At 45.9% G+C, this 55616-nt stretch carries 62 protein-coding genes and 1 tRNA gene (2 of these 63 cut by a window edge); 36 read left to right on the forward strand and 27 right to left on the reverse strand.

Annotation, left to right across the window (positions count from 1 at the left end; genetic code table 11):
- Positions 1-24, reverse strand: partial view of a hypothetical protein gene (locus tag ACBZ72_02550; protein XES77770.1) — the beginning only. The gene continues 315 nt to the left of window position 1, outside the view; only the first 24 of its 339 coding nucleotides appear in the window; its start codon is at positions 22-24; the stop codon falls past the left edge of the window.
- A gap of 161 nt (positions 25-185) precedes the next feature.
- Here ACBZ72_02550 and ACBZ72_02555 point away from each other — a divergent pair, with 161 nt between their 5' ends.
- Positions 186-1973, forward strand: coding sequence for a M3 family oligoendopeptidase (locus ACBZ72_02555; GenBank protein ID XES77771.1), 1788 nt, complete (start codon positions 186-188; stop codon positions 1971-1973).
- Here ACBZ72_02555 and ACBZ72_02560 read toward each other — a convergent pair.
- Complete coding sequence (locus ACBZ72_02560) at positions 1970-3268, reverse strand: FprA family A-type flavoprotein (protein XES77772.1); 1299 nt, start codon at positions 3266-3268, stop codon at positions 1970-1972. The two genes, ACBZ72_02555 and ACBZ72_02560, sit on opposite strands and share 4 nt — an antisense overlap.
- A gap of 66 nt (positions 3269-3334) precedes the next feature.
- Between ACBZ72_02560 and ACBZ72_02565 the strand changes: the two genes are divergently transcribed.
- The 3 genes from ACBZ72_02565 to ACBZ72_02575 all read left to right on the forward strand — a co-directional run bounded on the left by ACBZ72_02565 (position 3335) and on the right by ACBZ72_02575 (position 5089).
- A tRNA-Leu gene (locus ACBZ72_02565) sits at positions 3335-3464 on the forward strand.
- A gap of 50 nt (positions 3465-3514) precedes the next feature.
- Positions 3515-4363 carry a tyrosine-type recombinase/integrase gene (locus ACBZ72_02570; protein XES77773.1) on the forward strand — a complete coding sequence of 283 codons (849 nt, stop codon included), beginning with the start codon at positions 3515-3517 and terminating at the stop codon, positions 4361-4363.
- 69 nt (positions 4364-4432) lie between these two features.
- Positions 4433-5089, forward strand: coding sequence for a hypothetical protein (locus ACBZ72_02575; GenBank protein ID XES77774.1), 657 nt, complete (start codon positions 4433-4435; stop codon positions 5087-5089).
- Between the two features lie 243 nt (positions 5090-5332).
- On the opposite strand, the gene ACBZ72_02580 is transcribed toward ACBZ72_02575, so the two are convergent.
- Positions 5333-5689, reverse strand: a complete 357-nt coding sequence (locus ACBZ72_02580; protein ID XES77775.1) for a hypothetical protein — start codon at positions 5687-5689, stop codon at positions 5333-5335.
- A 280-nt stretch (positions 5690-5969) separates the two neighbouring features.
- Positions 5970-6926: a hypothetical protein gene (locus ACBZ72_02585; GenBank protein XES77776.1), complete on the reverse strand. Its 957-nt coding sequence runs from the start codon at positions 6924-6926 to the stop codon at positions 5970-5972.
- Between the two features lie 136 nt (positions 6927-7062).
- Here ACBZ72_02585 and ACBZ72_02590 point away from each other — a divergent pair, with 136 nt between their 5' ends.
- Positions 7063-7926, forward strand: a complete 864-nt coding sequence (locus ACBZ72_02590) for a hypothetical protein (protein XES77777.1) — start codon at positions 7063-7065, stop codon at positions 7924-7926.
- Positions 7927-8369: 443 nt separating this feature from the next.
- Positions 8370-8855, forward strand: coding sequence for a hypothetical protein (locus tag ACBZ72_02595; GenBank protein XES77778.1), 486 nt, complete (start codon positions 8370-8372; stop codon positions 8853-8855).
- A 332-nt stretch (positions 8856-9187) separates the two neighbouring features.
- On the opposite strand, the gene ACBZ72_02600 is transcribed toward ACBZ72_02595, so the two are convergent.
- The gene (locus tag ACBZ72_02600) at positions 9188-9550 is read right to left on the reverse strand and encodes a glycosyltransferase (protein XES77779.1); all 363 of its coding nucleotides are present in this window, start codon (positions 9548-9550) and stop codon (positions 9188-9190) included.
- Between the two features lie 307 nt (positions 9551-9857).
- On the opposite strand from ACBZ72_02600, the gene ACBZ72_02605 reads away from it, so the two are divergent.
- From ACBZ72_02605 to ACBZ72_02645, 9 genes are all read left to right on the forward strand, one after another.
- Positions 9858-10352: an NUDIX domain-containing protein gene (locus ACBZ72_02605; GenBank protein XES77780.1), complete on the forward strand. Its 495-nt coding sequence runs from the start codon at positions 9858-9860 to the stop codon at positions 10350-10352.
- A 65-nt stretch (positions 10353-10417) separates the two neighbouring features.
- Positions 10418-10879 (forward strand): Tfx family DNA-binding protein, encoded by a 462-nt coding sequence (locus ACBZ72_02610; GenBank protein ID XES77781.1) that lies wholly within the window; start codon positions 10418-10420, stop codon positions 10877-10879.
- Positions 10880-11062: 183 nt separating this feature from the next.
- Complete coding sequence (locus ACBZ72_02615; GenBank protein XES77782.1) at positions 11063-11689, forward strand: FmdE family protein; 627 nt, start codon at positions 11063-11065, stop codon at positions 11687-11689.
- A gap of 179 nt (positions 11690-11868) precedes the next feature.
- Positions 11869-13224 carry an ABC transporter substrate-binding protein gene (locus tag ACBZ72_02620; protein ID XES77783.1) on the forward strand — a complete coding sequence of 452 codons (1356 nt, stop codon included), beginning with the start codon at positions 11869-11871 and terminating at the stop codon, positions 13222-13224.
- 201 nt (positions 13225-13425) lie between these two features.
- Positions 13426-14409 carry a FecCD family ABC transporter permease gene (locus ACBZ72_02625; protein ID XES77784.1) on the forward strand — a complete coding sequence of 328 codons (984 nt, stop codon included), beginning with the start codon at positions 13426-13428 and terminating at the stop codon, positions 14407-14409.
- Positions 14406-15188 (forward strand): ABC transporter ATP-binding protein, encoded by a 783-nt coding sequence (locus ACBZ72_02630; protein XES77785.1) that lies wholly within the window; start codon positions 14406-14408, stop codon positions 15186-15188. The genes ACBZ72_02625 and ACBZ72_02630 overlap by 4 nt, the downstream gene beginning before the upstream one ends.
- A gap of 17 nt (positions 15189-15205) precedes the next feature.
- Positions 15206-15763: an FmdE family protein gene (locus tag ACBZ72_02635; GenBank protein XES77786.1), complete on the forward strand. Its 558-nt coding sequence runs from the start codon at positions 15206-15208 to the stop codon at positions 15761-15763.
- A gap of 3 nt (positions 15764-15766) precedes the next feature.
- Entirely contained in the window at positions 15767-16597 is an 831-nt protein-coding gene (locus tag ACBZ72_02640) for a Rossmann-like domain-containing protein (protein XES77787.1), read from the forward strand.
- Positions 16594-17370 carry a P-loop NTPase gene (locus tag ACBZ72_02645; protein XES77788.1) on the forward strand — a complete coding sequence of 259 codons (777 nt, stop codon included), beginning with the start codon at positions 16594-16596 and terminating at the stop codon, positions 17368-17370. The genes ACBZ72_02640 and ACBZ72_02645 overlap by 4 nt, the downstream gene beginning before the upstream one ends.
- A 110-nt stretch (positions 17371-17480) precedes the next feature.
- Here ACBZ72_02645 and ACBZ72_02650 read toward each other — a convergent pair whose 3' ends face one another.
- Together ACBZ72_02650 and ACBZ72_02655 are read right to left on the reverse strand one after the other, a co-directional pair.
- Positions 17481-18425: a DUF1385 domain-containing protein gene (locus ACBZ72_02650; GenBank protein ID XES77789.1), complete on the reverse strand. Its 945-nt coding sequence runs from the start codon at positions 18423-18425 to the stop codon at positions 17481-17483.
- 98 nt (positions 18426-18523) lie between these two features.
- Positions 18524-19810 carry a tRNA (N(6)-L-threonylcarbamoyladenosine(37)-C(2))-methylthiotransferase gene (locus tag ACBZ72_02655; GenBank protein XES77790.1) on the reverse strand — a complete coding sequence of 429 codons (1287 nt, stop codon included), beginning with the start codon at positions 19808-19810 and terminating at the stop codon, positions 18524-18526.
- 206 nt (positions 19811-20016) lie between these two features.
- On the opposite strand from ACBZ72_02655, the gene ACBZ72_02660 reads away from it, so the two are divergent.
- The 4 genes from ACBZ72_02660 (at position 20017) to ACBZ72_02675 (ending at position 21946) form a co-directional block, all read left to right on the forward strand.
- Positions 20017-20172: a ribbon-helix-helix domain-containing protein gene (locus ACBZ72_02660; GenBank protein ID XES77791.1), complete on the forward strand. Its 156-nt coding sequence runs from the start codon at positions 20017-20019 to the stop codon at positions 20170-20172.
- A complete protein-coding gene (locus ACBZ72_02665) occupies positions 20165-20479 on the forward strand; it encodes a hypothetical protein (protein XES77792.1) in 315 nt (104 codons plus the stop codon). The genes ACBZ72_02660 and ACBZ72_02665 overlap by 8 nt, the downstream gene beginning before the upstream one ends.
- Positions 20480-20510: 31 nt before the next feature.
- Positions 20511-21263 carry a DNA alkylation repair protein gene (locus ACBZ72_02670; GenBank protein XES77793.1) on the forward strand — a complete coding sequence of 251 codons (753 nt, stop codon included), beginning with the start codon at positions 20511-20513 and terminating at the stop codon, positions 21261-21263.
- A gap of 74 nt (positions 21264-21337) precedes the next feature.
- Entirely contained in the window at positions 21338-21946 is a 609-nt protein-coding gene (locus ACBZ72_02675; protein ID XES77794.1) for an alpha/beta fold hydrolase, read from the forward strand.
- A gap of 10 nt (positions 21947-21956) precedes the next feature.
- Here the strand turns inward: ACBZ72_02675 and ACBZ72_02680 are convergent, their stop codons facing one another.
- From ACBZ72_02680 to ACBZ72_02695, 4 genes are all read right to left on the reverse strand, one after another.
- Positions 21957-22517: a class I SAM-dependent methyltransferase gene (locus ACBZ72_02680; protein ID XES77795.1), complete on the reverse strand. Its 561-nt coding sequence runs from the start codon at positions 22515-22517 to the stop codon at positions 21957-21959.
- A 10-nt stretch (positions 22518-22527) separates the two neighbouring features.
- Positions 22528-22830, reverse strand: a complete 303-nt coding sequence (locus tag ACBZ72_02685) for a muconolactone Delta-isomerase family protein (GenBank protein ID XES77796.1) — start codon at positions 22828-22830, stop codon at positions 22528-22530.
- Positions 22831-22933: 103 nt separating this feature from the next.
- Positions 22934-23080 (reverse strand): hypothetical protein, encoded by a 147-nt coding sequence (locus ACBZ72_02690; protein XES77797.1) that lies wholly within the window; start codon positions 23078-23080, stop codon positions 22934-22936.
- Positions 23073-23333: a hypothetical protein gene (locus ACBZ72_02695; protein ID XES77798.1), complete on the reverse strand. Its 261-nt coding sequence runs from the start codon at positions 23331-23333 to the stop codon at positions 23073-23075. The genes ACBZ72_02690 and ACBZ72_02695 overlap by 8 nt, the downstream gene beginning before the upstream one ends.
- Positions 23334-23475: 142 nt before the next feature.
- Between ACBZ72_02695 and ACBZ72_02700 the strand changes: the two genes are divergently transcribed.
- From ACBZ72_02700 to ACBZ72_02710, 3 genes are all read left to right on the forward strand, one after another.
- Positions 23476-23991, forward strand: coding sequence for a uracil-DNA glycosylase family protein (locus ACBZ72_02700; protein XES77799.1), 516 nt, complete (start codon positions 23476-23478; stop codon positions 23989-23991).
- Positions 23992-24031: 40 nt separating this feature from the next.
- Positions 24032-24856 carry an EFR1 family ferrodoxin gene (locus ACBZ72_02705; protein XES77800.1) on the forward strand — a complete coding sequence of 275 codons (825 nt, stop codon included), beginning with the start codon at positions 24032-24034 and terminating at the stop codon, positions 24854-24856.
- A gap of 376 nt (positions 24857-25232) precedes the next feature.
- Entirely contained in the window at positions 25233-25550 is a 318-nt protein-coding gene (locus tag ACBZ72_02710; GenBank protein ID XES77801.1) for a hypothetical protein, read from the forward strand.
- Between the two features lie 20 nt (positions 25551-25570).
- On the opposite strand, the gene ACBZ72_02715 is transcribed toward ACBZ72_02710, so the two are convergent.
- Positions 25571-26002, reverse strand: coding sequence for a hypothetical protein (locus ACBZ72_02715; protein ID XES77802.1), 432 nt, complete (start codon positions 26000-26002; stop codon positions 25571-25573).
- Between the two features lie 103 nt (positions 26003-26105).
- On the opposite strand from ACBZ72_02715, the gene ACBZ72_02720 reads away from it, so the two are divergent.
- A complete protein-coding gene (locus ACBZ72_02720; GenBank protein ID XES77803.1) occupies positions 26106-27098 on the forward strand; it encodes a radical SAM protein in 993 nt (330 codons plus the stop codon).
- Here ACBZ72_02720 and ACBZ72_02725 read toward each other — a convergent pair.
- Together ACBZ72_02725 and ACBZ72_02730 are read right to left on the reverse strand one after the other, a co-directional pair.
- Entirely contained in the window at positions 27074-27685 is a 612-nt protein-coding gene (locus tag ACBZ72_02725) for a DUF998 domain-containing protein (protein XES77804.1), read from the reverse strand. The two genes, ACBZ72_02720 and ACBZ72_02725, sit on opposite strands and share 25 nt — an antisense overlap.
- Positions 27686-27719: 34 nt before the next feature.
- Entirely contained in the window at positions 27720-28853 is a 1134-nt protein-coding gene (locus ACBZ72_02730) for a DUF763 domain-containing protein (GenBank protein XES77805.1), read from the reverse strand.
- A gap of 241 nt (positions 28854-29094) precedes the next feature.
- On the opposite strand from ACBZ72_02730, the gene ACBZ72_02735 reads away from it, so the two are divergent.
- The 3 genes from ACBZ72_02735 to ACBZ72_02745 all read left to right on the forward strand — a co-directional run bounded on the left by ACBZ72_02735 (position 29095) and on the right by ACBZ72_02745 (position 30838).
- Positions 29095-29691, forward strand: a complete 597-nt coding sequence (locus ACBZ72_02735) for a hypothetical protein (protein ID XES77806.1) — start codon at positions 29095-29097, stop codon at positions 29689-29691.
- Between the two features lie 240 nt (positions 29692-29931).
- Positions 29932-30573 carry a hypothetical protein gene (locus ACBZ72_02740; protein ID XES77807.1) on the forward strand — a complete coding sequence of 214 codons (642 nt, stop codon included), beginning with the start codon at positions 29932-29934 and terminating at the stop codon, positions 30571-30573.
- Positions 30574-30652: 79 nt separating this feature from the next.
- Complete coding sequence (locus tag ACBZ72_02745) at positions 30653-30838, forward strand: DUF1059 domain-containing protein (GenBank protein ID XES77808.1); 186 nt, start codon at positions 30653-30655, stop codon at positions 30836-30838.
- Positions 30839-30876: 38 nt separating this feature from the next.
- Here ACBZ72_02745 and ACBZ72_02750 read toward each other — a convergent pair whose 3' ends face one another.
- Together ACBZ72_02750 and ACBZ72_02755 are read right to left on the reverse strand one after the other, a co-directional pair.
- Positions 30877-32118: a class I tRNA ligase family protein gene (locus ACBZ72_02750; GenBank protein XES77809.1), complete on the reverse strand. Its 1242-nt coding sequence runs from the start codon at positions 32116-32118 to the stop codon at positions 30877-30879.
- Positions 32119-32236: 118 nt separating this feature from the next.
- On the reverse strand, positions 32237-32629 hold the full coding sequence (locus ACBZ72_02755; GenBank protein XES77810.1) for a peroxiredoxin: 393 nt from the start codon (positions 32627-32629) through the stop codon (positions 32237-32239).
- A 132-nt stretch (positions 32630-32761) separates the two neighbouring features.
- On the opposite strand from ACBZ72_02755, the gene ACBZ72_02760 reads away from it, so the two are divergent.
- Positions 32762-32977: a hypothetical protein gene (locus ACBZ72_02760; protein XES77811.1), complete on the forward strand. Its 216-nt coding sequence runs from the start codon at positions 32762-32764 to the stop codon at positions 32975-32977.
- A gap of 49 nt (positions 32978-33026) precedes the next feature.
- On the opposite strand, the gene ACBZ72_02765 is transcribed toward ACBZ72_02760, so the two are convergent.
- The gene (locus tag ACBZ72_02765) at positions 33027-33635 is read right to left on the reverse strand and encodes a hypothetical protein (GenBank protein XES77812.1); all 609 of its coding nucleotides are present in this window, start codon (positions 33633-33635) and stop codon (positions 33027-33029) included.
- 168 nt (positions 33636-33803) lie between these two features.
- Here ACBZ72_02765 and ACBZ72_02770 point away from each other — a divergent pair, with 168 nt between their 5' ends.
- Entirely contained in the window at positions 33804-34064 is a 261-nt protein-coding gene (locus ACBZ72_02770) for a translation elongation factor-like protein (GenBank protein XES77813.1), read from the forward strand.
- A 31-nt stretch (positions 34065-34095) separates the two neighbouring features.
- Here ACBZ72_02770 and ACBZ72_02775 read toward each other — a convergent pair whose 3' ends face one another.
- Genes ACBZ72_02775 through ACBZ72_02785 form a run of 3 tightly spaced genes read right to left on the reverse strand, consistent with a single transcriptional unit; the run spans position 34096 to position 36325 of the window.
- Positions 34096-35229 (reverse strand): SufD family Fe-S cluster assembly protein, encoded by a 1134-nt coding sequence (locus tag ACBZ72_02775; GenBank protein ID XES77814.1) that lies wholly within the window; start codon positions 35227-35229, stop codon positions 34096-34098.
- A complete protein-coding gene (gene sufC / locus ACBZ72_02780; GenBank protein ID XES77815.1) occupies positions 35204-35980 on the reverse strand; it encodes a Fe-S cluster assembly ATPase SufC in 777 nt (258 codons plus the stop codon). Before sufC ends, ACBZ72_02775 begins: the two co-directional genes overlap by 26 nt.
- A 39-nt stretch (positions 35981-36019) precedes the next feature.
- A complete protein-coding gene (locus ACBZ72_02785) occupies positions 36020-36325 on the reverse strand; it encodes a hypothetical protein (GenBank protein XES77816.1) in 306 nt (101 codons plus the stop codon).
- 173 nt (positions 36326-36498) lie between these two features.
- On the opposite strand from ACBZ72_02785, the gene ACBZ72_02790 reads away from it, so the two are divergent.
- Together ACBZ72_02790 and ACBZ72_02795 are read left to right on the forward strand one after the other, a co-directional pair.
- Positions 36499-40455 (forward strand): PAS domain S-box protein, encoded by a 3957-nt coding sequence (locus tag ACBZ72_02790; protein XES77817.1) that lies wholly within the window; start codon positions 36499-36501, stop codon positions 40453-40455.
- A gap of 668 nt (positions 40456-41123) precedes the next feature.
- A complete protein-coding gene (locus ACBZ72_02795) occupies positions 41124-42320 on the forward strand; it encodes a hypothetical protein (GenBank protein ID XES77818.1) in 1197 nt (398 codons plus the stop codon).
- A gap of 657 nt (positions 42321-42977) precedes the next feature.
- Here the strand turns inward: ACBZ72_02795 and ACBZ72_02800 are convergent.
- Positions 42978-43424: an HNH endonuclease gene (locus ACBZ72_02800; GenBank protein XES77819.1), complete on the reverse strand. Its 447-nt coding sequence runs from the start codon at positions 43422-43424 to the stop codon at positions 42978-42980.
- A gap of 139 nt (positions 43425-43563) precedes the next feature.
- Here ACBZ72_02800 and ACBZ72_02805 point away from each other — a divergent pair, with 139 nt between their 5' ends.
- Both ACBZ72_02805 and ACBZ72_02810 read left to right on the forward strand, forming a co-directional pair.
- Positions 43564-43797: a hypothetical protein gene (locus ACBZ72_02805; GenBank protein XES77820.1), complete on the forward strand. Its 234-nt coding sequence runs from the start codon at positions 43564-43566 to the stop codon at positions 43795-43797.
- A gap of 30 nt (positions 43798-43827) precedes the next feature.
- Positions 43828-43959, forward strand: coding sequence for a hypothetical protein (locus ACBZ72_02810; protein ID XES77821.1), 132 nt, complete (start codon positions 43828-43830; stop codon positions 43957-43959).
- 64 nt (positions 43960-44023) lie between these two features.
- Here the strand turns inward: ACBZ72_02810 and ACBZ72_02815 are convergent, their stop codons facing one another.
- Positions 44024-44272 carry a hypothetical protein gene (locus ACBZ72_02815; protein XES77822.1) on the reverse strand — a complete coding sequence of 83 codons (249 nt, stop codon included), beginning with the start codon at positions 44270-44272 and terminating at the stop codon, positions 44024-44026.
- Positions 44273-44489: 217 nt separating this feature from the next.
- Here ACBZ72_02815 and ACBZ72_02820 point away from each other — a divergent pair, with 217 nt between their 5' ends.
- The 3 genes from ACBZ72_02820 to ACBZ72_02830 all read left to right on the forward strand — a co-directional run bounded on the left by ACBZ72_02820 (position 44490) and on the right by ACBZ72_02830 (position 47233).
- Positions 44490-45005, forward strand: coding sequence for a winged helix-turn-helix domain-containing protein (locus tag ACBZ72_02820; GenBank protein ID XES77823.1), 516 nt, complete (start codon positions 44490-44492; stop codon positions 45003-45005).
- Positions 45002-45568: a hypothetical protein gene (locus ACBZ72_02825; GenBank protein ID XES77824.1), complete on the forward strand. Its 567-nt coding sequence runs from the start codon at positions 45002-45004 to the stop codon at positions 45566-45568. Before ACBZ72_02820 ends, ACBZ72_02825 begins: the two co-directional genes overlap by 4 nt.
- Positions 45569-46276: 708 nt before the next feature.
- Entirely contained in the window at positions 46277-47233 is a 957-nt protein-coding gene (locus ACBZ72_02830; GenBank protein ID XES77825.1) for a tyrosine-type recombinase/integrase, read from the forward strand.
- 30 nt (positions 47234-47263) lie between these two features.
- Here the strand turns inward: ACBZ72_02830 and ACBZ72_02835 are convergent, their stop codons facing one another.
- From ACBZ72_02835 to ACBZ72_02845, 3 genes are all read right to left on the reverse strand, one after another.
- Positions 47264-48409 (reverse strand): TIGR04084 family radical SAM/SPASM domain-containing protein, encoded by a 1146-nt coding sequence (locus tag ACBZ72_02835; protein XES77826.1) that lies wholly within the window; start codon positions 48407-48409, stop codon positions 47264-47266.
- A gap of 6 nt (positions 48410-48415) precedes the next feature.
- The gene (locus ACBZ72_02840; GenBank protein ID XES77827.1) at positions 48416-49777 is read right to left on the reverse strand and encodes an MFS transporter; all 1362 of its coding nucleotides are present in this window, start codon (positions 49775-49777) and stop codon (positions 48416-48418) included.
- Between the two features lie 251 nt (positions 49778-50028).
- Positions 50029-51015 (reverse strand): polyprenyl synthetase family protein, encoded by a 987-nt coding sequence (locus ACBZ72_02845; protein XES77828.1) that lies wholly within the window; start codon positions 51013-51015, stop codon positions 50029-50031.
- Between the two features lie 105 nt (positions 51016-51120).
- On the opposite strand from ACBZ72_02845, the gene leuS reads away from it, so the two are divergent.
- Positions 51121-54003, forward strand: a complete 2883-nt coding sequence (gene leuS, locus ACBZ72_02850) for a leucine--tRNA ligase (protein XES77829.1) — start codon at positions 51121-51123, stop codon at positions 54001-54003.
- Between the two features lie 36 nt (positions 54004-54039).
- On the opposite strand, the gene ACBZ72_02855 is transcribed toward leuS, so the two are convergent.
- Complete coding sequence (locus ACBZ72_02855; protein ID XES77830.1) at positions 54040-55329, reverse strand: ABC transporter permease; 1290 nt, start codon at positions 55327-55329, stop codon at positions 54040-54042.
- Positions 55322-55616: the end of an ABC transporter ATP-binding protein gene (locus tag ACBZ72_02860; GenBank protein XES78641.1), read on the reverse strand. Its footprint extends 323 nt past the window's final position; the window shows 295 of its 618 coding nt (coding positions 324-618); its start codon lies beyond the right edge, outside the window — the gene reads right to left on this strand; it ends in the stop codon at positions 55322-55324. Before ACBZ72_02860 ends, ACBZ72_02855 begins: the two co-directional genes overlap by 8 nt.

Here is a 55616-nt window from a genome sequence, read left to right on the forward strand (position 1 = left end):
TAAATCTAAGGGTAGAATCACCATTTTACAGAATTCACCTCGCCTGAAACCACATCATGCTGCGTTTGTGAACTCTATTGGACTCCGTGAGACTTATGCTTTGCCGTAAAACTAAAGTGCGTTTAGGCGTCAAAGGAAAACCCCAAAATATCCCATCAACGTAACTTTTTGCAAAGGCGAAAATAATGACCTCCAACCCCGAAATAACCTGGGAACTAACTGAACTCTTCCAAAACGAATCCGACCCAAAAATCAACCAATCCATTGCCCAAGTTCAAGCTTTGGCAGACACATTTGAAAACATGTACCGCGGAAAAATCGCCCAACTAACCCCAAATGCCCTGCTGCAATGCCTGCGGGAGCTGGAAACCTTCGAAGAAAAAATCGGCAACATCTCCCTTTACGCCAGCCTTGCCTTCTCCGCCAACATGACCCTGCCGCAGACGCAGGCACTCTACGACCGAATCAACAAGCTGGAAGCCCAGCTAAGCAAGCAGCTGGCGTTTTTCTCGCTGGAGCTGGGTGCGCTGGTGAAAGACAAACCCATAGTCGTGGCTGAATCGGCTTTGTCGGATTATCGGCACATGCTGGAGCGTGTCCAACGCCGCGTAAAACACCAACTCAGCGAGGTGGAGGAGCAGCTTATCATCGATAAAGACCAGTTTGGGGTGCAGGCATGGCAGGAACTGCAGAGCAAGTGGCTTAGCACCCGCACTTTTACTGTTACAGTAACAGGCAAAGAAAAAAGCCTCAGCTACGGGGAAGCCAACGGGCTGCTCCCCCACCCCGACAGAGCAACACGGGAGTCCGCTAACCGCGCCATCTATGGGTTGCTGGGTAAAGACGGCGAAATTTTTGCTTCTGCCCTGCGCAGCATTTGTAACGACTGGGTTGTCATGTCACAGCGCCGCAAGTACACCTCGCCCATGGAGTCCAGCTTACTAAGCAACGACACCCAGCAACAAATCATAGACAACCTGCTCAGCGCAGTGGAAGCCAACGTTGGCATGTTTCGCCGCTACCTCACGCTGAAAGCCCAACTTATGAGGTTGCCTGTGCTGGGCAACCACGACATCGTTGCTCCACTAACTGACTTGCCTGAACAGAAATTCACCTTTGAAGAAGCCAAAGACAAAGTTATCCGAGCCTATAACCGCTTCAGCCCAAAATACGCCACTGCGGTTAAAGAAATGTTTGAGAAACGCCGCATTGATGCTTCACCGCGGTTTGGCAAACGTAACGGCGCGTTTTGTGCAGGATACTACACGGGCAAATCCGCCTTCATACTGCAAAGCTTCACTGGCTCACTGGGCGACGTGTTCACATTAGCCCACGAATTGGGGCACGCCACCCACGACTACTACGCCTCACTCAGCCAGCCCCTCATGAACACCAGCATCCCCTCAATTGTGGCGGAAACCGCCTCCATATTTGGGGAACTGCTGCTGACAGACCTGCTTTTGGACGAAGCCAAATCTGACGCGGACCGCAAAGCCGTGCTCTGCTTGGTTCTGGATGAGGCAGGGCAGACGACTTTTCAAGTGACGGCGCGGGTTTGGTTTGAGCAGGCACTTTACGCCTCCATTGAACACGGGGAATACCTTGATTACTCCACCATCTGCCGCCACTGGACCACCGCCCGAAACCGCATCTTCGGCGACGCAGTCACATGGCTGCCTGAAATGGACGCGGAGTGGACCATGAAGCCCCACTACTACATGTCCAATTACCGCTTCTACAACTACCCCTACACCTACGCCCAAATGTTCGTCTTCGCCCTGTACGAGCGGTACCTGCAAGAAGGCGGCGTATTTGTGCCCAAACTGGAAACAGCGTTGTCAGCAGGCAGCAGCGTTTCTCCGCTGGAAATCGGAAAAATTTTGGGCTTAGACGTTGCGGACGAGGGGTTTTGGCAGCTGGGTTTGGGCAGGTTTGGGCATTTTGTGGCTGAACTGGAAAAAACCCTAACCTAAACCGCGCTGGTCTTGGCAAACGCCCGCTCCGCAAGTGCCCTGCCAAGCTCCCTAACTTTTTCTAAATCCGCCTCGGTGGGGCTGCCGTAAACGGGAAGCGGTTTGCCGACCACTTCAAAGCCCAACTCCGCCAGTTCTGAGGCGAGTTTTCTGGTGGCTTCGCCGCTCCACCCAAAACTCCCAAACACGCTGGCGCAGCGGTCGGAGAACTTTTTCACCCGCAGCAAATTCACAAAATCCGCCACTTTCGGAAAAACCTCATGTTCATACGTTGGAGAAGCCACCACAATGGCGGGCGACTCAACCAGTGCAGTTAACGCATCAACGGGGTCTGCCTCCGAAAGATTAAAGCTTACAACGCTGCCGCCTGCCTCAGCTACGCCTTTTCCGAGGGCGCTTAGGCATTTTGCGGTTAAGCCGTACATGCTGCCGTAAGCGGCAACCACGGTTTTCTTGTAGCTACCCTTGCTCCACGCAGTCCACTGCCGAAGAGTCTGCTTTGCGCCTGTAGTGTAAACGGGTCCGTGGCTGGGCGCCAAAAACTCAAACTCCAACCCCATCCGCTCAAACTTCTCCACCGCCTTAACAACCCAATCCCGCTGCCCATTAAAAACAGAAGCAAAATACTTCTGTGAACAACCGCAGACATTCTGCGCAGCCACATTCATGTCCGACTCCAAAATGGCGCCGTCAGGCAACTTCTTAAACGAGCCAAACGCGTCACAACAAAACAGCACCTTATCCTCGGGTAGGTAGGTGCTCATGGTTTCGGGCCAATGCAGCCACGGCGTCTGCAAAAACCGCAGGGTTTTGTTTCCCAGCGAAATCTCCACATCATCGCCCTTCACCAGTTCAGCGGTAGGGTTGGTGCCGTAGAATTTTCTGAATATGGTTTGGGCAATGGGGGTGAAGACGAGTTTAATGTTGGGGGCTTTTTTGAGAAGTTGGGGGATGGCGCCTGTGTGGTCGGGCTCCATGTGGTTAACGACGAGGTAGTCGAGTTTGGAGATGTCAGTTAGCTGGCTGATTTTATCAAAGTGCTCCTCCGCTTTTTTCTCGTGGACGCAGTCGATGAGCGCGGTTTTCTCGGAGCCTTGGACGAGGTAGGAGTTGTAGGAGACGCCTTCGGGGATGCTCCAGAGCCCTTCAAAGAGGGGGGTTTGGGTGTCGTTGACGCCTACCCAGTGGACGTCGGCGGTGAGGGGGAGGGGTTTGGGGTTTGCCTTTGACATAACTTTAGCCTCGTGGAATCTTGTGTGTGTTGGTTGGCAGGTGATTTTAACCTTTGCACCCATACGCATTGCGGCAAATAGTTAATAAGACAGCAAACGGAAAGACTGTAGCCGAAAGACCAAACACGGGCTACGGTAACCAAGCTAGGTCAAAGGTGAAGGACTCAAGATCAACGTTTGGCCGGCAGGTCTGGCCCCAGACGGATGGGATATCCTTTCCCGCAGGGGTTCGCAGGTTCGAATCCTGCCCGTAGCACCATCACCGCAACCCATAGCACTTTACAAGAAATTTTAGACATAGCCATAAACATGAAAGTCAATGGAGCCGCCGAAAGCACAATCATGTGCACCGTAAGACGCTTAAAATTCCTAAACAAAAATACAAGTTTAGATATCCCACAAATCTGCAGAGAATACATAATCAATTACAATGCAACCAACGCTTACAAAGAAGGTTTAGCAACAGCATATAACCGCTACATCAAATACTACGACCTAAAATGGGAAATGCCCTATTTTCAAAAAGAAGAAAGACTACCAAACGTGCCAAGCACAGAAGAAGCAAACACTATAATATCTTCATTTCAAAGAAAATGGGCAACAATATTTACCATTCTGAAGGAAACAGGATTAAGACCAATAGAGTTACACAGAACCACACTCAAAAACATAGATTTAGAAAAAGGCACAATTAACGCAAAAGCATGCAAAAGAGGCAATCCGCGAATCCTAAAACTAACCGACAATACATTAGCTTTACTTAAAACATACATTACAGAAACCACAAGTAAACAACTATTCCCAAGTTCAGGAGACCAATGCAGAGCATGGACAAAAGGCAGAAAACGCACAGCTAAAAAACTTAACCGACCTGAACTAACCAAATACAGACTATACGACCTAAGACACTATTTTGCAACAATGCTCTATGCAAAAACCAAAGACATACTCTTAGTCAAACAGCAATTAGGGCACAAACGAATCGAGCACACCCTAATTTACACGCACTTAATCAACTTCGCAAACGATGAATACATCTCAAGAACTGTACAACTCGGAACACCAACAACACTAAAAGAAATATGCGAATTAGCCGAAGCAGGCTTCACAAAATTCACGGAGATAGATGGTTACCAGATATTCAGAAAATCTAAGTAAATCAATTTTTTAACCCAAAATACCTAAAGGCTATAAACTAATCAACACAAAAAAAGATAGGTTACAAATATGGTCAACAGAATTGATAGTAATCGCGTCAACAACGAATGTAAAAAAGGCGAAGCTGTATTTTACGAGACGCGTTTTCATGAATCAGTGGCAGATTCAACAGGACAGGAATTAAAAAAGAAATTTATAGAGTATTTTCAAGAAGTTTCAAAACTTGATGATGATAGACTTCTAGTATTAACAGCCGAGTTATTGATGGAAAACGCAATTGATAACTACCTATCTGCTCTAATGCCCAATTATAACGATGAGATAGGTAATAACGAGTTAATTGATATATACTCAAAAATTATGTTTGCTAAATCGTTAAGATTTTCACCCCCAAAACATTTCGCTGGAGCAGACACTATAAGAAAAATTAGAAATGCATTTGTCCATTATCTGGAAGTACGTAAATTTGAAGACTTAGACAGCGCAGCAGTAAAAACAAACAAGAATTTGTTAAAAAAAATGAAGGATAATTTGAGAGAATTTTTACCAAACAATACTAAACCTCAATCGCCTAGAGAAGACTTCAAATCGTTAGCACTCTATGTAATTTTAGGAATAAATAGTTATGCGATAAGTATTCGCTCAATAAACTTGCTAGTCCGAAGTGATAATTTCTTAACCATACTCTGGGCTTTTTTAGATAAACAGGAAAATAACGTAGAATAAATATCCTCACTTCGCATAATAAACAAGGTTCCACTTGCGTCTCTACTCAATGGCACACGTAAGTAAAAAATACGCAAACAATGGACTGTTTACTTAATCTTTTGACTTTTGAGGCGAGGCGTTGCTTCGCTTCCGCCTCGCCAAACGAACCGCGAAAGCCAAACGATATGTCAAAAGCGAAAAAAGCCTCAAAAAGTTATGCCCAATTGTAAAAAGTGGGAAAGAAACAACCGTATCAAACAGTTACCGTTGGCTATTCATGGGTTGTTGGAAAGGCAAAGCAGACGAGATTTTAACGTAGGGAATCAATGGAAGGTTAGGGTAACGCTTCTGAACATCAAGAACTTTCTCGGCAGCTTTACGAATCTTTTTGTAGTCACCAGCAGTAACAGACATGACCGTTAAGTCACCCTTCAAATCTACCACTTCAACCTCGTACAGTTTGCTTGGTTTACCATTATAAGAGCTGTCCACAGGCTTTGGACGCTTCAAGACAATGAAAACCAACTCATTCTTTGGAAGGAAATTCTTTTCACCCTCAAGCAAAGAACCGAACTCTTCAACACTCGCATCTAAATCTTTAGTATCTTTAACGCTCATTCAAATTTCACCCCCTCTCTCCGTACGGTAATTAGGTGAGCAAAATTCTACCTCGATTTCTAAATCAGCACAAAAATGAAACTCTAAGTAATCCTGATAACAAACAGGCAAAACAGCCTTAGAATAGTAGAACCTTTTTACGAAAAAAGTGTGCCTAAAAGCACCCTGCTTAAACGTCAACTCAAGAACAGGCGAATAAACATCATAATGAATAACCACTTCTAAATGAGGAAGCGAAAAGACTTTTTCGCCAAGACAATGAGCATTAGAGAGGGAACACTCATTCATAGTGACCCCTCACTTTAGATGCTTCAATCCATTTTACAGAACCGTCGCTATCGTACAAGTCATCCTCATATTCCTCAACCCACCATTGAGCATCAAGTGGGTCACCTAAACCAACGTACTTAACGGGAACCAAATCGTGACCGCAAATAGGGCAAACATGCTTTTTCTTACGCTCCCCCGCTACAAGCTTATGCTTAGTGTAAGCACAGACTCCAACCCATGAGCCGACATGAGAACGAATCTTTCCGTGAATTATTGTAGCATGGTTAAGCTGATAGTAGGCAGTTCCAAAAACGGTTTTACGAGCACCTTTAACCTTGACGATATATCCATCCTTCAAGTTTAAGCGACGAGTAACACCCTCAAAGCCCGAACAGTTCCAGCAATCAAGCTTTGATTTTTTGCAGCCACGACAAGCACCATAACCGCCATCTAAGAAGCCTAAAAAATGGAAATGCGGCGCATAAAACCAACGAGCTAATTCTCCTAAATAAGATTCATTAGCTCTATGGTAGCGTTGAGCATGAAAAATCATGAAGCCACCCATGAAGCCGCGGTCTTTAGCAGCTTTCAGAGCTTTTACCTTGAGCTTCTCATAGGGTAAACCATAGTCAGACTGTGGACATGAAACGATGATGTGTTCAGGGCAACCGAATTTTACATAGAACGGCTTAAACTGTTGCTCTACTCTATCTGCTTGCTTGATAGCCCAACGTCTAAAACAGACGGGACACTCAGGGCGGTCACAACTGTGATAAACACGCCTAATGAAAACCTTGCCAGAATGGTTAACGCCATCCAGAGTTATTAAACGGTGTAAATCCTCGCGCAAACAGCCGACATGACCCATGAATTGACCGCATTTATCATCCTTCTGTTTGCCGTCACCAACTCGACGATAACCGAATTTTTGCATAGAATCTATTTCAGGAACAGTCCTAACCGTCAATTGTCACACAACCCCCAACTCACCAAGCTTGAAACCGCTAACCAGATTAACCACCAAACAACAGTGACAAGAAACTATTATATACATAAAACGACACTATTACATAAAAAAATGAAACCTCTTATTGGTGACTTTAATGACCAATATTAAAACTTCAGACGAAGAAGAAATAAATTATATTACCTCAAAAAGCCCAATACGAGAACAAGCATTTTACACGATTATGAGACAATCAGGGCTTTCTCCAAACATGATTAAACAACTGAAAATTAGCGACATAGACCTGACCACTGAGACGCCCTGTAAAATTAATCTTTATACGGTGGCATTCATAGGTGAGGAAGCAAAAAAATACACAATCCAATACCTGAATAGTAGAAATAACAAAACCCCTGAAAGTCTTTTGTTTATTCTTCATAGCTCGGACAAAGAAATCAACACCAAAGATGTTAGCAGAAGTTTTAGACGATTAGCTGAAGAGTACGAAAAGACCAAAGTAATTAACTGTACGAAAAAGCTGAAACTATTTGATTTAGTGAAGTTCTACAGAAGAAACGCCAAAATCTATTTGAAAGCACTAAAAGAAAACACTGGAAAAAGCGATGTTTTTTACAGAAAGCTATACGAAGAAAAAGCGCAACCTTTCTTAGAAATTGAAACCTTAACAATGCGAGAGATTGAAATTCAACAGCATAAAAAAGAGATAAAAGAACTCAATGAACGGCTTGAAAGAATAGAACAAGTAATTTTTCCCAAGACCCGAAGAATTACAAACGTTGCCGCAGAAGTCAAAAAAATCGAGAAATGGATAGAAAAGCATCCCGAAGAAGCTAAGGCAGATGAAGAATGGTACGATAGAAAAGTTAGAGAATCTGAGGAAGTTGAGAAGCTAATGAAGAAAGACCCATGGCATTATGCTTGTTATATTGTGCAGATGCATGATAAAATGAAAACTATTGAGTACATGCTTCAATCAAAATCTAAATCCAACGAAAAATGAGGGAAAAAGCGTCGCCCTCCCCTTATTGGTCACCCGACGCAGACATAGCAGAGAACACGTAGTGGAGGCAAAGGGGACTTCACTTTCTCTCCTACCGTACCCTCGTTGTAGTTAGGTCAGCGATTTGAAAAAAATGTACCAAAAAATACAATCCTAATATTGCAAAATACAAGAGCACACTTAATTTATAAATTAAAATCGTCTACTTTCAAACCATGACAAGCAACGGCATTAGGACTCTGACAAATTACCTTGAACTTGAAAAACAGACTGAGAAACGTTCCCTTGTTAATTACAGAAACCTATTGATTTCTTACAGGGAAAGCTTTAATGTTTTATCAAAGACATTGGACTTTATTCTAAGAAACCAATCATCAGTTAATCAGCTTCCAACAATACTAACAATGTGTAGGTTAGTCGGTACTTTGCAATCTTTGAGAATCTTGACTCTGAAAGGTTATTATTTTAAGGTTCGTGTACTCCAAAGGAATTTTCTTGAAAGTTTAGGGTTGTGCGCTTATCTGAAAGACAACCCCGAAAAAGTTTGTCTTATCGCCCAGAAAAAATTAAATGTTTCGAGTTCACAACTATTTAAATATAGTCACAGGATTTTTTCTGAGGAGAAGAATGAGCATTTAGAAAAAATATTTGGGCAAAATTACGCAGATTTATGTAATTATGTCCATGGGAACTTGGAGGGTACATTGAAGGGTATTTCTGCTGGATTTGAAGACCAAAAGGAAAATGGTTTCGAGGTACATTTTACAGTACCTTCAGAACCTTCGGCTGAAGAATTAAGCAATTTAGCAGTTTACCCAATTATTGCTATCCTTGGATTACAATACTGCTTCCACGATATCTTGTCAGCCAAACAAACTAAAGACCTTATGAATACTATATACAAAGGCTTACTTGCTTTCAAAAACTAATGTCAAAACTAAAATAAAGGTTTTTTAGGAATCACGCCACCGCAGACATCGACCACAGGGGTCGAGTCTCGCACCCCAAAGCTTAAAGCTAGAAACCAACAATAACTCAAATAGGTTTTAGACTATGAGCCAAGAGATAAGAGAACCTCAGAAATCAGTAAGCCGTAAGGCAGGTTCGAATCCTGCCCGTAGCACCATTGTCTGTAATAAACACAATTTTTAACTATCGTAAAATAATTAACGGAATCGAAACCTAATAGTTCTGAAGACAAGATGATACGAACGGTAGCTAATAAAAAAAGACGCCGAAGTTCTTGGGATTTCTTCATTTGTCACAAGATAACTATGTCGCCATGGTCTAACGCTTGAATGTATTTTGTGACAACGTCCATGTCTATTTCCAGGTTGCTATCTGCAAAAACAACTACGTCGCCTATGCTTTTCAGGAAACCTGTTTTCACGGCATAGCCTTTGTCGTTATTCTCGTTATAACTGATTATCTTCACGTGGCCATTCTTTCTAGCATAATGAAGTGCTTTCAGCAAAGTGTTATCTTTGCTGTCGTCATCGATAACTACGATTTCGTAATCCCGATTTTCGCGTTCGAATGCATCATTTAGGTTGATGAGGGCAGATTCGATAAAGTTTCCCTCGTTAAAGGCTGGAACTACAACGGATAGTTCGACTTGTCCCATTTCGCCATCGCCCTTCACTTTGATTCTACTTTTACGCGCCTATTTACATTCACGGTTGAATTTCGATATAAGAACTGCGGTGAAACTTGGAACTCTCCTTCAAAATTCGGTTATAGTCCGGCGCTGATGACGCTTTGTTATTTGTATTCTTTTTCGATTCTTGCTTTGTTTTCTGCTTTTATTTTTGTGACTGGTTCCAGCGTGTTTTTGTGTTGTTTGTTACGTGGTTTTCTTTTTAGGTTAGCCGTAAACCTTATTTTATCGATATTATCAATCGATAATATCGTGTAGGGGCGTGTTTAGCACAATGAAAAAAGCAGTTAACCGGGTGACACCTACTCATCTGCTGCATTCTGCGGGGCAGTTTAAAGAAATGCAAAAGAAACCCCGCTGGCGGAGGTATCTGCGATTCCGGAAGCGGCGAAGAGGAACCGCTGTAGTTGATACTTCAAAAGGAATACTAGTTGTAAGTGAAGATGGCAAAACATATCATTTGCCCGGCGGCGCTGCAAAAAACGGCGAAAGCCGTAAAGACGCCGCAATAAGAGAGTTAGAGGAGGAAACTGGACTAAAAGCCACGGACTATTCCTACCTTTTTGATTGTGCCAGTCGCATTCATCGTGACATAAACGGCGGCTTCTACCAAGACACTCACAAAGTGTACCTGACCAAAGTTTCTGGTGTTGCCGCGCCTAAAAATGAAATTAAGCATGTTGCTTACACAACTGACTCCAACGTGAACTTGTCTGGGACTACAAAAAAAATAATTGCAAAATACCTCGAGGGAAGGGTTCAAACCTGAATGCTCCAAAAAAATGCGCTTCACCGCAAATCCCGATTAAATGTAATGGCAAAACGGCAGAAAACATGATTGTTACTGTGCAACAGGTAGCTTATGCAATTCCTGAGAAAACGTGTGGAATTCAGATGAGGAGCCGCACCAATTTTACTTTCCGTCAAATGGAGGTTTTACGCTTAAGAAAACGGGGCTTTACGCAGGAGAAGGTGGCTAAGATGCTTGGCACTAGCCGAGAAAACATTAGTATTATTGAACGAAACGCCTACAAAGTTTTCTGGGCTGCACAGGCAACCATTGAAGCCTTCAAGTTGCTTTTTGAAGATGGAGTGTTTGTGGTGCCAAGTAGAACTTCCATCTATGATGTTCCTAGACTTATTTTTCTGCGAGGCGATGCTCTTGGAATTCAAGTGAAGACCGATGAAAATACTATAATAGCTCTGGTTAAGTCAAAGGGGAAGATACGACAATACCGTTTAGTGTCGCCCTTAGCAGTAAGAATAAAGCCAGATGGGCAACTGCTTCTTCAGTAGTTTTGGAAGCGCCAATTGTTGTGTCTGTGGCATTTTGACGCTTAAACCTAAGCTTAAAACGGCATAGAATGTAATCCGATTGGCTTACGAAAACATATAAGCTAAACTCCGATTGAGCAAAACAAACCTGAAGCTTCAGCCTCCTTGGAGCTTCATTAACACCTCTATATACAGGAGAAAAAAATGGTGGAAAACAAAGACGAATTTGAGCGGTTACTTCAAAAAGCAGCTGAGCTTAGAGGGCACCTCTGTGTAGGTTTGCCTTTAGGTTTAAAGATGGCGCAGATGGGGCTCAAACTGCTCAATATGACTGAAGCTGAAAAGAAGGAAAACCTGGTGGTTTTCGTCGAGAACGACAAATGCCCTGCAGACGCAATTCAAATTGCCGCAGGATGTAGTGCAGGTAGCCGCAAACTCAAAATGGTCTATTATGGGAAGTCAGCCGCTACGTTTGTTGATGGCACAACAGGGAAAGGGTATCGGGTTGTGGAGAAAAAAGACCTGATGTCCCGTGCTTTGAGTTTGGCTGTGAAAGATGGCATAGTCCAGGCGGGCGAAAAAGTGGAAGCGTTCTCCAAGCTGGATCGAAAGATAATGATGAATGCTTTCCTGAAGCTGACGCCCGAGGAACTGTTTGACTTTCACGCGGTCAAGGTGACTTGGGATGCCCCGCTTCTTTCTTCACGGCTGGAGCCTCGAAGGTACTGCTCCAAATGCGGCGAAGAAATTATGGGTGGAATGAGCATTGTACAAGGTGACCAAACTGTGTGTAAGGCGTGCTTCAAAGGTGCGTATTACCAAAATATCTAATTTTTTTTAACAATGTTTCTTTTGAACGCTTTGCAAATCGGTTTTAATGTTTAAATCTGAATTTTTATGTTGACCGCCCCAAGTGTTTTAGATTTTTCGTGTGTTTAGCGTAAGCAAATCAGTTTACCAAAGCTTATAGAATATTGTCGGTTGAGTTTTCTTCTTAAGGGGATTATAAAATGAAAAATCAATTCAAAGTAATAGCGGTCGCGATTGTGCTTTTAGTGATTATAGTGGTTGGAGCACTGGTTGTTCCGCCATACCTGCAAAGCAACAGCACTCCATCACCCTCGCCAACAACTACCTCGCCATCTCCCTCTCCAATCACAAGTACATCATCGCCAACACCTGTAACCTCACCAACACCAATAACCACTAATACACCCTCTCCAACACCGACAGCCACAAACTTGCCCTCTCCCACCGCCACAATTTCAGCCTCTCCAACACCGACAGCCACCGCTTCGCCCTCACCGACAGCCACTAGTGCTCCCTCTCCATCTCCAACGGCCACAAACACTCCCACACCAACCCCCACTCCAACGCCAGAGCCAACTACTCGAACAATCATTGATATGTACGGAAGAAACCTGACTGTACCCACAAAAGTTAATCGCGTGTTAGCTACAAGCCCAATTGAAATGGAAATCGTCTATATGCTTGCCCCCGAAAAACTGGTTGGCTTACCCTTTTCTTACAACGGCAACCCGGCTTATGTGTCAGCCGAATACGCTGACATACCCGTGGTGGGCGGCTGGTTTGGGACACAGACGGGGAACATTGAAACGTTTCTAGCGGCAAAGCCCGATGTCCTCTTAGACGGCACAGACAGCAATAACGATTCACTGGCGGAAATGCAGCAAAAGTTCGGCACTGTCCCCGTAGTAGGATGCAGCGCAGGGGACTATCTGACGCAGTATAAACCTGAAATCCTCTTCTTAGGTGACCTTCTCGGTGTACCTGACCAGGCACAAAATTTGGTCGCTTACTACGAGGAAGCAATGAACTACGTAACTTCGAAAGTCTTCAACATCCAATATAGCAATAAGGTAACGGTTTACTATGCGGAGGGCTCAGCTGGACTTAACACGGACCCTGTAGGGTCAATGCACACAATGCTCCTATCTTTCTGCGGCGGCGTAAACGTAGCAAACGTTACTTTGCTTCCTGGATACGGCATGGCATCCACTTCGATGGAGGCAATTTACCAGTGGAACCCCCAGATGATAATCATCGGACGCGGCAGCCAAGCAACACTGTACAATACAATCATAAACAGCACCCTATGGAACCAGCTTGACGCAGTCAAAAATGGCCAAGTAGTCATTCGACCAGATAACCCGTTCTCGTGGTTTGATGGACCACCGGGGCCGGGCCAGATTTTGGGCATGTACTGGATGGTGCATACGCTGTACCCAAGCTTAACCACGGACTTAGACCTCAGTGCAAAAGTAACGGAATTCTATTCGCAGTTCTTCCACTACGATCTAACTGATGCTGAAGTCCAGACGCTACTAAGTGGAGGAAACCTGTAATGCACCCCTTTTTTCCCTCTTTTTCTTCGCTACCCCCGATAGCTCAACACTACAGGCGAGTTGTTGCCTCAGAGTGGTCTGAAATCTGAGCTTAGCAGAAGAGTGAGCGAGATTATTCAAGAAACAGCTGCAAACTCCAAAAAAACCAAAACCCCCCCATCTAGATTTGTCGCTGTTCTCAAAAGAGGACGTGGCGTCTCAGTGGGTGTAGTCCTTCTAGTTCTGCTCATATTCCTCTTTATCTTATCATTCACGTTAGGTAGGTACTACGTTTCCCCATCCGAAGTAATTCATATCCTGTTTTCGCACATCTTCACAAACGTCCCGCCCAGCATTCCTGACTCCGTTGTGATGCAAATTAGGCTACCTCGAATACTGGCAGCCATGCTGGTTGGTGCCACCCTATCCTTAGCAGGCGCCTCTTTTCAAGGGCTTTTCCGCAACCCTCTGGTCTCCCCCGACATTCTGGGTGTCTCCGCAGGCGCAGGTTTTGGAGCAGCTTTGGCAATCCTGTTTTCGGGAAGCCGATTCACCATCCAAATATCCGCTTTTTGTTTTGCACTCTTAGCGGTAACCATTGCTTACGCGGTCAGCCGAGTGGTTAAGGGCCACGACAACCTCAGCCTGATTTTAGCTGGGTTAGCCATTTCCTCTTTGTTTAACGCTTCTTTGTCATTGATGGAGTACGTCGCAAACCCTGTTGACCAGTTGCCCACGATTATCTATTGGTTAATGGGCAGCTTGGCTTCGCTGAGTCTCGAAGACATGTTTATCGCAGCAGTACCCATGGTAATCGGCATCATTATTCTACTGCTCATGCGCTGGCGGTTCAATGTGTTGGCGATGGGCGAAGAAGAAGCGCAGTCTATGGGTGTTAATGTAAGTCAATTCCGCATCATAATAGTGATCTGTTGCACCATGATAAGCGCCGCAGCAGTCTGCATCAGCGGCATCATCGGCTGGGTAGGTTTAGTCATTCCACACATCAGCCGTCTACTGGTGGGACCTGACCATAAACGGCTTTTGCCCGTGTGCCTCTTGCTGGGTGCATTGTATCTGTTGCTTATCGACGACATCGCACGCACCGCTTCCAGTCTGGAAATCCCTCTGGGCATCCTCACGGCGATGATTGGTGCGCCTTTCTTCATTTACATGCTTAGTAGACGGGGGAAGGGTTGGACATGAAACTTCGTGTAACTCAGGCGGAATACCACTATGATTCCCAAAAAACCCACGGTTTTAGAGACATAAACTTCACGTTGGAACACGAAGGCGTCCTAACAATACTGGGGCCAAATGGCTGTGGCAAAACCACCCTCCTAAAATGCATTGACCAACTGATAAAACTGGACCACGGCAGCATTTCGGTAAACGGCAGAAAACTAAGCAGCTTATCCAGAGTGGAAATAGCAAAAGCCATAGGGTATGTACCCCAATTTCATCAGCCAAGTTTCTCTTTTTCTGTTCTGGATGCGGTACTGGTCGGCAGGGCTCCCCACGTTGGACTGCTGCACTCGCCCAAAAAAGAAGACATCCAAATCGCTAAACAAGCGCTGGAAACCATGGACATAGCCAACTTAACCAATACCCCCTACACGCAGATTAGTGGTGGAGAAAAACAGATGGTGCTTTTCGCCAGAATTTTGGCGCAACAACCTTCTCTGCTTTTGCTTGATGAGCCAACTTCTCATTTAGACTTTGGAAATCAACTTCGACTGTTAAAAACAGTGCAGAAACTGGCGGATGGGGGCATGCCAATAATTATGACCTCACATTTTCCTGATCACGCTTTTTTGGTATCTAAAAAAGTGGCTCTGATGAAAAATGGAGAATTGGTCGGTCTTGGAGCGCCTGACGAAGTCGTAACCGAACAGAATCTGGAGGATGTTTACAAAATCAAGGTCAAAGTGATGAACGTAGATGCAGGGGTTAACCGTAAAATCTGCGTTCCTGTTGGCGAATAAATTTTGGAGATATACCTATGAGTGAATTTGAGACGTATGTAAAAAAAGTTGGAGACCACCATGGTCACATATGCTTTGGTATTGCCATGGGAACAAAAATGACTTTAGCCGCAATGAAGCATCTGGAACTGGACCCCCATGTCAAAAACAAGAACCTGATTGTGTATGCCGAAATTGACCGCTGTATGACCGATGCCATACAAGTAATCACAGGCTGCACTCTGGGTCATCGAACACTAAAATATGTTGATTACGGAAAATTCGCTGTCACCTTTGTAAACCTCACAACCGGCAAAGCAGTACGCGCTACAATTCGGGAAAGTTTTGAAATCAAGGGGTCCCCAGAAGAAGTTGTGGACAAAATGGAAAGAACGCCTGAGAGCCAAATTGTTAATATTCAAAAAGTAGAAGTAACTATTCCAGAAACTGATTTGCCGGGGTTCCCCAAGAGACGGGCGAATTGTTCGGTTTGTGGCGAAAGAATAATGGATGGCCGAGAAGTTTACCTTGAGGAACAAGTGCTTTGTCGTGCCTGTGCAAACGGCAAATACTATACTGAATGTAAGAGGGAATAAAATATGGTTGGTCGAATCGTTGAGGAAGCTTTAGAGAAAATAAAACCACTCATACCCGAACTTGACACGATAACTGTTCGGCAGGTTGTTTTAGGCTTGGGGTACACCGCAGTAAGGCTAAGCAGCGGGCACTCCGGTTTATGCTACACTTTCCAAAACGAAATAGCCCACGCAACACGACACTGCCAAGTGTCAGATTTAGCTGGAACCCTGGCGGGCTCATCTGCCATGGAGTTGGCTCAGAAGGCGAAATCGTGGGAAATAAGTGAAAGCGTGGTAGGGTTTGCCGCCCTAAATGCGCTTTCCCAAATCGCCATGGGACGTCAACCTGAAAACTATGAGGTTTTGGATGGTGATGTGTTGGGCTACCTTGGGCTGACCGAAAATGACGTTGCTGCGATGGTCGGCTACATTGGCCCCATGGTTGGGTCCATTCGGGCAAAAGTGAAAAAGCTCTCTATCCTCGAAAGAACGCCTAGCCGACGCGACGAGGGCATTTTGCCCGACACGGCATGCGACCAGATTTTGCCCGCTGCAGATGCAGTGCTGATTACGGGAACGGCGATAGCAAACGGAACAATTGACCATCTGCTGAGCCTCACCACAAACGCAAGAGAGATTGCCATAATCGGTGCGTCGGCGGGTATTTTGCCACAGGTTTTGTTTGATCGTGGCGTAACGGTTGTGGGCAGCGTCAAAGTCACTGATCCTGACAAGATGATGCAGGTTGTGGCGGAAGGCGGCGGAACACCTGCCCTCAAAGCGGCAGTCCAATTCATAAGCATCAAACCCAAATCAAAAACCCAATTACCAAAGGAGGTTGTAAAGCAATGAAAATTTTACTTTGCGGGAAAGGGGGCAGCGGAAAAAGTACCGTTGCTGCTCTTTTGGCAAAGAACTTGCAAGCAGACGGCTACCGTGTCTTAGTTGTGGACGCTGATGAATCAAATTATGGTCTAAGTGCCCAATTGGGTTTACCTGACCCAAAGGAACTTCTGACTCAAATCGGCGGAAAACAGGCTCTGAAGGGCAAACTGGGCGTAGTTCTTCCTAGTGGGGAGAAAGCGCCCGTTTTCTCTGAGTTATGGAGCATCGACGACATACCCAAAGCGTGCGTTTCAAAAAGTGAAGGGTTGTGTCTGTTGCAGATTGGGAAAGTGAAGCATTATGGGGAAGGCTGCGCTTGCCCCATGGGTGTGCTTTCAAAAGATTTTCTTAACCATTTAGTCTTAGGTCCAAAGGACATTGCCCTTATTGACACCGAAGCCGGAGTGGAGCATCTGGGCAGAGGCGTAGTCGGCAGCGTTGACCTAGTCTTCGCCATCCTTGACCCTTCTTACGAGTCCCTTAAGCTTTCTGAAAAAATATCCGCCATGGTAAACGAGGCAGGCAAACCCGTGCACTTCATCCTCAACAAAGTGGACGAGGACTCTGCGGAGAAGATGATGAAAAAGTTGGGCAAGGAGCGAGTTGTCGGGGTTATACCCTTCAGCAGACCTGTGCAAGAAAAAGGGTTGACTGGAGAGCCTCTTGACCTGAGGTTGCCCAGCATGGCTGGTGTCACCAGTTTTGTGCTTCGTGCTTTACAAAGAACACCAAGCACATAACACCACGTCCTTAATTTAAAAAGGACAATTAACTGTTCAATCGCTTTTCATTTTTTTTCGCTCTTTCAGTTGCAAATGAATGACTGTGCCACATTTTTTCTGTCGTGTTTTCAAGTTCTCTTTGAGGCGCTTATTGTATCTGGTCCCTCTGGAGCTGTGATTTCGGTTACTTTTTTCACTGCCGCAATTGAAACTTCCAACATGTCGTCGCTGGGCTCCTTGGTTGTCAACAGTTGAAATGCCATTCCTGGCGCCGTGAGCACTCTGGAAACTGGGTTGTTGCGATGTTTGCCGCTAAGCCGTAGAAGCTCGTAGCTTATGCCTGCGATGACGGGGATGAGCAGGATGCGGTAGGCAATTCTCCACCCGTACCCGTAGTCAGGCATCAACGTGAACAGCACAATGCTTATGATGAGCACGATGAAGAGGAAGCTGGTTCCGCATCGGGGGTGCAGCCTGCTGTACTTGCGGACATGCTCTACCTCCAGTGGAACACCTGCCTCGTAAGCGTTAATCGCCTTATGCTCCGCCCCATGGTAACGGAGTACCCGTTTGAATTCGCCCCACTGGGCAATCGCCGCCAGGTACGTCACAAACATGCCCAGCCGTATCAATGCCTCGGCGATGGTGAAGGCGATGCCTTCAAGGTGAAGCCACGTTGCCAAAAAGAACGGCAGCAAGAAAAACACCGCCATAATCCCCACTACTCCTACGCCAATTATCGCCAGCATTCCCCATCCGAAGGTTACGCTTTCGCCTTTGTCTTCGCCTTCTCCTTGGGTTTCTTCTTCCAAAGCGGTGTTGGCAGAAAACATGAGGCTTTTCATGCCCAGATAAAACGATTCAAACAGCGTGACTATGCCACGCAGAAACGGCAAACTCAAAACCTTATACTTTTCCCCTAAGGGGTTGAGTTGCTCCACGGCGGTTACAATTTCCTTTTTGGGGTTACGCACACACATAACCATGCTGTTTTTGTCGCGCATCATAACCCCTTCAATGAGGGCTTGTCCGCCGACTGCCAGTGACTGCTCTTTGCTTTTTTGAGTAGCCAATTTTTTCATCCGCCTGAAGCTTAGAATACATACTATACTGCGCTGGATGTTAAATGCCTACCGTTTTCAAAAGAAAAACCAGTTGACTCGAAGTTTTCTTACTGTATTGAAGCCGTTAAATGAGTGGAGAACGCTTTCTCAACCTGAACCAACACTACTTTACCCAATAACTCGGCGTTGCTTTTTATGGTCACGGGTTTGTAGGCAAAGTTGCGCCCAATCCATGACCCCTCTACCTTGCCCCGCTCGTCAACCAGGATTTTGCCGCGCCAACCAACCCATCGCTGATTTCGCTCCAACGAGGCCTGCTTGGCAACCTTGGCTGCTTCTGTGCTTCGGCGTTTGATTTCGCTTTTCTCCACCGCCTCTGCTTGCATGTTCCACGCTGCAGTGTTGGGTCGGGCAAAAAACTTGGAAACATTTGTCACATCCGGCTGCACTTCCCGCAGAAGCATCAGCGTATTTTCGAATGCTGCTTGGGTTTCGCTTGGGAACCCACAAATCACGTCGGTGCTGACCGTGATTTCAGGAAATGCCTCTCGGAAAGCCTGCACGGTTTGCTTGAACTCTGCTGCAGTGTGGAATCGTCGCATGCGCCGCAGAACCTGGTCGTCGCCGCTCTGCACGGGCAAATGTACAAACTTGAAAACCTTCGGGTCCGCATACACCTCAAGGAGTTGGCTTAGAAACGGAGTGACCAAGTTAGGCGTCATCATGCCCACACGCACCCGAAAATCCCCCTTAACCGCGGTGACTGCCTTGAGCAGGGCGGCAAGGTTGGTGCCTCCTTCTCTGCCGTAGCATGCCGTGTCTTGCGAGGTTATCCAGAACTCTTTGGCTCCGGCGGCAAGGTCTGTTTTGACACGCTGGACAATTTCGGGGATGGGATAGCTTCGGAGGTGTCCGCGGGCGTGCACGACACAGCAGAACGCGCAGGAACCCAAGCACCCATAGTTCACGGGTACAATGCTTACGACTGGGTTTACCGGTGCTCGGGGAAGGTTTAACCGTGGCATGGCTGCCAAGGCGTCTTTGAGTTGAATTACTGTTTCTCCGCTTAGAACGCGCCTAACAACTTCCACAATGGTCTCGCCTGCTGCTGGGCCAACTACTCCATCAAAGCGGACTTCCCGAGATAGGCGTTCAAAGCTTACCAGCGGTAGGCAGCCTGCAACTATGACTTTTTTGTTTGTTGGGATGCGTTTAAGGGCGTCAATGATGCGGTTTTCGGTGGGGCCTTTTACGGCGCAGGTGTTGTAGATGATTAGGTCAGCGTTTGTTTCTGAGTCTGTTAGGGTGTATCCTGCGGTGGTTAGGCATCCGGTTAGGGTTTCGGTGTCGGCGGTGTTTGCGCTGCATCCGAAGCTTCGTAGGTGGATTTTCATGTTTTTCCTCTGCTGGTGGTTTTTAGAAATGTGGGTATTGGATAAAAACGTGCAGGTTGGGGTTGTGTTGTTTATACATGAAGCTGCAACAATACTTCATGTTGCTTTATAAGCACTGTAACGAACATGTTATGTACATATATGTAACATGACATATACGAGTATAGGCGAGAAAAGGCAGTGAGTAATCATCGAGGGAAATTCGTATGAAACTAATCACCCTATATCTTCCTGAAACGTACATAAAAGCTTTGGACCAGTTGGTGGACGAATGCTTCTACCCCAATCGCGCCGAAGCTATCCGCGTAGCCATCCGAGACTTAATCAGCACTGAAGTTTGGAGGCGAAAAGGAGTTGACTAAGCACCTGCACGAAGAAGTCACCTCCAAACTCCACCTTCAACTAGAGGACGCTGACAAACTCCTCACCGAAGATGTGGATTTTTTGGACAGTGAAACGTTAAGCATCTGCCGCGTAAAACCCGCGCATGTCCACGCCAAACCCTCCGCGGTGGCAATTAAATCGCGCAAATCTCCCAAAACCTGCATACCCAAAATCAAGATGGAAAAAACCATGACCAAACTCTACAACCTAGAAAACGAAGAGACCCCCGAGAAAACCCTTAACCTGCAATTAGATGTTGACCTCTACCAGATGGAAGACTACTAACCCCCTTTCATAGTCTCGACTAATTTTGGCTTTGGAAAAAGCTAAAACCTACCCGCAGCAACTTCTAACCATGAGCACCTTTGTACTTGGAAGCATCCGCCAAGACCTCCAAGCCAGCGCCGACCCGAAAACCAATGCATCTTTGCAGCGGTTCTTCAAAGAAACTGTACTTAGCTACGGCGTCAAAACCGCAACTGTAAAGCAAATTGCCAAGAAATACTGGCGTGAAATCAAAAACCTAAGCAAACCCGAAATTTTCTCGTTAGCTGAGGAGCTTTTTCGTTCAGGATACACTGAGGAAGCGGCTGTAGCTTGCGTTTGGCTGCCTAACCTTGTCTCGCAGTTTGAAGCCGATGATTTGGCGACATTTAGGTGCTGGATTGAGCAGTACGTCGATAACTGGGCCAAATGCGACACCTTCTGCAACCACACAGTCGGGGAATACCTTGAAAAATTTCCCCAGCAAGTTGGGGAACTGAAAAACTGGGCGAAATCTTCCAATCGTTGGTTGAAACGTGCCTCTGCGGTTTCGCTGATTGTTCCCGCCAAGCAGGGCAAGTTTTTGCAGCAGGCATTTGAGATAAGTGACTTGTTGCTGGCAGATGGAGATGATTTGGTGCAGAAGGGCTACGGCTGGCTGCTTAAGGAGGAAAGCCGCAAACACCCACAAGAGGTTTTCGACTATGTGGTACGCAACCGTGCTGTTATGCCCAGAACGGCTTTACGGTACGCCATTGAACTTATGCCCAAAGACCGTAAGGCCCAAGCTATGATGAAAAGCTGACGCATCGAGTTCTGTTTGAGGCTTAATTAACGTTATAAGGTGGTCTGGGTGCTTATAGCTACTGAGGTAGCCGTTTGAACGAAAAAACCCTAAAAGCCGCAGGTTACCACTGCCGCGCCTTCATCAGTCACGCCGCGGGGGTTCCCGTTGTTTTTCTGCATGGCTTCTCCTACACCAGCGAAGTTTGGCAACGAATAACCGTAACTGACTTGCTATCTGAAAAAAAGGTGCCCTTTCTGGCTTTAGACATGCCATACGGGCAAAAAAGCGAATGCCACCCCAAAACCCATGACCCTGAAGCAAATGTTGCCCTAGCTAAAGCAGCAATCGAAGAAACCTTCGGCTCCCAAGTGCCCATTTTGGTGGGGGCAAGTTTGGGCGGCGGAATTGCTTTGGAGTATGCAGCGCGGTTTCCCGTAAAGGGGCTGCTTTTGGTGGCTCCAGCGCGGGCTTCAGAGGCAACGCTTTTGCAGTCGTATGAGCAATGGCAGTTTCCGGTGCGAATAATTTGGGGCTCTGAAGACCACATCATATCTGGCGAAGGAATGCGTAACCTAGCCCAAAGGTTGCCTAACGCGAAACTCGTAACTTACCTTGGTGCTGGGCACTCCGCTTACCTTGCTGAGCCTGAAAAGTTCAAGCGTGATCTGCTGGAGCTTTACGCGGCTGCCGAACTAACCTAAACGGGCAGCGTTAAGGCTTGCCCACTACCAGATAGTGATGTTTTCCCACATCTCTAACGCTTTGAACCGAAAAACCCGCTTTCTCCATCAGGTCTGAAGCTTTTTCTTCACTGAAACGGATGCAGTCAGGTGGACCAAACTTCATTGGTGTTTTTTTCCAGTCCACATTGGCAAGGATGCCTGTGGGTTTGACCATTTTTCGGGCGTTCTCCAAAACCTTCAATGGGTCATGGAAGTCGTGGAGCGCCATGCTGTAGAAGACAATGTCGGCGCAGGCAGTGCAGAAAACTGTTTCTTCTGCTGGAGCTGCTTTGGCTCGGATATTGGTTAAGCCTTTTTCTTGGGATTGGGCTTTGAGTTTCTCAATTGCTTTAGCGTCGGCGTCAACCGCGTAGACTACCCCTTTTTCTCCTACCGTCTGGGCTGCCAAAAGCGTGAAAAACCCTGGACCACAGCCTATGTCCATAAAAACCATGTTTTCTTTTAACCCTATGTCTCTTAGGATTTGTTCAGGGTTGTACCATTCGCGCCTTGTTTTTTCGTCCAGAGCAAAGCCACCGTGACAAGCCATACCTTTTCACCTACTGCTGCTGTTGGAGAAGATTGCGGATTCTTTGTTCGTGGTTTTCGCGGGTAGTCAACGGGTACACTTCGCGGTTCATGTAAAAGAACATGGGGTCTTCGCCCACGATTCGCGAGAGAGCCTCGTCAGATTCAGCATTCACGGTTAGCATGCTGCCCTGTTGCCCGATAAGATGATACACCACTTCCAGAGCCCCATGTTTTTTAAGTTCATCAAAATACTTGAACTGCAACGGAAGCAGCTTAGCCCATTTCTCTACTGGAACTTCGCGGTTAATTTTCTGAATTATTAAAAACTTCATGCCAATCCCTAATAGGAAACGGCGGCTCTGATGTTAAAACGTTTCTAAACCTGATGCAGAAAGTAAAAAGAAGGATCAAAGTTGGGGCTGAAACGGGTTGCGGTTACTTGCTTGCTTCTTCTCCGCGCTTCATCATTTCAGGCATCTTCCAATGCATCTTTGTCATGCCCTCTTTTATGACGTCCATGAGTTCCTCGTTGATTTCCACTTCAAGAGTGAGTTTCACTTTGCCTTTTTTCTCTTCAGTCATTCAACCACCTCCCGTACGTTTTAGAGTATTCTGGAAGTACGTGAGTGAAAAAGTGGTGCGCTTGGTTGGCGTTTACGTCTAAGTCGATTTTTATTTTGTAGTGGAATTTGCCTAGCCGTTTGGTGTGGACTGCATAGTCGAGAATTAACCCTTTTTGTTTCCACTCATGTAGTAAGCTTCGCGACAAATAGAATGAGATGGCGGGCGGTGCCAAAGGTTCAAAAACCAACCCTACACGAAACAGTAACCCCATAAGACGTGGACCAATAACAAATGAGATGCGCTTAAGCCTCCCACAGTTAAAGGCTGTTTAAGTAAAACAGCACGTATTGGTTTTACTGGGCGATTTTCTTAAATGCTTGTGGCTGTCAATACCCACCAACAAGGTGACCTCTTTGACGAACCTGACTGACCTGAACAAGCAAATTGCTAAGTGCAAAAAATGCAGCCTGTGGAAGAACGCAAAAAACGTGGTGCCCGGAAAAGGTCCATCTGACGCAAAAATTATGCTTGTCGGGCAAAACCCTGGGGCAGACGAAGACCAAGCAGGCGTGCCTTTCATTGGCAGAGCGGGAAAATTCCTTGATAAAGTGCTGGCTGCAAATGGCATAGACCGGGGCAAACTTTTTGTAACTAACATAGTTAAGCATGTTACTCCAAATAACCGTAAGCCTTCACCTGAAGAGATAGCCGCTTGTGTACCCCATTTGCTTGCCCAAATTGAGATAATTAACCCGCAGCTTGTGGTTTTAATGGGTGCCGTGGCGTGGCAGACACCAAGAATTGCAGGCATCCAATACGTTGAGACTGTTCATCCTTCTGCGGCGATGCGCTTCACAAAAATGCGGGCGCGTTTCATGGCGGATTTTGAAGCTATATGGGACCTTATTCAAAAAAATTTTAAGCCATAAAAAAGAAACCCCTTACAATTTAAGGTTGTATCACTTGGGTATGAGCGATATTGAAATTTATTACTTCTCGGGGACAGGAAATTCTTTGGTTATAGCGAGAAGTTTAGCGGAAACATTGGATGCAAAACTTACGCCGATTGTGCCCTTCCTGAAACATAATGAGGTGAAAACTGACGCGACAGTTGTTGGGCTGGTCTTTCCAATTTACGACTTTAAAGTACCCCCAATCGTTGACGCGTTTGTCCAAAAAATCTCCACACTTGATTCGAAGTATGTTTTTGCGGTTGTAACATCGGGTTTTTTGGCGCAAAAAGCTTTGAAAAAATTTGCTAAAACTCTGCTTTCATGTGGCGGCAAGCTTTCTTTTGGTTTTATTGTGCATATGCCAAATAATGGCGTAGTTACTGACCAAATGACCCCCAAGATACAAAAGGAAATCGAACAGCAATGGAACGCAAAACTCCAAAAAATAGCCGAATTGGTGAAGAGCCAGCAGCAGGGGCGAATCGAGGCAACTAACTTTTTTAGCGGCTTCATTTTCAACGGTTTGTTCATTAGAACTCTACCTAAACTTTTAGGCTTAATGTCGCACGTTGCAGTGCATGGTTGGAGCTCGCTTGCTTTTGTGTCTGACGAAAACTGCAATGGCTGCGGCACCTGTACAAAGGTTTGCCCGATGGATAACATCACGTTAGTCGAGGGCAGACCTTCTTGGGGAAAAGACTGTGCGTTATGTTTTGCGTGTCTGCAGTGGTGCCCCAAACAGGCCATTCAAGCAGGAACCTTCACTGTAAACAAGAAACGATATCATCATCCTGATGTCAAAATCTCCGATATAATAAGCCAAAAGCAAGTCCCACCCTGAATTTACCTGCTGCTCTGCAAGTTATCTTCGTGATTGTTGTTTCATGGCGAGCCAACTAGCTTTTTTATTTTGGCTCAAGAAAGATGTTTTCGGGTAGGCCCAAGCGGTGATGTTGTGAATGGCATTCCATTCTGCCCATCCTTGTATGTCTGCTATGTGGCCTGCCTGTCCCTTTTTGGCTCGGGCTTCGTAATTTATGGGTTTAAATCAAACCTGGAGCGCCTTTTCGTAAAATTCGAAGATGCATTTTTGAACTGTTTCTGTTGTTTTAGCTTTAGAAACTATATCGTTATGCGGCATATTTTTGTTTTTTAGCTATGAATTTAAAATTCGCAAATGCTTCATTAAAAAAACATAACTCAGTGGTGTGCCTACCATGCGAAAATCTAAGCTTGAACTTTACCAAGACGTAATTTGTGCTTTAGCTAAGAGGGCATTAACCCTTGACAGCTTAGCGTTTGAGTGTGGAACAAGCTGCGTTTTGCTACAGGACAAGCTGACTTTTCTGTTGAATAACGACATTGTAAATATTGAAGTCAGCCACGATAACAATGTCTTCTACGTTTTAACCCACAGAGGCATGGCAGTTTACAGAACTCTGCGCACAGTTAAGCGCCTTGAAAAACTTAAAGCACCTAACGAAGACGATACAGTAAACTTTATTCCAACTTTTAAAAACCAAACAAATCTCTAATCGAAAGGAAACTCCTGCTCTTAAATGTCTGTGAGTTTTAGTTTATCCCCAAAAATCGGCGTTGTCATAAGGCATTGCTGCTCCGTTTTCACGTTCAAAGCCGCCATCTTACGGTTACGCTGCATCTCCTGTGCATGCACCCAAGCTCGCGGAACCTTCACAACGCGGTAAACGTTGCGTCCCTTAGGAATCTCCCTAAGCTTAACCTCCAACACGCCCCGTTTAAGCATGAACAAAACATCATCCGCCAAACCCTGCTTGGAGGTTGAAGCTTTGGGCGCCTCAAATATGGGGCTTAGAATAAGCGTTTCACCAGAGGATTTGAAGTTGAAACCCTGAATTTTTTTGCCCTGTGCTTTCTCGACTTCTTGCAGCCAGTTTAACGGAGGCAACAAGAAGTAGCCTGACTCTTTTCCGATGTTCTGGCGCAGTTTCCGAATTGTTCCGCTCACTAAACCAACCTCCCGTGTTAAGGCATGTGTTGAGGCATAAATATCTTGATGCAAGCAACCAAAACAGTTAAACAAACCCACCCATGTTGTTGTGTCGATGCCTATGGCTCAAGTTTCCGCAGAAGCAATATGGAACGCAACCCCTCCGCACCTGCAGCAGCTACTGGATTCGGGTAAGCTGGTTGCAGAGCACAAAAAAATCCGTTTCTACGCCCCAAGCTTCACCTACTACAAAACCTCCAGTTTCTGCGGCTCCAGCAAGGAATTCCCCACAATATCCGTCACTGGCGTCGGGTGCGCTTTGAACTGTAAACATTGCGGCGGAAAAGTCCTCCAAACTATGCATGCCGCTGACACACCCGAAAAGTTGCTGGCGTTATGTGAGGAACTGAAGCAGGATGGAGCAGTGGGGGTGCTGGTTAGCGGGGGATGCTTGCCTGATGGTTCAGTCCCACTTGGCCGCTTTATGCCTGCTTTGGCGCAGATAAAGCGGGATTTGGCTTTGACGGTTTTTGTGCACACAGGTATCCTTAACGCAGAAGCCGCACGGCAACTCAAGCAAGCGGGCGTGGATGCTGCGTTAATCGACGTTATAGGCAGTGACCAGACAATTCAGGAAATCTACAACCTGAACGTTTCCGTGGGGCAGTATGAGGCTTCCCTAAAAGCCTTACACGACGCCGAAATTCCCTTTGTGCCCCACGTAGTTGCAGGTTTGCATCATGGCGAACTTAAAGGTGAATACACGGCGCTCAAAACGATTTTGCCCTACCACCCCGCAGCCGTCGTGGTCATCAGCTTTATGCCCATTCACGGCACTGCCATGGCAAAAACCACGCCTCCAAAACCCCTCGACATAGCCCGAACGGTTGCAACTGCACGGGTCATGTTTCCGCAGACGCCTCTGGTTCTGGGCTGCGTGCGTCCTAAAGGCAGACACCGCACTGAAACGGATGTGTTGGCGTTGAAGGCTGGCGCGGATGGCGTGGCGTTTCCCAGCGAATCCGCCATCAGCTACGCGGAGAAAGCAAGTTTTGAAGTTGGCTTTTCAAGGTTTTGCTGTGCCCAAATCTACCGCGATTTGGCAGGCAAATAACTCGGGGTTTCTGGTTTTTTGAGCATCTGCCAACTCAAAACTATCACCCAGATTGACCCTGCCAAGCCTGAAGTGAATTCGGGTATGGCAACGTGTGGCACGTAATTTAGGGTTAGCTGTAGCACCCAAACTGCAGCTGCAAACAACCCTAACCCCAAAGTGAAGAGGCTGAGTTTGCGTTTGCCTTCCATCCAGAATGCGCCCACAAACGTGAGCATGGAGATGGGCAAGAACACGAACAGCATGACTGAGACAATGTAGTGGGTTGGATGAAAGTTCTCGTTGAAAATGCCGATGCAGACAAGCGCGATGCACGCCACCGCAAGAAGCACTGAGGCGGCTTTGCCCACCACGTTTTTGCCCATGTAGCGGAACATGCCTGCCGCAAAGACCACAAACAGGATTCCGCCAACGATTAAGCCTATGTTGAAGACTGGTGCGGTTATGCCGCTTTGTACGCCCAAATCGCTAAGTGCATTGTCGGTCCAGCTGAACTGCTTCCATGAGCCGATTGCCACCATGATACATGCGTAAGTGAAAAAGGGTGAAATCATTCCTGCAGCTGCTGAGATGTCTGTTTTCCTCATTCTCCGAACCCAGTGAGAATCTGTCTGTTCGTGTTTATGAGGTTTTTGCGTCCAGCGGCACATATCTGCGCAGTCCCTGCAACGCGCGCGTTTTTTCTTTGTCGCCAACTTTGGCTGCCTGCACCGCTTCCTGCAAAATCTGGATGGATTGGTCGTAGGATTGGCGGTTTACGGGGTAGGGCACGCCGTCTTTTCCGCCGTAAGCAAAGCTGTATTTGACGGGGTCATGCCAACTGGGTTTCTCTCCGTAGACTAACTCGGCGATGAGGGCTAAGCCCCTGACGGTTGCAGGTCCAACCCCCTTCACAGCAAGCAGTTCCTCGTAGTCAGTGGGTTTCTTGTCATACGCTTCTGCCAAGGCGTCCCAGTTGATGTTTCGGGGCATATCTAAAAAGGCAATTTGAAGTCGCGGGGTTTCTGGGAGCCACTGGCTAAGAAGCTGCTGCTGCTTATCCTTTGGCAGCGTGGCGTCTTGGGCGAGGCGTTTGAGTTTTTGAGTGGGTTCTTGGGCTAAATCCACGGAGGCTTTGCGGCTGGCTTCACTTTGCCGTGCAGTCATGTCAAGCACAACTGGGTGACGTGTGTCACAGACGATGGCGCTGTGAGGCTCCACGACGAAGCAGCGAGTTTGGTCACTCTGCCAATGGTATCGGCGCGCAGTTTTGCCCTGCGTGCTCATGCCTTGCTGGACCACTGCCCACTTGCCGTTCTCAGCCACAAAAAACGCGTGATGATACAGCTGGTAGCCTGCTTGGATGGCGGTGTTGTCCACTTTCGCCGTCATTTTGCTGGTGTACGTGAGGTTTTCGGTTTGGTCTTCGGAGAAGCCAAATTTGCCTGAGGCTTCTTGTATATCACTTGGGGTTTTGCGTGAGGTTTTGCCTTTTCCGCCACAAACCACTACGCCATGCTCTTTGGCGGTGAGGGCGGTTTTCAGAACTCCCGTGACGACGGTTGTTACGCCGCTGCTGTGCCAATCGTAACCCAAAACGCAGCCCAAAGCCTGAAACCAGTAGGGGTCGCTTATGCGTTCCAAAAACTTGTCTGTGCCGTACTCATCAACTATGATGGCGGTGATTTCTTTGGCGAGGCTACGCATTCTGCCCGTTAACCATGCGGGGGCTTTTCCGCCGTGAAGAGGCAAACTTGCATAACCCGTTCGCTGCATCAGCGTCCACATGACTTGAAGGAAACGCGGCTTATTTCAGCATTATTGACATGTCTGACGCGATTTCCGCCGTTTTCCCGATTCCACGGTTTAACTGCGGACGTTGACGAGGAGACCCCTCTATAGGTTCTGCATAGATATGTTATTAGGCTCCAAATAGGTTCGCAGCTTGAATGTTTTCTGTTTTATATTCGCCGCTTTCAAGAGAGGGGATATATGTTTTTTTGCTTATTCTTTACTTATGAAGCGTAGCCGTGACGAGAAAACGTTGGAGCGTATTTACGAGCGCGATAAACAGTCAGGTGCCTTCATAATCAGCGTCGCTATCGAAAAGTACCCTGACATCTTTAACGAGTTAGACTCGGCGCCTTGGCGAAGACGTGACCTTGACCACGACTTGCGTGTCTTTTTGGAGGAATCTTCCTCTGACATTCCTCTGCGTTACGATATCACGCTGCAGTTCAATGTTTCGCAGGAGAAGCAGGATGTGGAAAAAGAAGACCGTATAAGAACTGGGTTGCGGACGTATTTCTCGTTTGTGCGCAACTCGCTGCAGCGGGACATCCGTCTCTCTTACCAGAAAAGTGCCCTCTACGGGTTGGGTTCCTTTTTGTTGCTGTTCACGTCGTATTCGCTTCAAGCACGCGTTTTAGGCAACCTTTTCCTCACAACTTTGGTGGATGTTATAAGTATTGGCGGCTGGGTTTTTCTGTGGGAAGCCATTTCCACGTTTGCTTTTAAAAGTCGAGAATCCCGCGAAATGTACCGCCAGTATAAGCGGTTAACTGTGGCTCCTGTGCGTTTCTACTATTATGGTCATGAGCCTGACTCTGCATAAAAATCATAAAAAATGCGGGTAGAACATGCAAAACTTTCTTTTTCAGGAGCTATATTAATATATTCTGTTCACCAAGCTATGGTTAAAAGTAGAGTTGGGAATCTACCTTCTGGTTTCCTCAACACTTTAGGCTATAAGGCTGGGCTCTGAAGGAGCCATCTTCAGGCACTCATAACAATCAACCAGACTAGACACCCTAAACTCAACCCGTAACAAACAAAACGTGGAGGTGAAAAAGGATTGAGGCGTAAAAAAGCAGAGGGCGAATACTTGGCGTTCCTCACGGTGAAATATGACGTTCATCCGGACATGCTCTTCTGTGCATTGCTCGCAGCAGGAGAGATGGGAAAAGCCAAATGCGGCGAACTTGAAGTAGAATGCCGCGGAGAAATCGACGATAAAATTTACTTTTTAATCAGGGAAGGCGACCAAGTGGTTTCACAGTTCCCCGTCGCCGTGGACTTTTTGGAAAAACAAAAAAACCCCATAAGGAACTTCATGGAGACAGATTTGGTTCAGAGCTTCCGACCTGAACAACCTTCAGGCAAGTTTTACAGCCAAATTGAAGACCTCAAGGTTGGCGCAACTCACGTTAACCTTAAAGCCGAAGTTCTAAAGGTTACCGAACCCACCCTCGTCAACACACAATACGGCAACCGCATCCGCATGGCAAAAGCGCTCCTAAAAGACTCCACAGGCGAAATCAACCTTTGTCTATGGCGCGACCAAGTTGAAACGGTATCCAAAGGCGACCACATTGAACTGGAAAACGCATCCGTAACCAAATTCCGAGGTACAAAACAGCTCACGACTGGCAACAAAGGCATCCTAAAAGTCGTCGACCCAGAAACCCCAAACAACCCCGTTCTTGAAGAACCATAAGCAGACCAGCGGAGTACTTCTCCGCATCAATGCTGCACGCTTATTAAAGAGCGCCTGCAAGTATTTCTAGGTGAACGTTTTGCCTTCTTTTAAATGCGCAGATATAGGCATGAAATGCGGTTTTGAAGCCTCAGCGCCCACCAAAGAGGAACTTATGAAACAAATTTCCATCCACGCCGCATCCGTTCATGACATAAAAACTATTTCTCCTGAACTTAAAGAAAAAATCCAAAACGCCATCCGAGAAGAACCCGCAACTCATTAACAACCCCGCAAACCTTCTTCTCCCTCTCTTTTTCTTTGTTAAAAAAGCACCTGAAGCACCGAATCAATTCTCCGAAGCGCATCAATAGCCGCATCCAACTCGGCTTTACCTAACGCCTTTTTACGTTTGAACTCTACAAGCAAGGCAACCGTCGCGTAAACTGCGTCAAAGGCTGATTTCGCGTCTAAATCGTTGTTCATGTGTTTCTCGAACGTGGGCAGCAGGTTTTGAACCGCCTTCTTCGCCTGATTAGTGGAGGGGGCATTTGCTGTTTGGTTGTTTTGGAGTTCTCTTATCAGTGCTTGGCAGTTGTCAAGTTTACGGCTGCTTTCGGCAAGTGCCTCCCAAGTGAAGTTTAGCTTCTTACGGTAGGCGCCATAAATTAGGAAGAAACGTACTGCCGCGCCGTAGTAGTCTTTAGCAACTAACTCATCCAGATAAAGCACGTTGCCTTGGCTTTTAGACATCTTTTTTCCGTCAACATATAAATGCCCACCGTGCAGCCAAAACCGCGCAAACGGCTCTCCTGAAGCCGCCTCGGCCACGGCAAGCGTGTAGTCGTGGTGCCGCACAAGATTATCCACTCCGCCACACGCGATGTCGATGCTAAACCCCAAATGCTTCGTAACCATGGCGGCGTCCTGCACATTCCAAGCGGGTCTGCCCCTGCCCAGTTCGGTATCCCAACAAACCCTCTCATGCGCATGACAGCCACGCCACAACACAAAATCCCCCAAATGCCACGGCATACCTGGATACGTGTCCAAATGGAAACGGTGCCTTGTTTTGGGCCACTTTTTCATGTCCAGGCGTGCAAGTTTACCAAACCCCTCAAACTTGAGGGGGTCAAAATACACGTTGTGGGCGCCTCTGTAGGTGTACTTGTAGGCGACGCCTTTAGCTATCAAAGTCTGAATTAGTTTGACGGCTTGGTCCACGATGGTGGATGCCCGAACCGTAAACTGAGGACGTTTAATGCGTAGCTGCTCAAATTCCTCAAAAAAGATTTCTTCGTTGCGGCTGGTGAGCTCCTCTACCGTGATGTTGGCGATTTCTGCCCAGTTTATGGCTTTGTCTTCAATGTTTGTCAAGGTGATTAACCGTGTGACGCTGTAACCCAGATATTCAAGGTAACGTTGCAGGATGTCTTCGAAAAGAAAGGTGCGGTAGTTGCCGATGTGGGGACGCTGATACGTTGAGGGACCACAAGTGTACATCTTGACTTGTTTATTTTGTGCTAAGTGGAACGGCTCAATTTTCTGGGTTAACGAGTTGTACAAGTTAAGCAGTATTTCACATCCTCAAGCAAGCATTTACGGGGCGGCTTTTTCTTCTAAGTTGAGTTTCTCCAACACCTGTTTGGCTTCCTCAACATGCTTCACTGGGTGGTACTGTGAATTAAAAACATGCCGCACAACACCCCTGCTTGTCGATGATGTAGGTGACTCTGCCGGGGACGATGCCCATACTCGACGGCACCCCATACAACGCCCTAACCATGTTGCTTTCGTCGCTGAGCAGCAGAAACGGCAAACCATGATGCGACGCAAACGACTTATGGCTCTCCACGCTCTGCCCGCTGACCCCCAACACTTCTGCGTCTAACTCAGTGAAAACATCGTAGCTGTCCCGAAAAGCGCAAGCTTCCTTGGTGCATCCGGCGGTTTCGTCTTTGGGGTAAAAGTAGAGCACCACATTCCTTTTGCCGAAAAACTCTGAAAGAGTCACATCGTCACCCATCTGGCTGGGCAAAGTGAAATCAGGAGCTTTATCTCCGACTTTAATTCCCAAAAAAACACCAATAATAAATGGAGAAAAAAAGCTATTATCTCTTTCTGCAAAAACATGCCGCTGTTGTGGTTGACCGTTTGCAGTCACACACCCTTAAATGCGCACTCTGTGTTAATTTTTCGGTGAATTTACATGCAGTCCTTCAGTTTAAACGAGCGGCAAAGCAAGGAACTCTGCGACGAAATCGGAAAAATGCTTCTTAAACAACTGGATTCCCCCGAGGTAAGCGACAAAGTTTACGACGTAGTCTCTGACTTCATAGAGCAGAACGGTCTTGAAGCCGACGCTGAGGAGTTAGCCAAAAAGATTTCTTGGGCAGTTAAAGTCGAACTCGAAAAATCGCCATAGCCGTTTATCAGGCTTTTTTGAGCGTAAAACAGGTTTACGGCTGCTGCCTCTATAAGTTCCATTTTTTTAAGAACGCCGATGCCTCACTCTTTGCTCTGCCCCTGTTTTTCTGCAGTTCCCTCGCTAAGGCAACCACCTGCTTTTTTTCGCTAACTTTGTCGAAGAATTCAGAAATCGATTTTAAGGCTTCGGCTTGAACCAGCTCCTTGTGTTTATAGGTTGCCTTATCCAAATTCAGCAGCCTCGCAGTTACTGCATCCGCTAATTCTGGTTTTGCCCTAACGATTTTATTGGAAACGATGGCTACATGGCTGGCGGGGATTAATTCTTCTCCGTTCAGAAAGCGGTAGAAGGAACCAAAGCTTTGTTCGAACTTATTTTCTGCGTCAACCTTTGCCAAGTTGGCGAGTATGTGTATGGCTTGAAAAGTGAATGCGCTGTTTTTGGATTCCAGCATTTCTTTGAAGTAGTCCCATTTTGGGTAGAGCACTTCAGGATGGTCTTCGCTTAAGAGGTATACCACCTTAAAGCATTGGTATCTGCGTTCTCTGTCCGTGGAAACCATGCTTTCCAACAGCTCCGAAAGCAGTTTCTCGTCTTTGAGGGCGTTTTTTGCGGTTTGTTCTTGCTCAGGCGTCCTTTTCTCTAAATCCAGCATGGTCTGTTCTTTGCTGTTTGGGTTGATAACTCTTTCTTTTGCAAGTGACTTCGCGTTTTGTTTGACTTGAAAACGAAATCTTGTTTGTAACTTTGTTTAATGTACCGTACTTTGGGCAAGTTTTTTATTTGAATCGGACGTAATGTTTCGTGAGGAGCAATATTGTGTATGAGTGAAGAAGGCGTGCTTGAAATTGGCACAGTGAAGCATTTCTTTCACAAAATCAGCGTTGCACTAGTTGACCTCACGGCGCCTTTGGCAGTCGGAGACTGCATCCTATTCGCAGGACCAACCACAAACGTTCAGACAACTGTTAACGTTATACAGGTTGAAAACACAAATATTCAACGCGCAGAAGCTGGACAAAGCGTTGGCTTAAAAATACCGCAGGCAGTTAAGCCGCAAGACGTAGTTTACAAGAAACTGTAAACCACACCTTGCGTCTTAAACGTCCCTACCGCTAATTGGCTTCAGTTGAAGCATCCACTATGCCTTTAATCTCCGCGTTCAAAGCATCCGGCAAACCCAATATGCCAACATCCATGAAGCCTCGAATAATAAGCGAAACCGCCTTTTCCCTTGACAACTTACGAGTCATAAGGTAAACGATTTCTTTCTCGCTTATTTTCCCCACTGCAGCTTCATGGGTGATTTCGACACCTTTCTTTCTAGCAATCAGTTCAGGTATGGACTGCAGATACGATTCGTCATCCATGATGAGACCGCGGCATTCCAAGTGGCCCTTGCTTTCGGTGTTGTCCCCTTCAATCATGCCTCGAATAATCAGCTTGGAGCCCTCCCGTGAAATAGCTCGGCTAACCATTTCTGCTTTGCTGCCTCTGCCCGTCAAAATCGCTTTGGAGCCGATGTCTAGTTGGCTGTTTTTGTGTCCGTACAGAATGCTGTTAAAGCTTGCTCTTGAGTTGTCGCCTTTGCAGTAAGCTACGGGGTACATCTGCATGTCCCGCACGGGCCGCATTGACACATAGTTAGAAACAAATGTGCCGTTCTCCTCAATTTCCGTGGCGCTTCGCGGACGCACTTTAGTGTTTTCACCCCACTGATGAATCATGGTGAAGTTCAACATGGCGTTTTTCTTGACGTAGATTTCGCTTATGCCCAAGTGTGAGGCGCTTTCTATGCTGGAGTGCTGCAGGCAACTGGTAATTATGTGCACTTTGGAGTCCTCTTCGGCGATGATGATGTTGTGCACCCGCTGTTCAAGGTTTTTTTGTGTAATCATCAAACAAGACTGTAACGGGAACGTAATTTCGGCGCCAGGCATTATGCGCATGAAGTAGCCGCCGCTGTAGTCATCTGCCACTTTGCGTGTATATTCATCTTTGTCTTTGCTGACAATTCTCCACATATAATCCTTAACCCAAGGATACTTCTCCAACGCGGCTTTGATATCCATCATTTCCACTTTGCCTTCGTAGAGTTGATTGATGCTGGAGGCAACAGTTTCTTGGTTCAGGTGAAGAAAGGTCCCTGCGCGGTTTTGGTCCTGCGTTTCTAAGCCGACTTTTGCGGCTTCTTCCAGAATTTGGTGTGGAATTTTAGTTAACTCACTGTTCTCTTTCGTCTTGCTCACTCTTCCATCCCTCGCGTGTTCGTACTCTGCATTCTACGCATCCTTCGTAGCCAAGTTTTTTGATATCTTGATAGATGCCCATGGGTTCAGTGAAACAGTGGAACCGGCCACCAAGCAAGATGCATCCGTAGCCTGCTTTCACATGTTCCAAAATGTCCCCTTTATGTGTGATAATCAAGGCGCTGGCGCCCGATACTTCGGAGTACCGTTGTATTTCATCAGCAATCAAACGTAAACTTTCTACGTCTACGCCGCTGTCTGGTTCATCAAGCAGCAAAAGTTTGGGTTTTAGGAAAATCAGCTGCAAAATTTCGCTGCGTTTTCTCTCCCCACCTGAGAAGCCAACGTTAATTTCCCTGTTCAAAAAGCTCGTGAGCCTGAACGCTTCAATCTGTTTCATCTCTTCAGGGCTAAAGTCGTCAGATGCGCTTTTGCCAAGGCACAGTTTAAGCAAATCCCCAAGTTTTACCCCTGTGATTTCAGGCGGACTCTGGAAGGAGACCACTATCCCCAGTTTAGCGCGTTCATCCACGCTCATGTGTGTTATGTCCTGTCCCATGAAGACGATTTGGCCCTCTGTGATTTCATATCCTGGCAGTCCCATGAGCGTGCTTATGAGCGTGGTTTTTCCTGACCCGTTGGGTCCAAAAAGGATGTGACTCACGCCCTGCTTGAGGCTGAACGTGATGTTCTTTAAAATAAGCTTGCCCTCAACTTTGACGGACAAGCCCGTGACTTCAAGCGCATCCATAACAATCACAAAGCTTTCGGTTGGGGAAAAAATAAACTTTTAGCTTACAAAACTCAAAATGAGTTCATCAACTGCCTGCAAAAACGAATCCTCCAAGTTTACTCCTTGGCGTTCAGCAGAAACAAGCATCATGAAAAGTAGGTCTGAAAGCATTTTTCCGCACTCTTCTGTAGTTGATGATTCCTGTGCCTTTTGAGAATCTATTATTTGCTTAGCTAATTCTTCCACTTTTTTGACTAATTGCTCTGGTGAGCTGAATTCGGCTGCTTTGTTTTCATCTAGTTTTTCAAATTTTTTGAAGGTTTTCCAAGCAAGATGTTGGGCGTCACGTAATGTTAACGACAAGATTTCCACCTTCATTTAACGGGTAAGCTAAGAAGATATAACTTTTGGCTTATGTTTCCATGAAGGGTTCAAAAGTTGATTAGTGATTCATAAGATTTTATTTAAAAACTGAAGCATGTTGTTTTGGTTTGAAGCTGTCGGTCGCGTAGAGTCAACCTTACCTGAGGATTAAGATGCAAAACAAAAACCCGAAAGTTACTGAAGACGAATTCAACCAGCTTTTTCTGGAAGTTATTGACGAAACTCTATCTGCTCTGGGTGAAAGCGCAAAAACGGCAATATATTTTCATATTGAACAAAAATTCAGCATCAAACGCCAAGATATACCCAGCCGTATAGATGCCTTTGACCACGCATTAAACACCTTGTTTGGGGTGGGCAGTAAACCCCTTGAACTCATGCTTATGCAGCGGCTTCACGCCAAAGTTAAAAACGACTGCAAACCCATGAAGGCCGACGACTTCACCTTCTCAAACTATATAAACACGGTTAAACAAGAATTTGTCACAAAAACCAAAGCCGAAACCACGTTTTTACCCCGAAACACTCTTGAGCAAGCTGACAACGAGAAATCCAGCAAAGCGAGCTCTTTTGTTGATGCTTTAAACCTGCTTGCTGACCCTGTTTTGATTGTTGACCAAAAAGGAACCTTTCTTTTCCTAAACGTTGCCTTCGAAAAAGCGATGGGCACTGCCAAGGAAAATTGGTTGGGTAAAAGTTTCTTGGTACTGCCTTATCTTTCGGAAGATAGCAAAGCACTTGGCTTCAGAAACCTTCAACTTAGGTATAAGGGCATTCAAGTTGAACCCTACGAGTTGGAGGTGACCAACACTGCTGGCGAACTTTTTCATTACGAACTGAACGCAAAAAACATTGAATATGCTGGGCAGCAGGCAAACTTGGTAATTTGTCGTGATGTAACGCGACGGAAAAAAATGGAAAAACGGCTAAAACAATATACAGAAAACTTGGAGTTGCTGGTTGAGGAAAAAGCAGGCAAAATTAAGGAAAGTGAACAGAAACTCAGAGCCATCTTGGATGCCTCCCCCGATGCGCTGATGGTTTTTGACCCCGAAGCCACAGTGTTAGACTGCAATGAGGCAACCGTAAAAATGTTTGGCTACGGCGACAAATCAGAGTTAATCGGGAAAAACGGCTTAGACTTAGCCTCTGAAAAAGACCAACAAAGAATCACCGAGGTTGCAGAAAACCTGCTCATGCATGGAGGCGCTTCCAAGAATATTGAATATGAGTTCATAACAAAAAATGGCGCCCAGTTTCCAGGCGAGTTCTCTTTAAGTGTTATACCAGATGACCAAGGGAAACCTGCTTGTTTTGTAGCAGTGACTAAAGACATAAGCGAACGAAAAAAAGCCCATGAGGAGCTGCTATCTTCAGAACGCGAATACCGAAAACTGGCGCAACAAATTGAATTAGCTCAGGAACGCATCACCTATGAGCGAGATAAAGCTCAAACATACCTTGACGTGGCAGATGTCTTGTTGCTTGCATTGGATCCTGAAGGTAACATCACCTTACTTAACCGAAAAGGCTGCTCCATATTGGGCTGTGAAATTGAGCCAGTTTTGGGCAAGAACTGGTTTGACCTTTTTGTGCCTCCAGAAGAAAAAACGGTGCAACTGTGTGCGCATAAACTGAGGCTTAAGGGGAAAACTTCTCGCCCAGAACATACGGAAAACATTGTTGTCTGCGCGGGCGGGGAACGCCGAATTATCGGTTGGCGGCATACACTTGTTAGAACTCGCTGGGGCGAGGTTATTGGCACACTCAGCTCAGGTGAAGACATAACTGAACAAAAAATGGTTCAGGAAGCACTCAAAGAAAGTGAAGAAAAATTCCGAGGTATAGTGGAAAACTCCAGTGACGTTATAATGCTCACACGCTCCGACGCCTCTATATCTTATTTGAGTCCAGCTATCTTTGAGTTAACGGGGTATACTCCTGAGGAGTTGTATGTTGACGAGTCTCAAATTTTCCATCCTGATGATGTACAAAAAATAGGTGCCACTTTGTCTCGCGCTTTGCAGGGTGAACGCGGTTCAAACTTTCAGTACCGAGTGGTAACCAAGGCTGGCGAGACAAGATGGGTTTCTCATTCTTGGTCCCCCATTTTTGAACATGGAAAGGTGAAACTGGTTGTTAGCATAGTTCGAGATATAACCGAACAGAAGCGGCTAGTTAACGACCTGCAAGCAAGCGAAGAAAGATTCCGTGCAATAAGCAACTCCGCCTCTGACGCCATAATCTTAGTTAACAAAGAAGAAGAGGTTGTTTACTGGAATCCCGCAGCAGAAAAAACCTTTGGCTACACGGAAAAGGAAGCTGTTGGTAAAAAGCTGCCCAAATTCATAGGGGTGCCCAATGAATACCAAAGTTACACTAACATCTTTGAACAATTCGCACAGGAAAAGCTGTCGCTTAAAAACTTTGAATTGTACGCTTGGAGACGAAACGGCACAGACTTTCGAATCGAACTTTCCTTGTCTTCTATTCTGTTAAAAGAAAAAAACTGCATTTTGGCAGTTGTGCGGGATATTTCCGAACGCAAAAAAATGGAAGACGCCCTTAAACGGGAACGCGATATGCTAGAAAACATAACGCAAAACATCGGTGCTGGCTTGACAATCATTGATCGAAATTACCGTATACTCTGGGCAAACAAGTACCTCAAACGGCTCGCTCCCAAAGCTGAAAACAGTTTATGCTATTCCGTTTATAACCACTTAGACAATGTTTGCCCCGACTGTGGAGTGAAAAAAGTTTTCGAGGGCGCAGCCTACGATGCCCACGAGTACTGCATAAGACGGCCAAATGGCGAGGCTGTTTGGAGCGAAATAATTGTCACCCCAATCAAAGACCAACAGGGCAACGTCACAAGTGCTTTAGAGTTAACGGTCGACATAACTGAAAAGAAACAGCTGCAAGAGAAACTTTTGGAGGAAAAAAACAAGCTGGAGGCTGTAACTGAAAACATCAACGCAGGGCTCCTGATTATCGACCGAAACTATAACATCATTTGGCTAAACAAGCATGGAAAACAAATTTATGGCGATGTTGAACAAAAGAAATGTTATTCCACTATTCATCATCGCAACAGTATTTGCTCAAATTGTGGTGTTAAGAAAGTTTTTGAGGGCGCAGCCATAGATACTCGCGTAATAGAACTTCAAACTCCAAAAGATGTCTCTTATCAAGAGATTACTGTTACGCCTATGAAAGACAAAGATGGCAACGTTGTCGCCGCGTTAGAACTCGCTGTTGATATCACTGAAAAGAAGCGAATGCAAAGTGACCTTGCGCGGTATTCGCATAAACTTGAAGACCTGGTTGAACAACGTACCCAACAGCTTAAGCAAGCTCAAGCTAAGCTGGTTAAATCTGAACGGCTTGTAGCTATCGGGGAGTTAGCAGGCATGGTTGGTCATGACTTGCGGAACCCTCTGACCAGCATCAAAGGCGCAGTTTACTACCTTAAAGCCAAGTACGCCGATGAACTTGATGAAACCGCAAAAGATATGCTGCTCACAATTGATAAAAGCATAGTTTACTCCAACAAGATAATCAATGACCTGCTTGAGTACAGCCGAGACATCCACCTTGACCTCTCCACGGCTAATCCGCGCATGCTGCTTAAAAACGCCTTAGCTCTAGTTACGGTGCCTGCAGGCGTAAAAATTGTTGATTTCACCGCTGAAACGCCCTCTCTGAAAGTGGATTCGGCGAAGATGACCCGCGTGTTTCTGAACATCATCAAAAACGCCTTCGACGCAATGCCTAACGGGGGAGTTTTAAACGTGAAAAGCAAAGAAACCCCTGAGGGCTGGGAAATAACCTTTACAGACAACGGCTCCGGCATGACAAAAGAGACTTTAAGCAAACTGTGGACGCCTCTATTCACGACCAAGGCAAAGGGCATGGGTTTTGGTTTAGCCATCTGTAAACGCATCGTAACCGCGCACGGCGGCAACATCAGTGTTGAAAGTGAAGTTGAAAAGGGCACCCAGTTCACCATTACGCTTCCAATTGAACCAAAAACTGCCCCTGAAGACAACTGGATTTACAATCCGCCCTTAACGATGATGACTAACACCGTAAAACCACGCCGTTGAAGTCAATCTCTAACCTTTTTCGCGGGGTTTTGTGGCTTTCTGGTTGATTGACAACTTTTTCATCTGGAGTTTGCCCCGCTTAATTCTTATATTTTGCAGTCTACAAAAGATTATATGGCTGTAAGAAATGCTTAAGCGAAATAGAAGTTTGGTTGAGCATTGTGTTTGCCCCTACTGCAAACACACTCTTGAGGTTGTTTTAGAATCTGACCTGCGTTACGGCGTACACATCACCACAAGAAAAGTTACCCCCCAGTTGTTTCGTAACGAGGCGTTGAATAATTTAGTTACGAAAAAAAGAAGACTCAACATAAACAATTTCTAACCTCAAACCCCCATGAATCCCGCCGTGGCAGGCATCTATGCACCCTTAACTGGCTATCAACGTTCAAAACGTACAGTTAACTCTGAAAGCACAAAAGCCGACTTTTAAGTTATGGGATTATGCCAAAACTCAGGGGATTATTTCGCACCCCTCTGTAGTGGTGATGTCCCCATCTCCGCGCCAAAGCTCCCCTTTTTCTTCGTGCTGGGCAAGTTAGCATTCTTTTTGTCTTCGGCGTATGAGGGCTTGTGTTTCTGCTGGGTCGTGTGCTGCTGATTATGTTGACCCTGAGGGGAACGAATTTGAGTTAGTCAACGGAAAGCTGCTTCCTAAACGTTACCTCATGCCTGACGGCAAGGTTTACGTTGTTCAAAAAATCAGGGGTGAAAATAAGCTTGTTTCGTTTGGAAACAGTCTTTTTGAGTCGCTTTCTGTTTATCGAAAAGACAAGTTTTCGCCGAAGCAAAAGCGCCATTTTATGAGACTGAGAAGCGGTATGACGCTTGGACAGTATCGGGGGGAAAGGCTTGTTTTTATGACGCTTTCTACGCAATATGACATAAAAAGAGACCGATTCGGAAATAAGATGGTTGATTCAAACGGGCGTAGTATTCCTGAGAAGCCCAAAGAGCGTAAAGAGAAGCTCAAATTGATGAATTATGCTTTTACTAAGCTCAAACAGCAGATTGAATATTATTTAACTCAAAAGATGTATGAGCGGTACTGTAAGAAAACTCATCGTGAGCCTTATGTTTATCTTGGGAAATTCAAAAAGAAAACTGTTAAGTATCCTAAACTTTGGGAACGGTTCCGTTTTAAACTCAAGTATTTTAAAATCAAAACTGATGAGGGCGGCGGGGTTATGCATATTGTTTTTAGAAAAGGTTACATGGTTCCCAAAATTCCTTTTCAGTGGCTTAGTGATAAGTGGGCGTTGCTTTGGGGTTCTCCGCGGGTCAATATCAAACAAATTGACATTACGAGTGCTGAGGGTTTGAGCCTGTACATGGTTGGGCAGTATTTTGCGAAGCAGCCTGTTTTGAGGATGAGTTATGGGCGTCAGTGGGTTTGTGAGGGCTTCAAGAACTCATTTACGCATCTTGTTGATGTTTATGGTTTTTGGCGTGCAAAGGAAATTTGGGATAGAAACCTTAAGCTTGGGCTTCTTCCTACGGGGCGTTTGGGGCGTCAGACTCGTTTTCAGCATCGAAAGCTTAAGCCTAAGACTCAGGGTGTTGTTGGGTTTGCTAATTGGTCTTGTTGTTCTCGTCTTGAGGGTTGCTTTCAGGGTGGTAATTTGTTTTCTTCTAAGACTGTTCAGGCGGTTATTGATTCGCCTAAGTATTTTGAGGTTGTTGATGGCTTGAATATGGTTTATACTGTTTTTACTGTTCGGCGTATGAAGCCCCAACTAAGAGAGCCTGACTCCTGCTTGGAATCGATGAAGTGGTGTATGCCTAAGCTTGAGTCTAAATTGCTTTCAGAGTCTGAAGTTTGGCGTTTGACCCATTCCACGGGCGACGGCAAAACCGTGCTCTGATCTCGCTTGATTATTTCAAATGACCTTTGGGCTTCGGGGAACTCTTGAAAGCTTTGAGTGCTTGACCCTTACGCTTAGTTGCCAATAACTGACGTTTTCTGTACATTATTGTGTCAAATAGGACAAAAACCTATAAAAACTAACCGATTGTTATATTTGATACAAGTGGAGCGGCTTCACTCAGGTTATGGCTGTACACAGCTACGGGCGGTCTTTTGACCGCTATCGTTCTCTTTCTGTTCTACACAACTTCATAATTCGTCGTGTGCCCGCGATAGCGCGCGCCCACGCCAACCGCGGCAAGGGACTTTTTGCCATTTTTGCCCAGTACCGGCAAAAATGCATTGCGAAAAGTACGACGTTTTCTGGCGGGGGCGGCACTTGCGCTTGACAGCCCCTGACCGATGCCCCCTGGGGCAATCGGAGCGTAAGGATACCCCGCCAGAAAACTCGCGCTTGCCCGATGGCGAGGGCGCGCAGAAAAGCGGGCACTTAACCGTCGGGCGAGCGAGCGAAGCGAGCGAGCCGAACCGCGCGATAGCGCGGTTCCTTTCCTTGTTAGCATATAACAAAAAATCAGATTCAGCAAAACACAACACTGCACTGCAACATCTGGTAAAATCAGAATGACAACTCAAGAGACATCAAAGCTTGGCTTCATATTTGGAGGTATTTTGTGTACTCTCCAAAGTCTTGGCGCCATTGGTGCTGGGAGCGTTTGCTCCAAGTTGAGAATGCCTCGTTTACGTGTTTGGTGAATTCTTTTTCTGAGCAGCTGTTTACGGAGCAGAAGTGTTTGACTACTTTGGTGTAGTCGAGCTTTCCCTCATTGGCGAGTATGCCTGCTAAGCCTATGTGTTTTATGTGGTGGCACATTCTGCAAAGTAGTATGAAGCCCTCAAGTTTTTGTATGTGGGTGGTGTCGTTGTAGCTCCATCTTTCGTGTAAGTTCATGGTTCCTGTGGTTTCTCCGCAGATTTGGCATTTTCTGCCGTTCTCTTTTATTATTTGGTCTCTTAGGCGGTTCCACACATCCGAGGGTAGGAGCCTGTAGAGTGAGGAGTACCAAACGGTTGAAGGCACTAATTCAGCGCTTAACTTCATGTAAAGTCCCAAAAAAGTATTCAAATCGGGCAACATAACCTTTATGGTTTTCCTTGTATTGGTGACTTATTATAATACTACTTATACTACTTTTTACTTAAATACTAAAAAGATAATGTTATTTTGAGGAATATTCAAAATGGAGTTAGTGCTTGCGAGTCTCTGCTACTTCGGCGACCGATACGCTGAATTGTTCAGGGCAAAAGACGGCAGATATTACGTACAAATCTTTAACCTAAACACCTGCGAGAACGTTACTGAATGGCTTATGGGCGACGACTATTTGGAATGGATAAAATGCCTCAAAAGAAACATACTCAAATGGAGAAAACAAATGAAAAAAGACCGCTTAAAATTAAGCGGCATCTTTTGAGCTAAATATTCCTTTCATAAATTTTTTATCATGCAGGGAATCAAGGTCAACGAAACCGCCGTTTTTAATGGGTACCAGATTTTCCACAACTACATCCGACCCCACGAAGCCCTAAAAGGCAAAACCCCAGGTGAAGCATGCGGCATAATCGTCGAAGGTTAAAACAAATGGAAAACACTCATAGAGAATTATAGTCAAAAAAAAGACGTACCCTCTCTTGTTATTTTTACCCAAGTTCGGAGCGGATTTTCGGCAACATTTTTGGGTTCAAAGAAACATGTATTGCATCTGGTTTGGGTTTAAAGATTATAAAGCCTTCTTTGTTCAGTTGTCTAGTAATATCGGCAACGTCTTTCCGCATGTGTTTTGGGAATCCTTTAGGGATATTTTCGATGGAAGTATGTTTAGCCCCTATAAACTCTTGTCGAAGCATCTTTCTAAGAATTGCTTGTCTGATTTTCTTGTCCTTTGCCAATAACGCATCCGCCCCGCAGCCGATACGGTTATCTATTGTGTATTTTCTTTCATATAAGTGTTTACTAAACTTAATATATGTGGAAAAAACATTGTTAAACGCCGATCATGTTTCAAATAAATACGATAAAGTAACTTTTATTTCACAAAGCTTTTATCCTAGTAGTTGACTATAACGTATGAACAGAAACCCGATCCCACCTTTCGGAGAACCAAATATGTCACCCTTAGAGGAGTTATTTGAAAGTAACGCAGTTGTAAAAATCCTAGATTTCTTGACGCTTTACAAAGACTTTGAGTACACTCGAACGGAAATCGCTAGAGAAACAGGCATTAGCAGAAGAACGCTCTATCAAGTCTTTCCAACATTAGAAAAATTCGATTTGGTAACAGTTAGCAAAGCTGTTGGGAACTCAAAACTATACAAACTAAACACTGAAAATTCAATATGCGAAGTACTAGTGGCTTTAGGAGATGAAATAGCATTTTTCAAAGCTGAAAAAGCAACTGGAATGTCATTAACAAGGAAAGAAGAATGCCAAACAGGTAACTTCAGTGAAGCTGTAATAAAAATAATTACCGTGAAAGGTAACACAGCCGACGTTAAGAGAATGGTTGAAGGTATAGGGGCAAATATGAACACATCATTTCCAATTACAGACATAACAAAGAATGCTCCAGAATCAATGGAAGTGCAAATTATGAACGAAAAAGGAAGGTCACTGCCAAAATGACTATAACAACAGCAGTTGAAAAAAAAGTCAAGTTTCTGGCTACAGGCATTTTTGCCGACTTTAAAATATCAAGAGAAGATTGGGACATTCACAAACTAGAAGATGGAACAAAAATCCGTTCAAAAGTTGTACTTATGACCTATATGAGTGACAAAAGTCTTGAAGATGCAGAACTACAAATAAGAGACGGCAAAATACCCACTTTGGAAACAACCTTTAACTTTCAAACACTTATGGCAATAGAAGCGCCCATAGAGCTGAGGGGAAAACCCGACAAAGCAACTTACAATCCCAAAGAACTAAAACCATGTATTGTTGCACCGCACCTCAACTTTGAAACTCAATTCCAAGCATGGAATATATACAATTTAGGCTATGGGCACATATTAAAACTTCGCTTGACACCAATTGACTTTAGCAGAACAAGCAAACACGACGCAAACGGCATGCCAGTTTACGTATTTGACTCCAACGTTGAAGCTAAATTAATACTATCACAAGAACTGCAAAATTTGTTAGATAAAATTGAAAAGAAGAAACCCCCTGAAGCAACAACCACTTAATTAACCCTTTTTTAAACCTCTTTTTGGTCCATTTTTTCTAAACTGTATTTATCAACTGATTCTTAGATTAAAAAGCCGAGATTAGGAAACTTAAAGCTGTGACTCGTCTAGAGTTCGGGTTTCCTACACTGGCAATAGGCGCTGTGATTCGACTGTTTATGCTTAACGTCCACAGTTTCTTCAAAGATTGCGTGTCCACAGTTCTTACACTTCATACTTGAAGGATAATAAGAAGAGGCAAATTAACGCCAAGCTTCGCAGGAGAAAAAATGGTTTTGTAACAATTTGGTTAACCGAAAGTTTACATGGGAGAGAAGTAACCGGAAGAGTTTACAGAACCTAAAAACCAACGTTTTAAATTGGTAAATTAGTTGTTTATTGTTCTTAACATGTTAGTCAGTCTGACTCAGGGTTTTATTAGCTTGTAACTTTTTTTGGTTAGCGGAGGCTCATAGTATCACAATTACTGCAGAGGCATCACAGGGAGGTGAAGAGACAAAAAGAGAATGCCCTAATTGTCATAGCACAAGAATTTGGGAAGATGGTTTTAGGAAATCATCAACTGGAGCCCTAATAAAAAGGTACAGATGTGCCGATTACGGTCATCGATTTAGTCAACATTTTCCTAGGCAAAAAATAATAGCTCCTTCAGCGCTTAAAGAGAGTCACCAAGTATGCGAGCAACTCCTGCAGGAGAAATCGAAAAACTTGGACTTAGCGCAAGAAATCAAGCTTGCGCGGAGAAAACAGAAACATACACCAACAGAGAACGAAGTTAAAGCAACCCCTAAAATCCAAAAGCTCCTCGAACAAGTAAGGAATGATGGACGGACTGCTGGAACAGTAAGTAACTATCGCAAGACCTTCAATCGTTTACTACAAGCAGGGGCAGACCTGTTTGACCCAGAAAATACAAAAGCCGTCTTAGCTAACCTGTCAAATAAGCCAAGAGCAAAGAAAAACATGGTTGCCATGCTGTCAGTTTGGTATGACTTTAATGGCATAGGCTGGCGACCGCCAAAGTACACTGGAGATAGCGGAATACCCTTTTTAGCAACTGAGAGTCAACTGGATACGCTTATTGCAGCCGTTGGCAAAAAAACCGCAGCATATCTACAGCTACTAAAGGAAACGGGTGCTAGACCTGGCGAAATATCGGACATAACTTGGGAAAGCATTAACTTTCAAGCGCGAACAATTCGTATAGCCGCTGAAAAAGGAAGCAACAGTCGAATTTTGCCAATATCCCTCAAAGCCATTGAAATGTTGAGCAATATCCCACAAGGCGAAGGCAAGCTTTTTTGTAAAGCCGATTCTATGCGTACAACCTTGTTCTATCAACGCCGACGAATAGCAAAGCGATTGGCAGCCCCAGAGCTTAAGCAAATTAGCTTCAAAACATTTAGACATTGGAAAGGCACTACAGAGCAGCATCGGACAAAAGACCCGTGGCACGTAAAGCTAATTTTAGGACACAAGTCGATTACAAGCACTGAAACATACATACATTATGAGCAGATGATTTATCAAAGCGAGGCAAACGACCAATTCATAACAAAAGTAGCGCTTAACGTTGAAGAAGCTTGCAAATTAATTGATGTTGGCTTTGAGTATGTCACAGGCGAATATAATGACGGTGGAAAAATCTTCCGAAAGCGAAAGTAACCTAAAACATACAACGGATTATCTAAAAAACTAAGGGATTATTTCGCAGCCGTTGTACTTGAGGTATTCAAAGTCGCTTAAGGCGATTTTTTTCTCCTCAATCAGCCGCATGATGCGGGGCACCTCTGACTTCACGGCGGCAATTAATCTCTTGACCGTGTAGCAGACTTCCCCGTACGCTTGGTCGTTCCAGCGTTGGGTGATGTTTGCGTATAGACATCTTCCTCCGCAAACTTCTAAGGTGTCGCAGTTTATGCACGGGGGGTCCTTTACAAGTACGCGGTCAAGCGTATTAGGGTCCGACTCAGAGATGTGTCCTAAATAGTATTTTTTCATGCCCCACATGGTTGGGCAGGGAATGATGTAGCCGTCGGTTTGAATGGCGTAGTTAATCCATCCTGCGCCGCAACGCATCAAGCTGGGTTGTTTATCAAACAGAACCGAGTGGGCTACCCCCAGCAGCGGGTATAGGCGGAGTACGATTCCTTTTTGCTCCATGAGGTCCACCCAGAACTTAGCCAGCTTATCCACGCCTGGACTGTAGCTTTCTTGGCTCCACTGCCTGAAATCTCGTCGGGCGTAGTCGTTGCCCCAAAAACCCGCGTTGAGTTGCCAATGTATGCTAGAAAACGAAAACTCCTCGTTGTCCAGTAACCACATGATTTGTTTGTAAATGTCGGTTTGCTCCATAACCGTAACGCGGGCGATGAGTTCCCCGCTAAATCCGTTGCTTTGAACTAGTTTGATGTTGTCGATGGCTTTTCGGAAGGTGCCTTGACCGCGGTAGTAGTCGGTGAGTTTTTCGTCCCCGTCAACTGAGACTAGAATTGTGTGGAGGCGGTTAACGTAATCTGGCTCCAACTGGTTTAGCAGTTGCCCGTTTGTTTGAATCATAAAGTTTTTCGCTGGAACTTGGTCCATGATCTGCTTAAGTGCGTCCCTGTTCAGCAGGGGCTCGCCGCCATAAAAAGTCACCGTGCAGTCAGGGTCTTTTCTGCAAAATTGGCTAAGGTACTCTATGTCGTAGTTGACTTTTTTGGGCAACGAATAGTCCAGTTCGAAGTCGCCAAAGTCCTCATCGAAGTCATCCAAAGTTTCGCCAAAACAGTAGCGGCACTGCAGGTTACAATCCGTGGTCAGGATTACATGGATGAACATGCCTGCAGTTGAAGACACTCTGACTTAATAGTATTTTTCTGCAAGTTTCCGAGCTTGTTCATATTCGTCACTGTTTTCTTCAGACTCTGAATCTGGTTCATTTTCAATTGATGACTCTGGTTTGGTGGCAAAATCTTTTTTCTGATTTTTTTCGTTTTCTTTCTGCAATTTCTTCATGGCTTTCTCTGCGTAGCTCTTGAGGTCCCTCGACTTCATGACTCTCTCTGGCAAAGTTTCGGGTGCATAGACTAACGGCAGAACTGCCAAAAATAGGAAAAATGCTAAAAACGAGAACAGCCCACTTTTGCCTGCTCCGTCAACAATGTTTCTTGATAGGTTTTCGCCTATTGTAAATTCAAGAAATTTGGAAATGAAGAATGGTGCTACACCCATTGCGTAGAACTTGCTGGTGCCTACATTATTGCTCAAATCGCCCCATATTGTGACAATGAAAATTACTAAAAGAAATCCCCATGCAATGCCGTCGATGACTGCGCTGGTATAGTTAATCCACACACTTGTTGCAGGAATTAATCCTAATGATGCAGTGTCAATTCCTAACATCACAAATCCTGCGATGGCCATTCTTTTTCGCCCTATTTTGTCTAGAAGGAATCCTCCGACAACTGCGAATATACCTAACATAGCATTTTGAATTATGGCCATAATGGCGACTGTAGCTTCTCCAACGATGTCCACTTGCACTTGGCTGCCCAAATAGTTTACTAAACAAAACATAACCCAAGGTGCGAAATATAAAACAAAAGATTGTTGAGTAATGATGCTCTTATACGTCGTTACTTCAGTGTCTTTTTTTTCTGGTGGATTTAGTCGTCGTAAGACAAAAATGCTTGATAGGCGCCACAATCCTAGTGTAACGCCGAGGAGTAGGAGGTTGCTTATGGGTGTAATACTGAACGCAAATAGTCCCAGTCCCGTTATGAACATGACAATGCCACTTACTCGTCCTCTGCTTTCAATGGGTATTATATGTGTAAAGCATGACATACACATAGGCATTCCAAACCCTAGGGAAGCGCCAAGTGTTAATGCAATTATGCATAGAATCGTTGTTGATGTTGTGCCGCTGGCAATCAGTGATAATGACGCGAGGCTTCCTGTTAACATCCAGATTGTGAGAAGCTTTTTTTGTTCAATTTTTTTGTAAAGTGTTGCGCCTACTATTGCTGTAACGACTATTCCAAAAAAGTGAAGACCCCAAAATATCGTTAAGTCAGTATTGGTAAACGGTAAATCATTTATGGTTCTCTCAAGAAAAATTATGACCGCGTAGTACCATATAAGGGGATTAGCGACTAGAAAAGCACTCATTAATGTTGTTCTTGGTTCGACCCCGAACATTTTTTTCCCAAGTGTGTTGCCCATTGGTTCTCTAGCCTTTTGAAATGGAAGAAAACTTTAGAGATAAAAGTTGAGCACTTTAAAACCGAATTGAGAATATGTATTCTGGTATAATGTTCCATAAGTTATTTAAAGTAGTTTTGTTGAACAACAATACAGAAAGGGGAAATACAAAAATGAAATCTCAACGTCCTATGCCAATAAGATTAGGTACTTGGGCATAAACTAAGTTTTTTATACCCACTATTTTTTTTGTGTGACCAACAACCTGTTTTTTAAATGTCTTCTTGAGTGCTTTGTAGCAATAGTGTTAATTCTTGCTTACATTTTCCGATGTTATTTAACTGCTTTATCCCCTCGGCCATTATTGCGTGCATTTCTTGAGTTAGTTTATTTGTTTCCTCAGAGTCTAAAACTAAATTTAAGATTTCTTCAAGTATTTCCTCAGTAATCTGATTATTAAGTAACCTCAAAATTTTTGCTTTTTTCTCCGTATCTTTGAATGTAAAAAGAATTGGCAGTGGCAAGCATTCTTTTTCTTTTCTGTTTTCCAATTCTTCGGCCTCAAACATGTCAATAATTTCGTCTCTAACTGTATTCAGTATCCCAAACCTCCGACCAAAACTGCTTAGCAAAGCAACCTCTTCTGCGGTTCCTCCTCCCAAAATAGCCCCTACCTTGGTGGTTGCCTCAGCCACCGCTATCTTCATTCTTATAATGTTAAGGTATTCTTCTCCAGTTATCTCTGTTTTTTCCCTGAAACTTGTTTCCTTTGCCTCGGCGCTGCTTATTCCCCGAAACGCTTGCTTAACAGTCACAAGAATATGTCGCCGTTTTTCTTCTGAAAGCGAGCCTACCGCTTCGTGAAGCAAATACAAGCCATCAAACAGCAAAGCATCTCCCGTAAGGATTGTGATGTCCCTGCCGAATTTTCCGTAAACCGTCGGTTTACCTCCTTTAGTCGCCGACTGGTCAATAATGTCGTCATGAACGTCTGCGCCTCCTGCAAGCAACACAAACGCCGCACCCACCTGCGCTGTATCTTCAGGTTTTCCCCCAACAGCCTCAGATGCCAACGAAAGCAGTGCAGGATGCAAAAAGTCAAACCAGACTTCCTCCATGAAGTACTTCATTGCTTCATTGAGTGGGGCGAAGTCAAATTTTTCTTGTAAAACCGTTTCTTGAGCAAGTTTAAGCGCCTTTTCCCCTCGTTTTCGCATAAGCGCGTGGACTTTGTGCATAAGTTTCTCTTCAGTTGGCATGTTGGGTCACTTAATGTTCCTTTTTTTGGTATTTGGCTCTTTAGGTATTTTCTGCTGAGCCGAAAGCAAAACTCTTAATAGGTTACTGGGTGCTACCTCAGTTTCATGAGCTCTCACAAACAACTCGAGGACAAATGGCGCAGCCGCTGGGACGATGCCCACCTCTTTGAAGCTGACCCTGACCCCAAAAAACCCAAAGCCTTCGTCACATTCCCCTATCCCTACATGAACGGACCCCTTCATGTTGGACACGCCTTCACCGCCTCCCGCGTGGATGCCTACGCAAGGTTTCGCCGCATGCAAGGCTACAACGTGCTTTGGCCGTGGGGCTGGCACTGGACTGGACAACCCTTGCTGGGGGCAAGTCAACGGGTTGCAAAAGGCGACGAAGCATACATTCGGGTATTGCGGGAAGTTGACGGGGTCCCCGAGGAAGAGCTCCAAAAATTCGTTGACCCCTTGTACATGGCGCAGTACTACACTAACGAAGGGCGCAAAATCGCCCGGCGCATAGGGTTCTCGGTGGATTGGCGCCGGGAGTTCACGACGGTTTGGCCCACTTACCAGAAGTTCATTGAGTGGCAGTACGCTAACCTGTCTGAGAAAGGCTACGTAACCAAAGGAACACACCCCGTGGTTTGGTGCCCAAAAGACAAAAGCCCCACAGGCGACCACGACCGCCAAAGCGGCGAAGGCGTCACCCCCGAAGAGTACACCTTAATCAAATACAAGCTGGACGAGCAAACCTTCTTGCCCGCCGCAACTTTCCGCCCCGAAACCCTCTTTGGCGTAACCAACATGTGGATTAACCCCGAAGCCGACTACGCCCAAGCCATCGTGGACGGAGAAAACTGGATAATCAGTCAACAAGCCGCTGAAAAACTCAAAGAACAAGAACGCACCGTCGAGGTCAAACGGGTTTTCAAAGGTAAAGAACTCATCGGCAAAACCTTCGAAAACCCAGTTACACATAAACGCTTCCCGATTTTGCCAGGCTGGTTTGTAGACGCAAACGTTGCGACGGGTGTGGTTTACAGTGTGCCTGCTCATGCACCGCTGGACTGGCTGGCGCTGCGGGACTTGCAGCAGAAACCCGAGGTTTTGGCGGATTTTGGTGTGGATGCGCAGATGGTGCTGGCGATTAAGCCGATTTCTCTTGTTAAAGTTGAGGGGTACGGTGAGTTTCCCGCAGTGGAAATTGTGGATGAATTGGGGGTTTTGAACCAGCAGGATCCTAAAGCTGAAGAAGCAACCAAAACGCTCTACAAAAAAGAGTTCCACGGCGGTGTCCTCAACGGCAACTGTGGCGTTTATGCGGGTAAGTCTGTGCGGGACATCAAAGAACTGCTCATTCACGACTTCAAAGAGGCAGGGGTGGCGGATAGCATGTATGATTTGCCTGAGCAGGTGGTTTGCCGCTGCATGACACCATGCTTGGTTAAGGTGCTTAGTGACCAGTGGTTCCTCAACTACTCCGACGCGGACTGGAAGGCTCAAGCAAAAGCGGTGGTGGCGCAGATGCGGATTTACCCTGAAGCCGCCAAACCCTGGTTCAACACCGTAATCGACTGGCTTAAAGAGTGGGCGTGTGCGCGGACAACGGGTTTTGGAACGCCGTTGCCGTGGGGGAAAGGCTGGATTATTGAAACCCTCAGCGACAGCACAGTTTACATGGCTTTCTACACCGTAAACAAGCACATACGCCAAAACAACATCAACCCTCAAGCTTTAACCCGCGAAGTCTTTGACTACCTCTTTCTGGGTAAAGGCAACCCTGCTGAACTGGCAAAAACCAGCGGCATAACCGAAACGTTGCTGCAGGAGATGCGCAAAGAATTTCTCTACTGGTACCCGCTGGACCTGCGAAACAGCGCCAAAGAGCTGGTGCCCAACCATCTGAGTTTTTGCATTTTCCACCATGCCGCCTTGTTCCCGCCTGAACACTGGCCCCGCGCAATGGGCGTAAATGGTATGCTCATGATTGAAGGCAAACAGATGCACAAATCCAAAGGCAACTTCATCACCATGAAAGGCGCAGTCGACAAGTACGGCGCCGACGCCACCCGCTGTGCACTGCTTCTTGGCGCAGAGGGCATGGATGACCCCGACTGGCGCGCCGACAACGTCAAAGACATCCAAGGCAAATTTGAAGGCATGCTGGGCTTTGCGGGCAGCATATTGGCGAACGCTAAAGACCCCCAAGTTGGCGTGTTGGAACGTTGGCTAAAAAGCCGGCTGCAGCGGCGCACTGCGGAGGCGACGGCTGGATTGGAAGAGTTGAAGACTCGGACGGCTTTGCAGGCGGCGCTGTTTGACACTTGGAACGACATCCGCTACTACATTCAGCGGAAAGGCAAGGCTGACACGTTGGCGCTTAAGGAAGCTGTGGAGGTTTGGCTGCGGCTGCTGGCGCCCTTTGCACCCTACGTTTGTGAGGAGCTTTGGAGCCAAACCGGCAAAGAAGGCTTCATCAGCGTAGCCCCCTGGCCTAAACAGGACCCAACTGAAGTGGACGTCGCAGCGGAGGAGCAAGAAAACTTTATCGCCGACATAATCGAGGACACCCTCAACATCCTGCGCGCAACCAAAATCTCACCCGCCCGCGTCTGCTTCTACACCGCGTCCCTCTGGAAGTGGCAAGTGTACCAGAAGGTTTTGGAGAAAGCGGTGGCTGGCGAGGCTAAAATAAATGAAGTCATGAAATCGCTTGCCGCTGACCCTGCTTTGAAGCCGCATATGAAGGATGCCGCCAGCTTCGTTCCCAAAATGATAAAGGCGTTGACCAAGTTTTCTGGCGAACGGAAACGCAACCTGTTAAAAATTGGCGTTGTGGATGAGAAGGAAATCTTGCAGGCAGCGACGGGTTTCCTTAGGGAGCGGTTTAACGCTGAGGTTTTGGTGTTTGCCGAAACCGATTCCGAACGCTACGACCCTAAAAAGCGGGCGACCATGGCTATGCCTAATCAGCCTGCAATTTTCATTGAGTAGCCGAACATCCGTCCCTTTATTTTTTGGGCTATGTAGTTATTCTTGGGGCTCTACTTTGTGTTTGTTTTTGCCCAGCCTGAATTTGGCGGTTAAGATTTTTTCGGTGGCAAACAGCCTTGATGCCACGTACATGATGACTAAGGTGAAGATGCCTACATAGAGTATGCCAAACGCTACTGTTGCGTAGTCTCCCAGTACTACGGCTTTGGATGCGATGATGGGATGGCTGAAGGGTATTGCGTAAAACACTGTTTTGATGGCTGCTGGGAGTGTGTTTATGTCGACGTAGACGAGGGCAAGTGATGGAATGAATATTAGGGGGTAGATGTAGCCTACCAAGGCTTGGGCGCCGCGGGCATCCTCCGAGAACGCTGACATAATCACTGCCAACGCCAACGCAGAAAGCAGCGTCACAAACAATGATATACCCAGAAGGGAGTAGCCTAAGGGGGAAGGAACAAGCCCCAACTCTACTAAGTCAATGGCTGTTCCTGCTTGGATGGCGCTTGTCATTGAGCTGAACATAAAGTTGTAGCCCACCAAGACTGCTACGGCAGCTGCGCCAGCGACAAGGATGGTGCTGCTGAGTTTACCCATAAGTATGGCAAAGCGGTCCACTGGGACAGTGAGAAGGGTTTCTAGGGTTTTTTCCTCTTTCTCCTGAGCCACGCTGGTGGCGGCGATTTGCATGGCGTACGTAAGCAGAATCATAATGGTGACGGGCAGCACGATGGACTGCAGGTAAAGTATGGAAGAAAGCTGGGTGGGGTCTACGCCCTGCTCGATTTGTCCTCGGATTATCGTGGACTGCTCGGTTTGGAGCACGTCGGGGGCGACGATGCGGTTAAAGCTGTGAGTTAGCTGGGAAACGCCGCCTGCGCCGACGTTGCTGAATATGCCGCCTTCCTGAAAGATACTGTATATTCCTACTGTTGCGGTTAAGCTTCTGTTGGTGGCGAAGTGTTCATCAACGGCGGCGGAGAAGTTTTGGGGAATCAGTATGAATTCGGTGCGGTTATACCTCGCCAGCAGACCCTCATCCAGCACCTGCTGGGGCGAAGTGTTGTTAATGACTGCCACGTTTGTGTACTGGCTCATGTTGCCGATGAGTTGCCTGCTCCAGTAGCCGTTGTCGTTGTCTACAATCAGCAGCAACTCGGCAGATTTTTGGGCTTGCTCTTGGGCTGTTTCCTGCGCGTAACCCAATACCAAGCCAAGCACGGGCAACATGACAAGGGGCAAAACAATCATGCCGACCAAGATTTTGGGGTCCCGTATGAGCTCTTTGAGTTCTTTGATGAAGATGGTTTTGAAGCCTCTAAGCATAGCCTATCACCTTGGCGAAAACTTCTTCCAGATTCTCGCTACTATACTGCGCCTTTAACTCGGCTGGTTCGCCTTCCAAAACGATTCTGCCCTTGTTCACAAGAGCAACACGGTCGCAGAGGTATTCCACTTCCAGCATGTTGTGGCTGCTAAGCAACACCGTGACGCCGTGCTGCTTAACGTAGTCTTTGATTATTTTGCGGATGTGGTAGGCGTGGAGAACATCCCAGCCGCTTGCGGGCTCATCTAGTATTGACAGCCTGGGTTTGGTCATAAGGGCGCGTGCC

Source organism: Candidatus Bathyarchaeia archaeon, assembly GCA_041447175.1.
In the GTDB taxonomy this organism is placed as follows: Archaea; Thermoproteota; Bathyarchaeia; order Bathyarchaeales; family Bathycorpusculaceae; genus JADGNF01.

What these genes read in the sequence shown, in the direction of transcription:
- ACBZ72_02630 (XES77785.1), top strand. Translation starts at nt 14,406, where the DNA reads ATGAAACTTCGTGTAACTCAGGCGGAATACCACTATGATTCCCAAAAA.
- ACBZ72_02620 (XES77783.1), top strand. Translation starts at nt 11,869, where the DNA reads ATGAAAAATCAATTCAAAGTAATAGCGGTCGCGATTGTGCTTTTAGTG.
- ACBZ72_02705 (XES77800.1), top strand. Translation starts at nt 24,032, where the DNA reads ATGAGCGATATTGAAATTTATTACTTCTCGGGGACAGGAAATTCTTTG.
- ACBZ72_02770 (XES77813.1), top strand. Translation starts at nt 33,804, where the DNA reads ATGAGTGAAGAAGGCGTGCTTGAAATTGGCACAGTGAAGCATTTCTTT.
- ACBZ72_02845 (XES77828.1), bottom strand. Translation starts at nt 51,015, where the DNA reads ATGCCAACTGAAGAGAAACTTATGCACAAAGTCCACGCGCTTATGCGA.
- ACBZ72_02765 (XES77812.1), bottom strand. Translation starts at nt 33,635, where the DNA reads ATGCTGGATTTAGAGAAAAGGACGCCTGAGCAAGAACAAACCGCAAAA.
- ACBZ72_02795 (XES77818.1), top strand. Translation starts at nt 41,124, where the DNA reads ATGCCTGACGGCAAGGTTTACGTTGTTCAAAAAATCAGGGGTGAAAAT.
- ACBZ72_02695 (XES77798.1), bottom strand. Translation starts at nt 23,333, where the DNA reads ATGGGGTTACTGTTTCGTGTAGGGTTGGTTTTTGAACCTTTGGCACCG.
- ACBZ72_02760 (XES77811.1), top strand. Translation starts at nt 32,762, where the DNA reads ATGCAGTCCTTCAGTTTAAACGAGCGGCAAAGCAAGGAACTCTGCGAC.
- ACBZ72_02810 (XES77821.1), top strand. Translation starts at nt 43,828, where the DNA reads ATGCAGGGAATCAAGGTCAACGAAACCGCCGTTTTTAATGGGTACCAG.
- leuS (XES77829.1), top strand. Translation starts at nt 51,121, where the DNA reads ATGAGCTCTCACAAACAACTCGAGGACAAATGGCGCAGCCGCTGGGAC.
- ACBZ72_02690 (XES77797.1), bottom strand. Translation starts at nt 23,080, where the DNA reads ATGACTGAAGAGAAAAAAGGCAAAGTGAAACTCACTCTTGAAGTGGAA.
- ACBZ72_02730 (XES77805.1), bottom strand. Translation starts at nt 28,853, where the DNA reads ATGCAGCGAACGGGTTATGCAAGTTTGCCTCTTCACGGCGGAAAAGCC.
- ACBZ72_02680 (XES77795.1), bottom strand. Translation starts at nt 22,517, where the DNA reads ATGGCTTGTCACGGTGGCTTTGCTCTGGACGAAAAAACAAGGCGCGAA.
- ACBZ72_02820 (XES77823.1), top strand. Translation starts at nt 44,490, where the DNA reads ATGTCACCCTTAGAGGAGTTATTTGAAAGTAACGCAGTTGTAAAAATC.
- sufC (XES77815.1), bottom strand. Translation starts at nt 35,980, where the DNA reads ATGGATGCGCTTGAAGTCACGGGCTTGTCCGTCAAAGTTGAGGGCAAG.
- ACBZ72_02800 (XES77819.1), bottom strand. Translation starts at nt 43,424, where the DNA reads ATGAAGTTAAGCGCTGAATTAGTGCCTTCAACCGTTTGGTACTCCTCA.
- ACBZ72_02640 (XES77787.1), top strand. Translation starts at nt 15,767, where the DNA reads ATGGTTGGTCGAATCGTTGAGGAAGCTTTAGAGAAAATAAAACCACTC.
- ACBZ72_02720 (XES77803.1), top strand. Translation starts at nt 26,106, where the DNA reads ATGGCTCAAGTTTCCGCAGAAGCAATATGGAACGCAACCCCTCCGCAC.
- ACBZ72_02805 (XES77820.1), top strand. Translation starts at nt 43,564, where the DNA reads ATGGAGTTAGTGCTTGCGAGTCTCTGCTACTTCGGCGACCGATACGCT.
- ACBZ72_02790 (XES77817.1), top strand. Translation starts at nt 36,499, where the DNA reads ATGCAAAACAAAAACCCGAAAGTTACTGAAGACGAATTCAACCAGCTT.
- ACBZ72_02635 (XES77786.1), top strand. Translation starts at nt 15,206, where the DNA reads ATGAGTGAATTTGAGACGTATGTAAAAAAAGTTGGAGACCACCATGGT.
- ACBZ72_02600 (XES77779.1), bottom strand. Translation starts at nt 9,550, where the DNA reads ATGGGACAAGTCGAACTATCCGTTGTAGTTCCAGCCTTTAACGAGGGA.
- ACBZ72_02840 (XES77827.1), bottom strand. Translation starts at nt 49,777, where the DNA reads ATGGGCAACACACTTGGGAAAAAAATGTTCGGGGTCGAACCAAGAACA.
- ACBZ72_02605 (XES77780.1), top strand. Translation starts at nt 9,858, where the DNA reads ATGAAAAAAGCAGTTAACCGGGTGACACCTACTCATCTGCTGCATTCT.
- ACBZ72_02685 (XES77796.1), bottom strand. Translation starts at nt 22,830, where the DNA reads ATGAAGTTTTTAATAATTCAGAAAATTAACCGCGAAGTTCCAGTAGAG.
- ACBZ72_02570 (XES77773.1), top strand. Translation starts at nt 3,515, where the DNA reads ATGAAAGTCAATGGAGCCGCCGAAAGCACAATCATGTGCACCGTAAGA.
- ACBZ72_02580 (XES77775.1), bottom strand. Translation starts at nt 5,689, where the DNA reads ATGAGCGTTAAAGATACTAAAGATTTAGATGCGAGTGTTGAAGAGTTC.
- ACBZ72_02555 (XES77771.1), top strand. Translation starts at nt 186, where the DNA reads ATGACCTCCAACCCCGAAATAACCTGGGAACTAACTGAACTCTTCCAA.
- ACBZ72_02660 (XES77791.1), top strand. Translation starts at nt 20,017, where the DNA reads ATGAAACTAATCACCCTATATCTTCCTGAAACGTACATAAAAGCTTTG.
- ACBZ72_02645 (XES77788.1), top strand. Translation starts at nt 16,594, where the DNA reads ATGAAAATTTTACTTTGCGGGAAAGGGGGCAGCGGAAAAAGTACCGTT.
- ACBZ72_02725 (XES77804.1), bottom strand. Translation starts at nt 27,685, where the DNA reads ATGAGGAAAACAGACATCTCAGCAGCTGCAGGAATGATTTCACCCTTT.
- ACBZ72_02610 (XES77781.1), top strand. Translation starts at nt 10,418, where the DNA reads ATGATTGTTACTGTGCAACAGGTAGCTTATGCAATTCCTGAGAAAACG.
- ACBZ72_02735 (XES77806.1), top strand. Translation starts at nt 29,095, where the DNA reads ATGAAGCGTAGCCGTGACGAGAAAACGTTGGAGCGTATTTACGAGCGC.
- ACBZ72_02590 (XES77777.1), top strand. Translation starts at nt 7,063, where the DNA reads ATGACCAATATTAAAACTTCAGACGAAGAAGAAATAAATTATATTACC.
- ACBZ72_02855 (XES77830.1), bottom strand. Translation starts at nt 55,329, where the DNA reads ATGCTTAGAGGCTTCAAAACCATCTTCATCAAAGAACTCAAAGAGCTC.
- ACBZ72_02615 (XES77782.1), top strand. Translation starts at nt 11,063, where the DNA reads ATGGTGGAAAACAAAGACGAATTTGAGCGGTTACTTCAAAAAGCAGCT.
- ACBZ72_02575 (XES77774.1), top strand. Translation starts at nt 4,433, where the DNA reads ATGGTCAACAGAATTGATAGTAATCGCGTCAACAACGAATGTAAAAAA.
- ACBZ72_02710 (XES77801.1), top strand. Translation starts at nt 25,233, where the DNA reads ATGCGAAAATCTAAGCTTGAACTTTACCAAGACGTAATTTGTGCTTTA.
- ACBZ72_02825 (XES77824.1), top strand. Translation starts at nt 45,002, where the DNA reads ATGACTATAACAACAGCAGTTGAAAAAAAAGTCAAGTTTCTGGCTACA.
- ACBZ72_02560 (XES77772.1), bottom strand. Translation starts at nt 3,268, where the DNA reads ATGGGTGCAAAGGTTAAAATCACCTGCCAACCAACACACACAAGATTC.
- ACBZ72_02655 (XES77790.1), bottom strand. Translation starts at nt 19,810, where the DNA reads ATGAAAATCCACCTACGAAGCTTCGGATGCAGCGCAAACACCGCCGAC.